Below are 57,671 nucleotides of genomic sequence, written 5' to 3'. Positions count from 1 at the left end.
AAGTTTCTGGCTCATGATGCAGCTTTCTTGCCGGGAGCCGCCGGCAAATCCTTTGCCAGTCGCGCGCAGGCCTTCTCAACCCGACCGACCGCTTCCTCGATCTCGGCTTCCGTTACAATCAAAGGCGGCAGCAGCCGCACGACATTCTCGCCCGCACCGACAGTCAGGAGCTTTTCCTCGCGCAGCGCCACGATCAGGTCGGGTGAAGGCACCGCTGCCTGCAGGCCGATCAGCAAACCTTCGCCGCGCACCTCGCGCAGGACGTTCGGATAACGATCGATGACGGAAGCGAGTTTCTGCTTCAGAATAAGCGAAGCGCGCTTCACATGATCGAAGAAACCCGGCGCCAGCATCACATCGAGCACGGCGGTCGCAGCCGCAATCGCCAGCGGGTTGCCGCCGAAGGTTGAACCGTGGCTACCCGCCGTCATGCCTGATGCGGCTTCGCGCGTCGCAAGACATGCACCGATCGGAAAACCGCCGCCAAGCGCCTTCGCCAGTGCCATCACGTCAGGCTCAACACCAAGCCGCTTGTACGCAAACAGTTCGCCGGTGCGGCCCATGCCGGTCTGCACCTCGTCGAAAATCAGCAGCAAGCCCTTATCGTCGCACAATTCGCGCAGCGCCCTGAAGAAGCTGTGCGCGGGTTCGCGCACGCCGCCTTCGCCCTGCAACGGCTCGATCAGGATGCCGGCGGTCTGCGGCCCGATCGCCTTCTTCACCGCCTCGATGTCACCGAGCGGCACCTGGTCGAAGCCTTCGACCTTTGGGCCGAACCCGTCGAGATACTTCTCCTGCCCGCCTGCGGCGAGCGTCGCCAGCGTGCGGCCGTGGAAGGCACCTTCAAACGTGATGATGCGGAAACGCTCGGGGTGTCCCTTCGCCGCATGATATTTGCGCGTGACTTTAATGGCGCATTCCATCGCCTCGGCGCCGGAATTGGCGAAGAATACTTCGTCGGCGAAGCTGTTCTCGCACAGCCTTGCTGCGACCTTCTCGCCGTCCGGGCTCTTGAACAGGTTAGACATGTGCCAGAGCTTGGCGGCCTGCGCCTGCACCGCCGCCACGAGATGCGGATGAGCATGGCCCAGCGCGTTCACCGCCACGCCGCTGGTGAAATCGAGATAACGCTCGCCGTTGGTGGCAACCAGCCAAGCGCCCTCGCCGCGTTCAAAAGCGAGATTGACCCGGGCGAAGACCGGCATGAGATGAGACGAAGCGGTGGTGGTCATGGCAACCTGACAGGGCGAACGGTGGACCTGCCGGGAACCGCGAGATTCCCCCGGTCGTGACGGTCCGCAAAAATGAAACATGCCGCCCCGACGGGGCGGCATTGCGTGATTATCCTCTCCGTATGTCTTGGCTGTCAACACGCCAGACAGCCCGTTTTTGCCCCCTTCCGTGCCCCGCCTGCGGCACACGATGCGGCCCCTGCATCCGCAAATTGGTGTGCATGACTGATTCGGAACATGTGGACTGCGGAGTCGGACTCTTGCGCGTGAGTCACGCCATATTGTAGCGTTTTTCTTACTGGCTACGACATCTCGTGCGGCGTCCTGAATTCTGAACCCAAAGGCAGCCCAAACGTCCGGTTCTTCCGACCGGCGAGAGCTAAGGGATTCTGCCAACACGAGTTTTCGGAACCATCAATCGGAGTGCCGGATTCACCCTCCAGGCACGAGAGAGAAGGATGAGAGCGATGACGGTAATGAATTGGACCGACGATCGCGTCGAACAGCTCAAGAAATTATGGGAATCCGGCCTGTCGGCGAGCCAGATTGCCGCGGAACTCGGGAACATCACGCGCAACGCTGTGATCGGCAAGGTCCATCGGCTCGGCCTCTCCGGCCGCGCCAAGAGCCCATCCTCCGCCGCGCCCCGGCAGCGCAAGGTGCGCGCCCCGCAGCACATGATGCGCATCAGCCGCCCGATGGCGCGCGGCAACACCGCGCTCGCCCATGCCTTCGATGTTGAGGCCGAACCCGATCCGATCGCGTTCGACAATGTGGTGCCGATGAACCAGCGCCGCACCCTGCTCGAACTAACGGAAGACACCTGCCACTGGCCGGTCGGCGATCCTGGCAGCACCGAGTTCTTTTTCTGCGGCGGCAAGGCGCTCGGCGGCCTGCCCTATTGCGCACACCACTCGCGCGTTGCCTACCAACCCGCAGGCGACCGCCGGCGCGATCGGCGGCCGAACAAGTAACGTCCTCCAATCCGGAAACCGAAAAGCCCGCCTGACCGGCGGGCTTTTTTGATTTTCAACTCCGCGCGGAAAACAAACCTGGGCCGATCAGCCTTCCACCTTGGCGAAGCGATCGTCGAGCGCATAGCCCGCGCCGCGCACGGTGCGGATCGGGTCCTGCTCCTCGCCGGGATTGAGCAGCTTGCGCAGCCGCCCGATATGCACGTCCACGGTGCGCTCATCGATATAGATGTCGCGGCCCCAGACGCCGTCAAGTAACTGCTCGCGGCTGAACACGCGCCCGGGATGCTGCAGGAAGAATTCAAGCAACCGGTACTCGGTCGGGCCAAGATCAATGGGGCGGCCCGAGCGCGCCACGCGGCGCTTCTCGCGGTCGAGTTCGATGTCGCCATAGACCAGCACGTTAGCGAGGCGCTCCGGGCTCGCGCGCCGCAGCAGGCCCTTCACCCGCGCAAGCAGTTCCGGCACCGAGAACGGCTTGACGATGTAGTCGTCCGCGCCGGTGGCAAGGCCACGCACACGCTCGCTTTCCTCGCCGCGCGCGGTCAGCATGATGATTGGCAACTGCTTGGTTTCGGGCCGTGCCCGCAACCTGCGGCATAGTTCGATGCCGGACAGGCCCGGCAGCATCCAGTCGAGCACCACGAGGTCAGGCACGCGCTCCTTCAACCGCGTGTCGGCATCGTCGCCGCGCGCCACCGTCTCGACGTCGTAGCCTTCCGCGTCGAGATTGTAGCGCAGCAATGTCGACAGCGCCTCCTCATCCTCGACGACCAGAATTCTTGCGTTCATGGATATCCTTTTAACCCACAGATGATGTGCTGGAGAAGCTCGTCATGTCGCCCTTCGGCCGCGATGCGCCGATCGGCTGGCCCTCGATCATGTAGAACACCGTCTCGGCGATATTGGTTGCATGGTCGCCAATCCGCTCGATGTTCTTGGCGCAGAACATCAGATGGATGCAGAAGCCGATATTGCGCGGGTCTTCCATCATATAGGTCAGGAGTTCGCGGAACAGCGAGGTGCAGATCGCGTCCACTTCCTCGTCGCCCTTCCACACCACCATGGCGGCGGGAACGTCGTGGGCAGCATAGGCGTCGAGTACCGCCTTGACCTGCGACTGCACAAGGTCGGTCATGTGCTCCAGCCCGCGGATCAGCTTCAGCGGATGGAAATCGCTGTCGAGCGCCGCGACGCGCTTGGCGATGTTCTTCGACAGGTCGCCCATTCGCTCAAGATCGGTCGCTACGCGCAGCGCGCCGACGATCTCGCGCAGGTCGACCGCCATCGGCTGGCGGCGCGCGATGGTGAGCACCCCGCGCTCCTCGATCATGTGCTGCAACTTGTCGAGTTCGACATCGGTGGCAACGACGCGCGCGCTCAGATTGATGTCGCGGCGGATCAGCGAATCCACCGAATCGACGATCTGCCGCTCGACTAGGCCGCCCATCTCCGCCACCAGGCGAGCCAGCTCCTGCAGATCCTCGTCGAACGCTTTTGCGGTATGTTCCATAGCCATCACAGTTCTCCGAGCCGTCAGCCGAAGCGTCCGGTAATGTAATCCTGGGTCCGGCGGTCGGCCGGCGACGTAAAGATCTTGCTGGTCTCGTCGAACTCGATCAGCTCGCCGAGATACATGAACGCGGTGTAGTCCGAGCAGCGTGCCGCCTGCTGCATGTTATGGGTGACGATGGCGATCGTGTAGTCTTTCTTCAATTCCGCGATAAGTTCCTCGACCTTCGCGGTCGAGATCGGATCGAGCGCCGAACATGGCTCGTCGAACAGGATCACCTCCGGCCGCACCGCCACGGTGCGCGCGATGCACAGCCGTTGTTGCTGACCGCCCGACAGACTGAGGCCGCTGGCGTTGAGCTTGTCCTTGACCTCGTTCCACAGCGCGCCGCCGCGCAGCGCGTGTTCGACGCGGCCGTCCATCTCCGACTTGGAAATCCTCTCGTAAAGCCGGATGCCGAAGGCGATATTCTCGTAGATCGTCATCGGGAACGGCGTCGGCTTCTGGAACACCATGCCGATCCGCGCCCGCAGCAGGTTCACATCGAGCTTCGGATCGAGAATATCGGTGCCATCGAGCGTGACGTCGCCCTCCGCGCGCTGGCCCGGATAGAGATCGTACATCCGGTTGAAAATGCGCAGCAGTGTGGACTTGCCGCAGCCCGACGGGCCGATGAAGGCCGTCACCTTGTTGGCGCCAAGCACGAGGTTGATGTTCTTCAGCGCGTGGTGCTGGCCGTAATAGAAATTCAGGTTGCGCGCCGTCACCTTTGCCGGGCCATCCGGAATAACGGATGGCGGTGGCATGGACGGGCGGGGAATGGCGATCGTCGAGACGTCGGTCATTTTGCGGTCCTCTCAGAGCCCAGCAGCCGCGCGACGATATTGAGCGTCAGCACGGTCAGCGTGATCAGTAGCGCGCCAGACCACGCCAATTCCTTCCAGTAGACGTAGGGACTCTGCACGAAATTGTTGATGGTGACAGGAAGGTTGGCGACCGCCTTGGTCAGGTCCAGGCTGAAGAACTGGTTGCTCAAAGCGGTGAACAAGAGCGGCGCGGTTTCGCCGGCGACGCGCGCCGTCGCGAGCAGGATGCCGGTGATGAGGCCGGAACGCGCCGCGCGGTAAGCAATGCGGCGGATCACAAGCGAGCGCGGCAAGCCGAGTGCCGAGGCCGCCTCGCGCAGCGGATTGGGCACCAGCAGCAGCATGTCCTCGGTGGTGCGCACCACCACCGGAATGACGATCACCGCCAACGCCAATGAGCCGGCCAGCGCCGAGAAACTGCCCATCGGCACCACTACCGCGCCATAAATGAACAGGCCGATGATGATCGAAGGCGCGCTCAGGAGGATGTCATTGATAAAGCGGATCACCGAGGTGAGGCGGTCATGCCTGCCATATTCGGCGAGATAAGTGCCCGCGAACATGCCGATCGGCGCGCCGATGCCGACGCCGATGATCGTCATGATGATCGAACCGACAATGGCGTTGAGCAGGCCACCTTCGGTCGAACCGGGCGGCGGCGTGTTCTGGGTGAACAATTGCAGGCTGATGCCGGCAAGACCATTATAGAACAGCGTGAACAGGATCATCGCCAGCCACGACACGCCGAAAGCGGCGGCACCGAAGCAAAGCCCGCGAATGATCTTGTCGACGCGGCGGCGGAATGCGTAGATCGGATTCATCGCTCAGCTCCCCGCCTTTTTCTGCAGCCGCATCAGCATCAGCCGCGCGGCGGCGAGCACGAAGAACGTCAACACGAACAGCAACAGGCCGAGCAGCATCAGGCTCGACTGGTGCAACCCGTCGCTTTCGGCGAATTCGCTGGCGATGGCGGCCGAGATCGTGGTGCCCGGCGCGAAGATCGAAGGCGAGATGCGGAATGAGTTGCCGATGATGAACGTCACCGCCATCGTCTCGCCGAGCGCGCGGCCGAGTGCCAGCATCACGCCGCCGATGACGCCGACGCGGGTATAGGGGATCACCACATTGCGAACGACTTCCCATGTCGTGCAGCCGATGCCGTAGGCCGCTTCCTTCAGTACCGGCGGCACGGTCGCGAACACATCGCGCGAGATCGCGGTGATGAACGGCAGCACCATGATCGCGAGGATCAGCGAGGCGTTGAACAGGCTGAGATAGGATGGCGGCCCGCCGAAGATGGAACCAAGGACCGGCACGCCTTCGAACGTGTTGATGAAGAACGGCTGCACCGTGTTGGCGAGGAACGGGCCGAGGATAAAAAATCCCCACATGCCGTAGATGATCGAGGGAATGCCCGCGAGCAGTTCAATCGCCATGCCGATCGGGCGGCGCGCCCACAGCGGACACAGTTCGGTGAGGAAAATCGCGATGCCGAGACCAACCGGGATGGCGATGATCATCGCCAGCAGCGAAGTGAGGATCGTGCCGTAGACCGGACCGAGCGCACCGAGCACTGGCGGATCGGCGGACGGCGCCCAGCGCGACGTGGTCAGGAATCCGAAGCCGTATTGGGAGATCGCAGGCCATGCGCCGACGATCAGCGAAATGATGATGCCGCCGAGCAGCACCAGAACCAGGATCGCGCAGATGCGCGTGGTCCAGTAAAAGGTCTTGTCGCCCAGCTTGAAGGCGCTCAACGCGCGGGCACGGTCGTACGGTCCTGCGGCTTCCATCGAGGCACCATGAACGGCCATCTCTGCCACGCCAATCCCCTATCTCTATAACGCAATCGGATATTCAGCCCTGCACCGCAGAGGTGCCGGAAGAACAGCGGGGGAAAGGCTTGCCTCTCCCCCGCCGGTCACAATCAGCTCTTGATGTCGGCCGACCAGGTCTTCTCGATCTGCTTGACCACGGAAGCCGGCATCGGGATGTAATCGAGTTCCTCGGCCATCTTGCCGCCCTTCTCGAACGCCCACTTGAAGAACTTGATGGCTTCGGCAGATGCTGCCTTATCCGTCGGTGCCTTGTGCATCAGGATGAAGGTTGCCGCAGTGATCGGCCAGGACGCCTCGCCCGGCTGGTTGGTGAGGATCACGTAGTAGCCGGGAGCCTTCGACCAGTCAGCGTTGGCAGCAGCAGCTTGGAACGCCGGAACGGTCGGCTGCACGGTCTTGCCCGCACTGTTGACCATGCCGGTGTAGGTCAGCTTGTTTTGCTTGGCGTAAGCGTACTCGACATAACCGATCGAGTTCTTGGTCTGGCTGATGTTGGCCGAAACGCCTTCGTTGCCCTTGGCACCGACACCGACAGGCCACTCAACCGCGGTACCCTCGCCGACCTTCGATTTCCAGTCGGCGCTGACCTTGGAGAGGTAGTTGGTGAAGTTGAAGGTGGTGCCCGAACCGTCCGAACGGCGAACCACGGCGATCGCGGTCGACGGCAGGTTGACCTTCGGGTTCAGCTTCTTGATCGCAGGATCATCCCACTTGGTGATCTTGCCGAGGTAGATGTTCGCAAGGGTCTCGCCGTCGAAAACCATGTCGCCGGCCTTCACGCCGTCGAGGTTCACGACCGGAACGATGGCGCCCATCACCATCGGCCACTGAACGAAGCCGTCCTTCTCAAGCTGCTCGGCCTTGAGCGGCATGTCGGAGGCGCCGAACGTCACGGTCTTGGCTTGGATCTGCTTGATGCCGCCGCCCGAGCCGATCGACTGGTAGTTCAGGCCGTTGCCGGTTTCCTTTTTGTAGGCATCGGCCCACTTCGAATAAACAGGGAACGGGAACGTTGCGCCCGCACCCGTGATGTCAGCCGCCGTCGCCGGGAGCGAAAGGGCGGTGGTCGAAGCGGCGACAATGCCGGCCGCGACGATGGTTTTGAAAAAATTCACTGGCTGTCTCCATGTGGTCAGCGAGGGCTCTGTTGGCCCGCGGCGCCCGCTTTAGAGGCGCCCCATGCAGCTTTTATAAAGGTTTGGTGACACTCATGTGACACAGCCAGACCACTGAGATTGCTGCGTTTTATGCGCCGGGCGGAAGCGCCAGCGGTGGAAAACAGACGGTGAAAGTGGCGCCCTTGCCGAAAACGCTTTCGATCAGCAAACGCCCGCCATGGCGGCTGACGATATGCTTGACTAGCGACAGACCAAGACCCGTACCACCCTGCGCGCGGCTGTCGCCGACATCGGTGCGGTAGAAGCGTTCGGTCAGGCGCGGCAGGTGTTCGGGTGCAATGCCGGGGCCATAATCGCGAACCGTGACACGGATTTCGGCCGGGCCTTCGTCGGGCGCCGTCCGCGACAGCGACACCGTGACCCTGCCGCCGGACGCTCCGTATTTCAGGCCGTTCTCGATCAGGTTCTCGAATACGCGCAGCAATTCCTCAGTGTCGCCGGCGATGAAAACCGGCACATCCGGAAACTGCGTTTCGATCACGACCCCACGCTCGTTGGCGAGCACTTCGAGTCCGTCGATCACCTGCCGCAGGATCGCGAGCAGATCAACCTTGGCCTCGGGCCGCACATGCGCACTCAACTCCACCCGCGACAGCGACAACAGATCGTCGATCAGCCGCGCCATGCGGGTTGCCTGCGCATGCATGATGCCGAGAAAACGCTCCCGTGCCTTGGGGTCATCGCGCGCGGGCCCCTGCAGGGTATCGATAAAGCCGGAGAGTGCCGCGAGCGGCGTCCGCAATTCGTGGCTCGCATTGGCGACGAAGTCGGCGCGCATTTCCTCGGCGCGGCGCAACGGCGTCTGGTCGCGGAACGTCATCAGGAAGCAATTGTCCGTGCCGCCAAACTCGGTCGGCACCGCGACCGGCGTCACCACAAGCTCCATCCAGCGCTCGACCGGTACCCGTTCGACATAGGTGACACGCTGGGGCTGCAATGTGGCAATCGCATCGCGCAGCACCGCGATAATCTCCGGCGAGCGCAGCGCGAACAGCGCCAGTTCGTTCCGGCGCAGCGCCGGCGCCAGTTGTGCGGCTTGCGCGTTCAGATGCAGCACGCGTCCAACCCGGTCGAGCAGCACGGTGGGCTCTGGCATGGCGCCAATCACCGCGCGCACCGCAACGCCCTCCGTCAGCCTTTCGCTGCCGCTCTCCTCACGCGCCCGAACGCCGTCATGCGATTGCAGCGGGACCAGGGCAACGCCGGCGATGCAGAAAAATACCAGGATCGCGCTCGACAGCCTCAAATCGTGCATCGCGACCAGCGTGCCGAGCGAAACGCCCGCGACCAGCACGACAAGGCTGGAGCGCCGCAACTGTTTCAGCCAGTACGGCGTCGGAGGTGGCGGGACGGATGCATCGGCCGTCATGATGACCCTGACGTTTAAGACTCTGACGTGGAGATATCGTCACGCTTGCGCAAGCCCGACTCACGCCGCGCCTTGGCGCCCAGCATGACTTCCCGAAACAACAGTAGCATGACCGAGATCACGAAGGGCACGATATAGTACAGCACGCGAAACAGTAGCATCCCGGCCAGCAGCTCTTCCTTATCGAACTGGCTGTCGAAATGCATGATGCCGTACAGCATGGCGGCATCGAACACGCCGAGCCCGCCCGGCGAGTGACTGGCAAATCCCAAAAGGGTGGCGGACACGAAGATCACCGCGACCACGACAAAGCCTACATAAGGCTCGTCCGGCATCAGGATATACATCGCAATCGCGCAGAACGAGAGATCGACGATGCCGATCAGAATCTGCACCAGCGTCAGACTGCCGCCCGGCAGCGTCACGGTCCAGTTGCCGCGCCCGACATTGCGCGGGCGGGACGAAACCCAGACGACATAGCCGACCAGGATCAGCAGCAAAACCACGGCCAGCACGCGGTTGAGCCAGACCGGCAACTGGTCGATCGAGGAGGCCGCCTCCGGATGATAGGCCACCCCGAGACCAAGCACAGCAGCATTGCCGAGCCAAAATGTCAGCCCGGCAATGAAACAGACCTTGGCGACATCAATCGCGGTCAGATCCCAGGAGGAATAGACCCGATAGCGGACCGCGCCGCCGGTGAAGACGCTGGCTCCGACATTGTGGCCGATCGAATAACTGGTGAATCCCGCGAAGGCCGCGATGCGGTAGGGAATTTCCGTGCGGCCGATCGCCCGCAGCGCAAAGAAGTCGTAGAACGTTAGCGTGAAATATCCTGCCGCAACGCACAACCCCGCGAGGGCAACCGTCTTGACCTCGGTTCCGCGCAAGGCCTTGAGCACGTCATCGAGATCGATATCCCGCAACATCTGATAGAGGATGTGGAGGGCAAAGCCGATAACCATCAGGCTCAGCGCGACACCCAGCTTATGCAGGATTTGCTTTTCTCGCAGAAACGCCAGCGTCCTGCGCACCGGTTCAAGCATCAAATCCTCAAAGCTCCCGTCCCCCGGATCGTCCTAGCAGACCGTTCGCAGGATCGCGAGACAAAGCGTGAGGATTGCGGCATTTCGCAGCCCTGTCGTGGCCGGAATCTCAACCTTCTTCGCCGCGCGGCCTGCCCGGCCGCAACAGGAGCACATAACGCAACCAGGAGCCGACGGCGCCACCGGCGAGATAGGCTCCGAACATGACCAGGCCAAGGTCAAGCCAATAACCGGGCCGCCCCGGCAGGGTCCGCGACAGCGATACCGCAACCAACGCCACGACCACCGCGAAGCTGACGCGCATCGTCATCGTCGACAGGCTGCGGACGCGGGAAATCGGCGAAACCCATCCCGTCGCGAAACCGAGCGCGGCGGCCCCCGCGATCCATTCCCAGTTGAACGCTATGAGATAGCCCATGCCTTACCTCACCACGAATTCGATGCGGCGGTTCTGCGCCTTGCCTTCTTCCGTATCGTTGCTCGCCACCGGCCGCTCACTGCCGAACCCGACCGCACTAATGCGCTCCTTCGGAACTCCGGCCTTGATGAAGTAGTCGGCGACCGCCTGGGCACGGCGCATCGACAGAGCAAGGTTGGCTTCCTTCTCGCCGTTGCTGTCGGTATGGCCCTCGATCTCGATCTGCGACGTCGGACAGCGCAGCACTGCCTCGATCAGGCGGTCGAGCAGCCCCGCCGAATCCGGATCGATCACGGCTTTTCCGGTCTCGAACTGAATGGTGCCTTTTGCGAGCAATCCCGTCAGTAGTTGCTGGCAGATCGTGGCGTTGACCGGCGCGGCCACCGGCTTCACCGTCAATTCCGCCTTCTGCTTCCAGCCCTGCGGCAGTTTCGCGGCAAGTTCTTCACTGATCCTCGCGTTCGCACCCGGGTAAAGAGCGTCGCCGGACAGCGTGACGTTGCGGTCCTGGATCGTCAGCGTGCCGGTGGACAGCCGCGACAGCGCACTCAGCGCCGTCATTGTGGCAGCGAGAAAACCCTGCGGCGCACCGGCGCTCGCCTTGAGCTTGTCCTCGATCTTCACACCGACGAATTTACGTTCGATCGCGCTGACGATAGCGGCATGCGCATTGTTGTCCGGGACATAACCGCTCAGCGCCAATGTCGTGGCCACAGGATCCTTGTTGACCTGAAACAGATAGGGCGGCGCGTAGAGGGCATTCTTCTCCACCGTGTAGCCCTCGGGCAGGTTTTTCAGAGCCGCCGCGATCGCCTCCCGCCCGCCGAGTTCGCGCGCCGAACCCTCCAGCGTCACCTTGGTGTTCGCCAGCGAGATCTTGCCCTCTTTCAGCTTCGAGATCTGGTCGATCAGCAAAAGCGCCGCCGCGTCGAACCGCACCGGCGCGCCCCGCGCCAGCGCCATCTGATCGACGACCTCGGCACCGTTCGCGGCATTGCGCGCCGCTTCGAGTAACCGCGCCTTGATCGCCGGCAGCGGCGCGTTTCCGCTCAGCGTCACATGGACGACGTCACGCTCGACCGACCAGACGAAAGGCGTCACTTCCGCGATCAACTGGGTCTGGTCGGTGACGAGCCGCACGCCTGGCACGCTCGCGACCTGATCGACGGCGGTCCGACGGCCCTGTTCGGAAAACGCATCAGCCGAGAGCCGGACATCGCGTCCGGAAACCTCGATCTGGGTCTTGTCCAGCACCGATTCCTTCAGCGCCGCCGCAGCCTGGGCGGTCAAGTGCTGCTCGATCGGCACGGTTCCGGTCCAGATCGCCGCCACCCACAGCGCAACCAGCGGGATCAGCCCGGGCCACCATTTCCGTACCCAGTTGGAAAACTCGCTCATTCCCATCCTTCGCGTGAGATATGAGAAAAATCAAACCCTTGCGGCAGTGTCAATTTGGAAGATGCCGCCCGGTGCGCATTGCGCGGATGGGCCTCTGGATAACCTATTCTTCAACCGATTCTGCCACAAAATCCGCTCTCAACCCCGGTTTTGGACGGATGTATGAAAAAGCTGCGCGGCACGGTGATCCGGCTCGGTCTGGAAACAATGGCAGCCACCGGCGCATACCGGGTCCTGCAACCGCTGACTGGCGGGGTCGGTTTCATCCTGATGCTGCACCATGTTCGGCCAGCGTCGCCCGCGGCTTTTCAGCCGAACCGGCATCTTGAAGTCACGCCGGATTTTCTTGAGGTCGCGCTCGCGACCCTCCGCGCCCGCGACATCGACATCGTCAGCCTCGACGAGGCGCGCCAGCGCCTCACCGCCCAGCAATTCGAGCGTCGCTTCGCCGTCTTCACCTTCGACGACGGCTATCGCGACAACCGCGATTACGCGCTGCCGATCATGCGGCGGTTCGATGCATCGATGACCGTCTATGTGGCGAGCGACTTCGCCGCAGGCACGGGCCGGCTATGGTGGGTGGCGCTGGAGCGCATCGTGGCCCAAAGCGAGGCGATCACCATTCCTCTCGACAGCGTTGAGGTGCGGATCGAAGCCGCGACGACCGCGCAGAAACAGGACGCCTTCGCCCGCCTTCACGATCACTTTCGCCGCCTGCCGACGGACCATGATATCAATGCCGCTGTCGGCGTGCTGGCGCGACGTTGCGGCATCGACGACACGGCAATCAGCCGCGAGCTGTGCATGTCGTGGGATGAATTAAAAGTCTTTGCCGCCGACCCGCTGGTGACGATCGGCGCGCACACCGTCAGCCATTGCAATCTCGCGCACGAGGCCGCCGGTCAGGCGCGTCACGAAATCGCCGCCAGCCGCGAACGCATCGCCGCCATGCTGGAGCGTCCGGTGAAGCACTTCGCCTATCCTTACGGCGACAAGGCTGCCGCCGGGCGACGTGAGTTTGATGCCACCATTGCGCTCGGCTTCGATACCGCGGTGACGACGCGGCCCGGCATGCTGTTTCCCGCACATGCCGATCATTTGACCGCGCTGCCGCGGCTGTCGCTCAACGGTAATTTCCAAAGTGGGCGCGCACTGTCGGTGCTCACGTCGGGCGCCGCGACGGCATTGTGGAATGGCTTCCGCCGCGTCGACGTCCGCTAGATCGGTGGCTTTCATCACCGGTTTGTGCCCTTATTCGTAAAACGCAACACAGACCGGTTGTTGAACGGCTCCTTCACCGTGCTATATCTGAACGCAGGGCTGAATGGATATCGCAATGATGGACGGTATCAGCGCAATTGATCTGGCTCGCGCACAGTTCGCCTTCACGATGTCATTTCACATCGTGTTTCCGGTCTTCTCGATCGGCCTCGCCAGCTATCTCGCCGTGCTCGAAGCACTCTGGCTGTGGACTGGCCGCGAGGTTTTCATCAACCTTTTCAATTACTGGCTGAAGATTTTCGCTGTCGGATTCGGCATGGGCGTGGTCTCCGGCATTGTCATGTCCTACCAGTTCGGCACCAACTGGGCGACGTTCTCCGACAAGGCCGGCTCCGTCATCGGACCGTTGATGGCCTATGAGGTGCTCACCGCATTCTTTCTGGAGTCCGGATTTCTCGGCGTGATGCTGTTCGGCCTCAAGCGCGTCGGCCACAGACTGCATTTTTTCGCAACGCTGATGGTTGCGGCCGGCACGCTGTTCTCAGCGTTCTGGATTCTGTCGGCCAATTCCTGGATGCAAACGCCGGCGGGATATGCCGTCAATGCCGCGGGTCAGTTCACGCCAACCGACTGGTGGGAGGTGATCTTCAATCCCTCCTTCCCTTATCGGCTGGTGCACATGGTGTTCGCGTCCTACCTCACCACCGCCTTCGCGGTTGGCAGCGTCGGCGCCTGGCATTTGCTGCGTGACCCGTCTCGCGAAGGCCCACGCATGATGTTCTCAATGGCGATGTGGATGGCCGCGATTGTCGCGCCTATCCAGATTTTCGCGGGGGACCAGCATGGCCTCAACACGCTCGAGCATCAACCTGCCAAGGTGATGGCGATGGAAGGCCACTTCCAGAGCCATCCCGACGGTGCGCCGCTGATCCTGTTCGGCTGGCCCGACCAGAAGAATGCGCGCGTCAAATACAGCATCGAGGTGCCGAAGGCATCGTCGCTCATCCTCAAGCATTCGCTCGACGCTCCGCTCAAGGGCCTCGACACCGTGCCTCGCAAAGACTGGCCGAACGTGCCGCTGGTGTTCTGGTCGTTCCGCACCATGGTCGGAATCGGATTCCTCATGCTCGGCATCGGGCTGCTCAGCCTCTGGGCGCGCTGGCGCGGGACACTGTATGATTCGAAATGGCTGCATCGTTATGCGCTGGCGATGGGCCCGACAGGATTCATTGCCGTCATCGCAGGCTGGATCACCACCGAGGCGGGCCGGCAGCCCTATCTCATCTGGGGGCTGTTGCGGACCGCCGATGGCGCCTCGCCGCTCGACACGCCTGCCGTCGCCTCCTCGCTAATCGCCTTCATCGTGGTCTACTTCGCGGTGTTCACCGTCGGCATCTTCTACATCCTGCGTCTGATGGCGGCGGCGCCGCATCACGGCGAGGAAGGCCCGACCCGGGATGCGCCGGTCCGCGCGGCTGGCATCATGCCCGGCCCGGCGCACCTTACGCAGGAGCATCGCTCATGAGCGCGATGATCGACCTTCCGACGATCTGGGCGTTCATCATCGCTTTCGCGGTGTTCATGTACGTGGTGATGGACGGATTCGACCTCGGGCTCGGCATGCTGTTTCCGCTGTTCTCCACAAAGGAGGACCGCGACATCATCATGAACTCCGTCGCGCCGGTGTGGGACGGCAACGAGACGTGGCTGGTGCTCGGCGGCGGCGGACTGATGGCGGCCTTCCCGCTAGCCTATGCCGTGCTGATGCCCGCGCTCTACACGCCGATGATCGCGATGCTGATCGGCCTGATCTTTCGCGGTGTCGCCTTTGAATTCCGCTGGCGCACCCAGCAAAGCGACCGCAACCGCTGGGATACTGCCTTTGCCGGAGGCTCGCTGCTCGCAGCACTGGCGCAGGGCATCGCGCTCGGCGCGATCCTGCAAGGCGTGCCAGTCGCAGGCCGTCATTACGGCGGCGGCTGGTGGGACTGGCTGACGCCGTTCAGCATCCTGACCGGGTTGTCGGTCATTGCAGGTTACAGCCTGCTCGGTGCAACTTGGCTCGTGATGAAGACTGAAGGCGACTTGCGCGCACGCGCCTATCACCTGAGCTGGCGGCTGTTGTTCGCAACGCTTGCCGCGATCGGCGCCGTCAGCCTCGCCACGCCGTTCCTCCAAAACGGCTATGCCGAACGCTGGTTCGCATGGCCGAACGTGATGCTGACGGCACAGGTGCCGCTCGCGGTCGCCATCGTCACCGCGCTCCTGATTGTGAACCTGAAGAACCGCCACGATTACAGGCCGTTCTTCCTGACGCTCCTTTTGTTCGGCCTGTCCTATGCGGGGCTCGGCATCAGCATGTGGCCTTACGTGGTGCCGAACAGCATCACGATCTGGCAGGCGGCCGCCCCGGAGAAGAGCCTGAAGTTCATGCTGGTAGGTGTCGCCATCCTGGTGCCGCTCATCCTGGCTTACACGTCATGGGCCTATTGGGTATTTCGCGGCAAGGTCCAGGCAGGAAGCGGCTACCATTGACTGAGCCCGAACCGCCACCTCGGCCGCTCATGACGCGGCTGATCTGGTTTGCCGCCCTGTGGCTTGGCGGCGTCGGCACTGTCGCGCTGATCTCCTACATCCTGCGACTCTGGATCGCTCCACACCGGTAAGTGACCGCTCCGATAAAATTTGAACGAACGGAATCTCTATCCGCCGGATCACTTGCCAGCGTCGCAGCCGTCGGATTTGATAGCAGCCATAAATCCGGAGCCCTCCCATGATCGCATCCCGGCTGCTTCCCCTTGTCACCTGTCTCGCGGCCTTCGCCGCCATGACTACTCCTCCCGCCGCCGCGCAAGGCCGCTACCCGGCCCAGTATGTTGACGGCGACCAGCCCGGCTACGTACCGAGCGAGGCGGAAGAAGAATTGCCGCCGGAGTTCAAGCGAACCACGGTGTTCTATCGCACCACCGAACCGCCGGGCACCATCATCGTCTCCACCTCCGAGCGCTTTCTTTATGTCGTGCAGGGCAACGGACGCGCATTGCGCTACGGCATTGGTGTCGGGCGCGAGGGCTTCCAGTGGCAGGGGCTTCTGAAGATCAGCCGCAAGCAGGAATGGCCGGACTGGACGCCGCCGCCGGAAATGATTCAGCGCCAGCCTTATCTGCCGCGCTTCATGGCGGGCGGCCCCGGCAATCCGATGGGCGCACGCGCGCTCTATCTCGGCAGCACGGTGTACCGTATCCACGGCACCAACCAGCCGCAGACCATCGGCACGGCGGTGTCGTCCGGCTGCTTCCGGCTGGTCAATGCCGACATCATCGACCTCTACGATCGCATTCCGGTCGGCACCAAAGTCGTCGTCCGGCAGAAGCCGCAGATCTGATTCCGCTACAGTCTTGACCGATTGGGGAAACGGGGCATCGACATGGCAATCTTTTCACGCACCTTCCGCTCGGGCCTGTTGCTCGGGCTCTTCGCCGCCCTGATCGTCGCGGTCGGCGCATTCACTGCACTGGACCGTTACGACACCCAGACACTGAAACGTACGGTGAAACGCGGTGCGGTGAACTGCGGCGTCAATGCCGGGCTGCCCGGCTTCGCCAACAAGGATGCGAACGGCAACTGGTCGGGCTTCGACGTCGACATCTGCCGCGCGGTCGCGGCCGCGGTCTTCGACGATGCCACCAAGGTCAATTTCATTCCGCTCGACACCAACCAGCGTTTCAAGGAATTGCAGAACCGCAAGGTGGACATCCTGTCGCGCAACTCGACATGGAGCATGTCGCGTGAGGTCGATTACGACCTCACCTTCGCGGCGGTCTCTTATTATGACGGCGAAGGCTTCATGGTCAGGCGCTCGCGCAACGTCGATTCCGCGCTGGAGCTTGGCGGTACCCGCGTCTGCGTACAGTCCGACACCACGACGCAACTCAACCTCGCGGATTACTTCAAGGTCAACAACATCACCTATGATGAGATGAAGTTCGGAAATGTCAGCGACATGCTCAAGGCCTATGAAGCCGGCAAGTGCGACGTGCTGACCACCGACACCTCGCAGCTTTACGCCTACCGGCAGAACCTCGCTAAACCGGACGATCACGTCATTCTTGCCGACATCATCTCCAAGGAACCGCTCGCGCCCGTGGTGCGCCAGCGCGACGACCAGTGGATGCTGATCGTGAAATGGGCGGTCTATGCGATGCTCAACGCCGAGGAGCTCGGCGTCACCTCAAAGAACATCGACGAGGCGCTGAAGTCGAAGAAACCGGACGTGATGCGGCTCGTCGGCACCGAGGGCAATTATGGCGAGGAGCTTGGCCTGACCAAGGACTGGGCGGCACGCATCATTCGCCATGTCGGCAATTACGGCGAGGTCTACGAGCGCAATGTCGGCCTCGGCTCCAAGCTCGGCATTCCACGCGGCCTTAACCAGCTATGGAACGCGGGCGGCATCCAGTACGCCCCGCCGATCCGCTGAGGACACGGCATGATAAATCCGAAGCCGATTGCGGCCGGTACGCGGATCGGCCACGTCCATCTCAAAGTGGCCGATCTTGAACGTGCGCTCGGCTTCTATTGCGGCGTACTCGGCTTCGAGCTGATGCAGACCTATGGCGATCAGGCCGCCTTTATCTCGGCCGGCGGCTATCATCACCACATCGGCCTCAACACGTGGGAGAGCAAAGGCGGCTCGCCACCCGCGCCGGGCACGACCGGGCTGTTTCACACTGCGATCCTGTATCCCACGCGCGCCAATCTGGCCGATGCGCTCCACCGCCTGATCGAAGCGAACATCCCGCTCGACGGCGCCAGCGATCACGGCGTCAGCGAGGCGCTTTATTTAAGGGACCCGGACCAGAACGGCGTCGAGCTTTATTGGGATCGGCCGAAAGAGGAATGGCCGCGCAACGCCGACGGCTCGCTGGCGATGTTCACACGCCGCCTCGATCTCAACAACCTGCTCGCCGCGCGAACCGCTTAAGCTAGCCCCAGCCCAGCGCCACGGCGGTGTGGAAGGTGATGAAGGCTGCGAGATAGGCCAGCGCCAGCATGTAGAAGAAGGTGATGAACATCCAGCGCCAGCCACCGGTCTCGCGCCGGATCACCGCGAGCGTCGAGGCGCATTGCGGGGCGAAGATAAACCACGCGAGGAACGCGAGCGCGGTAGCGAGGCTCCAGTTGTTGGCAAGCGCCTGACCGATTTGCGCCGATGCCTCGTCGCCACCGCCGATGGCGTAGATCGTGCCGAGTGAAGCGACCGAGACTTCCCGCGCTGCCATGCCGGGAATAAGCGCAACGCTGATCTGCCAGTTGAAACCGACCGGCGCCAATGCCGGCTCGATCCAGCGTCCGAGGATGGAGGCCAGACTGTAATTGATGGCGGGTTCGGTCGCGCCCACCGGCGCGCGTGGGAACGACGCCAGGAACCAGATCACCACCATCATCGAGAAGATTGTGGTGCCCGCGCGCTTGAGGAACATCATCACACGGGTGTAGAGCGCCATCGCCACGCTGCGCAGTTGCGGCAGCTTGTAGTCGGGCAATTCGAGCATGAAGGGCGGCGTCGCGCTCTCGCGCCAGAAGAAATGATTGGCGACGAAGGACACCGCAAGTGCGCTGAAAATGCCAATGGTGTAGAGGCCGAACATCACGAGGCCCTGCAATCCGACTATGCCCCCGACCGTGCGATCCGGCACGAATGCGCCGATAATAAGCGTGTAGACCGGAATACGCGCCGAGCATGTCATCAGCGGCGCGACCATGATGGTGGTGAGGCGGTCGCGCCGGTTGTCGATCACGCGCGTCGCCATGATGCCGGGAATGGCGCAAGCGAAGCTCGACAGCAGCGGAATGAATGCACGCCCATGCAGGCCCGCGCCGCCCATGATGCGATCCATCAGGAAGGCCGCGCGCGCCATGTAGCCGAGGTCTTCCAGGAGCAGGATGAACAGAAACAGGATCATGATCTGTGGCAGGAACACAATGACGCTGCCAACGCCTGCAATCACGCCCTTCTGGATGAAGCTCTGCAACAGCCCGTCCGGCAGCAGATCATGAGCGAGCTTGCCGAGGACATCGAACCCGCCGGAGATCAGGTCCATGATCGGCTGCGCCCAGGCGAACACGCCCTGGAACATGACGAACAGCACGGCTAATAGAATAATGAGTCCCGCAACCGGGTGCAGCAGCACCGCATCGATACGACTGGTCAGCGTGTCAGGCCGCGCCGGTTCGCTGACGGCGGCCTTGATGACGCGATCGGCCTCGCGTTGCGCCGCGCGCAGGTCGGCGGCAGTCGGCGCGGTCCATTTGTTTTCACCAGCCTTGCCCGCGCCGTCGGCGGCAAGCTCATCGAGGCGGCGCAATAATTCCTCGGTGCCACCCCGGCGCACAGCTGTGGAGGTGACCACCGGAATGCCGAGTTCGTCCTCCAGTTTGCCCAGATCGATCTCGATGCCGCGGCGACGGGCGATATCGATCATGTTGAGGACCAGCAGCATCGGCCGCCCGGCGCGCTTGAGTTCGGTGACGAGGCGCAGCGCCACGCGCAGATTGGTGGCATCCGCCACGCACAACAACAGATCGGGCTGTGCTTCGGTCGCGAAGCGGCCGAGCACCATGTCGCGCGTCACTTCCTCGTCCGGGCTGCGGCCGCGCAACGAATAAGTGCCGGGCAGATCGACCAGATCGATCCGGTGACCCGATAGCGTCTGGAAAGTGCCGGTCTTCCGCTCCACCGTGACGCCGGGATAATTGGCAACCTTCTGGCGGCTGCCGGTCAGCGCGTTGAACAGAGCGGTCTTGCCGCTGTTGGGGGTGCCGACCAGCGCGAAGCGCCACGACCGGAGCTCGGTGATACTGGTCATTGCCGATCAGGCCACGAAAATCGACATCGCTTCGCGGCGGCGCAAGGCAATGGTGTTGTTGTCGACACGCACGGCGATCGGATCGCCCGCAATCGGGCCTTCATGAAGCACCTCGACCCGCGCGCCCTCGACGAAGCCAAGTTCGAGCAGCCGACGCTCGATCTCCGCCGCAGGCACGCCATTATGATCGCCAGCCACGGTGATCGTTTCGATCAGGCCGCGAAAGCCGCGCGGGGTCTCGCCGAGGCAGATCGCTCCGTTGCCGGCATTGGGCTTATGGTCGTTATTCATGTGCGGTGTCCTTAGGACATCAACTGGCCCAAGGATCGATTTCGATCAAGTCAATGGAGGTTGATCGGGCACCAGATTAGAACGGTTTTAAATTGCGGACCACGATATTGCGGTTTTGATTGCGTTCCTGGCCGCCATCGGCGCGGCGTTATGACGCCAGCGCCTTCATCTCTTTATAGAGATCGGACTTGCCCTCGAAGCCGATGCCCGGCAGGTCCGGCATGGTGATGTGGCCATTCTCGACCCGCACCCCGTCCGGGAAACCGCCATAGGGCTGGAACAGGTCGGGGTAGCTCTCATTGCCGCCAAGGCCGAGGCCTGCCGCGATATTGAGCGACATCTGGTGTCCGCCATGCGGGATGCAGCGCGACGGCGACCAGCCATGGATGTGCAGCATGTCGAGCGTGCGCAGATATTCGACAAGGCCGTAGGACAGCGCGCAGTCGAATTGCAGCCAGTCGCGGTCCGGCCGCATGCCGCCATAGCGGATCAAATTGCGCGCATCCTGATGGCTGAACAGATTCTCGCCGGTCGCCATCGGCCCCGGGTAGAATTCGGCCAGTGCCGCCTGCAACTGGAAATCGAGCGGATCGCCGACCTCTTCGTACCAAAACAACGGATAATCGCGCAGCATCTTGGCGTAAGCCATGCCGGTCTCCAAATCGAAACGTCCATTGGCGTCGACCGCGAGTTGCGCGCCGCTACCAATCTCCTTGAGCACGGCCTCGATGCGCTGGCGATCCTCCTCGAGCGGCGCACCGCCGATCTTTATCTTCACGACATTATAGCCGCGATCGAGATAGCCGCGCATTTCCGCGCGCAGCGCCGAATTGTCCTTGCCAGGATAATAGTAACCGCCGGCGGCATAGACGAACACGCGCGGATTGGCCTCGCGCTTGTGCCGCTCCGCGAGCAGGCGAAACAGCGGCTTGCCCGCGATCTTCGCCACCGCATCCCACACCGCCATGTCGATGGTGCCGACCGCGACCGAGCGCTCGCCGTGACCGCCGGGCTTCTCGTTGGTCATCAACGTCGCCCACACCTTATGCGGGTCGAGATTGTCGCCGCTCTCGTCGAGCAATGTTTTCGGATCGGCCTCCAGGACACGCTGCGCGAAACGCTCGCGGATCAGCCCGCCCTGCCCGTAACGGCCATTGGAATTGAATCCGTAACCGACCACCGTCTTGCCGTCGCGCACCACATTGGTGACTACCGCAACAAGGCTCGATGTCATTTTCGAGAAATCGATATAGGCGTTGCGGATCGGCGAGGCGATCGGCTTGGTGACTTCGCGGATATCGACGATACGGACGGTCATGGGCAAATCCAATTGGAGGGCACGAGCTGGCCCGCCAATCTAGCGATGGATGCATTGCATGCAATCCCGTAAAATGCAGAGAGCATCACGACCCAGACATTCCGCTGTGCCGCGACACGATACTTGAACACAATACTTTATGGAGTTCCTATGCCCGTAGGCGGCCGCATTGCTGCGGATCTTCGACTTTTCGATCTCATCGCCGGCAGCTTCCGCCGCCTGACGGGCCGCGAACTGGCCGCTCCTTCAGCCGGGGCGGAATGGCTCTATCATCAGGCGCCATTCGCCGTGCTCGCCCATGACGGCGGCGCCGACCCACGCTTCATCTATGCCAATGAGATCGCGCAGGCCTGCTTCGAATATTCGGCGGATGAACTGATCGGCCTGCCTTCGCGGTTGTCCGCCGAAGCGCCGGAGCGGGCCGAACGGCAAAGGCTGCTCGATCGCGTGAGCCGCGACGGCTTTATCGCCGACTATTCCGGCATCCGCATCGCGAAATCCGGCCGGCGCTTCCGGATCGAGAATGCCATCGTCTGGCAACTGATCGATGCCGATGGGACGCATCATGGTCAGGCCGCGACATTCTCGGAGTGGCACGACATCGTGCCGTGAGTGGGACCTTTCAGAAGATCGACCAGCCGTGACTGCCGGCGACCGCGCCGAACACGGCGATCCATGCCAGCCCCACCAACACCCAATGCGCGCGCTGCACCCAGAGGAATGTCAGATCGGGATTTGCATGCACCCAGCGATGGAAGCGCGGCTTCAGAATGAACGGCTCCCCGATGAACAGCACAAAGGCAAACAGCGCCCAGACGCACACCATCGCGTGCATCCACCAGAACGACGCGGAATGGAAGCGATCCCAGAGATCGAACTTCCACAGCATGTAGAATCCGCTGAGACCGACGATGAGCACCATGGTGCGTGCCTGCCAGATGAAGCGATGCTCGACCGCTTCGAATGTCGCGAGCATATCCTTGCCGAACACACCGCGCCGCAACGCTGGCAGGAACACCGTCGTCGCCATCGAGGCGCCGCCGATCCAGATCACGACAGCCAGGACATGCAGGGCGCGGGCGAGAGCAAGGTCATCCATGGCGGGCTCATTCCTTCTTCAATCCGCGCTTCATCCCTGCCGACGATTCTCCGGGAGGATAAAGCACGGTGTGATCCGGCCCCACCTTGGCGCCGGGCGTCATCTTCGCAGGCTCGACATTCCCTTTGCCGAGGATGTGGAAGACCTGCCTGCCCCTCGCCAGCAGATAGTCGGCGATGATGCGGCGGTGACATCTCCACCATACCGCCTCCGCGCACATGATGGCGCAGCGCGGCGCTGCGCCGAGTTCGAGAAGCCGCACGAAGCCTTGATGAAAAGTTTCGCCCAGCGCATAGTCGGCGTAATTGTGGAAGCTCTTGTTCTGCCAGAAGCCGTTGACCTGAGGGTCGATGCCTTTCTTGGCGCGCAGGCCGCCAAGTTCGGCGATGTGCTCGTAGCCGATCTGGAAATCGCCAAGGCTTCCCGGCAGCGTGTCGCGATTATATTGCGGGTTGGTACGCGAGCGCGGAATGGTGCGCACATCCACCACCAGCCCGACCTCGGATTCCTTCAGCAGTTCGACAAACTCTTCGATCGTCCTGGTCGAATGTCCGATGGTGAAAAAAGGTTGTTCCATGGCCTAGCTGCTCGCCTGGCGAACGGCCGGGCTCATACTTCGTAGCTTGGTTATCCTCCCAGAGCGCGGAAATGATCCAGAACAATTCGGCTGAATCTTTTTGTCTGGTTGCAAACCGGCGAGACCAGAATTTTCATAGCATCCCCGACTGTCCGCCAGCGCCTCACCAAGCCAGAAATTTGAATTTATTCAGTAAGTTATTTTTATTTACCGGTCGCCATCCGCAGGCATGACAAGACTCGTCGCCACCAACGCACGTGCGACTCGATTTCTTCGCAGCCGATAGCGCAAAACATCTCCCGAAAGCTCCGCAGAACGACTTCAACAGGAAACGATGCAGATCGCCGCCGATCTGCCGTCGCACATAACATTGTCGTACGGCCTACCCACTTGTAAGTACTCAGCCCGCGTTCGCCGCCCAATCGCACCGTTCGTGGTGGTAATCCAGTTTAGTCCTCAGCCAGCAGTTGCGGCTGCGCTATAGTCGTCATCCGGCCGATTGTCCGAGCATCAGGAACAGCGGAGAGGCATCAAAACAATAAGAAACTCCTCCGGAGGGGAACGACGGCTGTGATCATCTTGATTCACACTGGCCGCTTCTCTCCTTGCAATATCCCGTGCCCGATTGCGTCGAGTCAACGCCGTGGTTCATCTGCCCGGAGTAACGCGTATGGCTTTGTTGCAGCGATTGATTTCTTTCAAGCTTCTCCTTGCATTACGTCCCACCACAGGTTCTGTCCTGCGCGTTGCAGTAGATATCGGCTCATTATGGACAGCGTTTCTGATTGGCTGGTTCTTCATAGAAGATCGAAGTTACGCCGCTCTCCTCGCCTATCAATCGAAACATATCTTTCCGTTCCTGGGTATTTTCTCGCTCCTCACCTTCGTCGCTTATGCGGATGCGGGACTCTACACATGCCCGCACGGCTATTCCCTTGCGACAAAAATTAGCCGCATCATACGCATCAACCTCGTGCTGCTGATCCTTGCAGCAGCCGCTCATATGTTCGTACCGGATTCCTCTGGTGTCACGCCGCGCATTTTACTGACATCGTTCTCGGGCGCAGCGTTGCTCGCCTGCCTCGCGCGCATTATCTCGTTCGTCCTGCGTTCGGAAGATCACGAGATCAGCTATCCGGCCGAACATCGCGAGCCCGATGAGTCGCGCGTTCTGGTGATCGGCGGCGCCGGCTATATCGGTTCCGCGCTCGTTGAAAAACTGCTGAACCTTGGCAAGCATGTGACGGTTCTCGACGCGCTGCATTACGGCGACGAACCACTCGCGCGCGTTGCCGGGCATCCGGGACTGACGGTCATCCGGGAGGATTTCCGCCACATCGAGGCCCTCACCCGAGCTATGAGCGGCATGGGCGTCGTGATCCATCTCGGCGGACTCGTCGGCGACCCGGCGTGCGCCGTCGATCCGGAACTCACTATCGACATCAATGTGACCGCAACCAAACTCGTCGGCGAGATTGCCAAGGCATGCGGCGCGAAACGCTTCATCTTCGCAAGCTCGTGCTCGGTCTATGGCGCCTGCGACGAGACCGTGGACGAAACGTCTCACTTCAATCCCCAGTCGCTCTATGCCCGCAGCAAGGTTGCGTCCGAAGCCTTGCTCGGTACACTGCATAGCGACGATTTCGCCGTAACGTGTCTGCGCTTCGCCACGGTTTACGGCATTTCTGGACGCACGCGGTTCGACCTTGTGGCCAACCTACTTTGTGCGAAGGCCGTCCGCGACGGCGTCATCACCGTTTTTGGGCCAGACCAATGGCGGCCGTTCATCCATGTCGACGATGTGGCGAAGGCCATCGTCACGACGCTCACCGCTCCGGTGGCGTGCGTTGCGGGCGAGGTCTTCAACGTCGGCAGCGACGCCCAGAACTATACACTCGGCCAGCTCGCGGCGCTCATCAAGGCACAGGTGCCGGACGCCAAGATCGTTTCCGATGACGGCGCGGTCGACAAGCGCAACTACCATGTGTCGTTCGCGAAGATCCGCAGCCAACTCGGATTTGAACCGTCATGGACGCTGGAGAGTGGAATCGCGCAAGTCATCGCTGTGGTGCGCACGAACCAGGTCGGACACTACTCTCTCCCGACCTACAGCAATGTTCTCTATCTGAAGGAATGCGGAAGCCAGAGCTTCGGCAGCTTCAAGATCACCGGTTGGGAAACCGAGTATATGAGCATCGATCATCTCGCGCCCAGTCACGGGCCGAGACAGGCTGCTGCGGCTTAGAGGGCCTCGCCATGCGGTATCAGGAGGCACAGGACGTCCGCACTGCAAAGATTGGCAGGCTGCCGCTCGCCGTTCCATCCGATCAACCTAAGTTGCACGCGCCTCCGGCAAACATCCCCTTCTTTCGCCCCGTTATCACCGAAGACGAGATCGAAGCCGTAACCGCCGTGCTTCGCTCGGGATGGTTGACCACCGGGGCCAAGGCGCGCGAGTTCGAACAGAAATTCGCAAGCTTTCTCGGGAACGGCGTGGAGGCTGTGGCGGTCAACTCGGCAACCGCCGGGCTCCACCTCGCCGCAGAAGCTTGCGGGATCGGCCCCGGCGACGAAGTGCTGGTGCCGACCCTGACATTCACCGCCACCGCTTCGGTGATACGCTACCTTGGCGCAGAGGTTGTCTTTGTCGATGTCGATCCGGAAACGCGCACAATCGATCTCGATGACGCGGCGCGGCGCATCACGCCACGCTGCAAGGCGATTATTCCGGTCCATTTCGGCGGCTTTCCCTGCGATATGGCCGCGGTGCTCGACTTCGCCCGCCACCATCATCTCAAGGTTATCGAGGATGCAGCACACGCGATGCCGGCGCACCGCTCCGGCCATCCGGTCGGCACGTCGGAATCGGATGCCTGCGTGTTCAGCTTCTACGCCACCAAGCCGATCACGACCGGCGAAGGCGGCATGATCGTAACCCGCAACCCGGAGATCGCCGCCCGTGCGCGCGTCATGCGCACCCATGGACTCAACCGCGATGCGTTCGACCGCTTCAGCAAGGTCGGAGCCTCCTGGGCGTATGACGTCGTATCACCGGGATTCAAATACAACCTCACCGACGTCGCCGCCGCCGTCGGCGTGGTTCAGCTTGGCCGCGCCAACAGCCTGCAATCCGGGCGTCAACACGCTGCCGAGCGTTATCTGAAAAGGCTCGTCGATCTGCCGCTCGATTGCCCCGCACCGGCTCCTGCGGGAAGCCTTCATTCCTGGCATCTGTTTCCAATTCGGCTCCACGAAACCGCGCGCCTCACCCGCGACGAGGTGATCGCGGCCTTGACCGCACAGGGCATCGGCACATCGGTGCATTACCGGCCGCTTCACCAGATGACCTACTGGCAGAAACGCTATGCCTTCAGGCCGGATGAGTTTCCTCAAGCCGATCGCTATTTCGCCGGGGCGCTGTCGTTGCCGCTCTTCCCCACCATGACCGACGGAGAGGTCGATCGGGTGGCCCGCGCATTGCAGGAATTGCTGGAGTAATCACCATGCTCGCCTGCGACAGCAACACCACGGCCACAGCCCCGCCCGTCACAACACTCAAGGTCAAGCGCACAATCGATGTCGCCGGTTCGGCGCTTGGACTGATCCTGCTGTCGCCACTGTTCGTTCTTATCGCGATCATGATCCGGATGGAGACGCCCGGGCCCGCATTCTTCCGACAAATCCGGGTCGGACTGAACGGCCACCCGTTTCGAATCTACAAGTTCCGCTCGATGAAGGCGACAAAGGCACCGCGTGGCGTGCCTCTCACCGTACGCGCGGACAAGCGGGTGACCCGACTTGGCGCGTTCCTGAGGCGGACAAAGCTCGACGAGCTTCCGCAACTCATCAACGTTCTCGCAGGCGACATGTCACTGGTCGGGCCCCGCCCCGAGGTTCCGGAGTTCATGGAATTCTTCTCACCCGCGCAGCGCGCGATCCTTCTTTCGATGCGCCCCGGAATGACTGATTACGCCGCGATACTCTTTCGCAACGAGAGCGATCTGCTCGATCAGGACAAGGATCCGGTGGCGATCTACCGATACAAAATCCTTCCGATCAAGTTCGGCTATTATGAGCGCTACAGCCGCGAGATCAGCGCGACCAATGACCTCCGCATCATTCTGGCGACGGTCTGTTTGCTCCTCACCGGCCACATCCCAAAGATGCTGGGCATTGCATCAGAACTTCAAGACCCTGTCTCGGAAGAAGGTCACGCCGCCACATAGCTTCATATTTCGACAATCGATGACAATACCGGAGACTCGCTAACGGGCTGAATGCGGGAGCGTCACATGAGCACGACCTCAAAAATAGATACGCTCTTTTCCGGGATCTCGAACACATCGAGCTATCCGCCGCACAACGGCCTCGCGGTCGGCCCAAACAACATCGTGATGGCCGAAGGCTCCCGGATCGAGTGGACAAATCTCACCGGCGGAGCCGCCACGATACAATCCGTCTATAGCTTCTTCTCATCGCTTGGAGCGACGGCGACCAATTCGCTCTACGACCCGCGCTGTATCTACGACAGCGCCAGTGGCCGTTTTATCATTATCATGGAGAACATCGGCTCCAACGGGGCCGTCAGCAATATCGACATTGCAGTCTCGAAAGACTCCAACCCAAACGATGGCTGGTATTTCGCGTCGCTCAACACCTCACTGACCATCAACGGTCAACTGACCTCATCCGATCGGCCATCCATCACCGTCGATGGCAGCAACATCTACATCACGGCCCCACAATATAACGTCAATGTTTCGGGATACGCAGGAACCGAGACGTGGGTGATCGGAAAGACGGCCGGCGCCGGGGGCGGCCTCTATAACGGCGGCACAATGACGGTCGTCGCCAACCAGATTACCCCATCGAACCAGGGTATTTTCACCGTCGCGACAGGCAGCAGCGGAACGACCTATTACGCGTGCGACTATTCGACGGGCAGCCAGATCGTCGCTGTCGTGCAGGCCTATAATACGGCCACCGGCACATTCGGCCCTTCGACGACCATTACGCTTGGCAATATCGACCAGGGCGGCTCCTATACGGCTCAGCAGCAAGGCACCACGCTGCTGCTCGACGCCGGCGACAAGCGCATTCAGAGCCTTCAATATGCCAACGGCTTTCTGTGGGGCGTCTGCGAACTGAAGCCGATCGGCTCCAGCGTGCCGCTCGTTCATTGGTTCAAGATTGATGTCAGCAACCCGAACAGCCCGACCCTGGTTGCCCAAGGGGATATATCCGGTACATCGCTCGGGACTAACGTAGCCACCTTCAACGGCTCTCTGGCCGTGGATGGCGCTGGTGACGTCCTTATCAATTTCACCGCCAGCGGCCCGAACATGTATCCCTCGGACTATTATGTCTACGCGGCCGCCTCGGCGCCGGCCGGAAGCTTCAGCTCACCCATCCTCTATCAGGCGAGCACCGGATTCTTCAACTCGGGCAATGGCTCAAGCGTGCAGCGCTGGGGCGCCTACTCGACAGCCATCCCCGACCCCAACAATCCGAACGCGTTCTGGATATCCAACGAATACGTCGCGAGTGGATGGTGGCAAACCGCCGTCTCGCAGATCGAGGTCGGGACGACGACCAATCCAACGATTTCGTTGATCGCAGTCTCCGGCACAGGCGTCACCAACGGCAGCGGTGACCTGAATGCCGGCAAGGCCGTGACGCTCACCGTCACTTTCAGCAGCGCAGTCACTGTCAACACAACTGGCGGCGCGCCGACGCTGACACTCAATGATGGGGGCACGGCGACCTATGTCGGCGGCTCCGGCAGCAGCGCCCTGACCTTCAGCTATGTCGTCGCGTCGGGCCAGAACACGTCAGATCTCTCAATATCGTCCGCGAACCTGAACGGCGCGACAATTCGGGATCAGCTCGGCAACAATGCCGATCTATCCGGCGCAGCAAACTATAATCCAGCCGGCATTTTGCAGATCGACACCGCCACACCTGCCGCGCCCACCGCGCTTTCACTCGACACAACGACTGACAGCGGGACGAAGGGCGATGGAATCACCAACGCCACGCAAGTGAAGATCGACGGCTCGGCGGAGCCCGGCAGCACCGTGACGCTATATGACAGCAATGGAACGACCGTGCTCGGTACGGGAATCGCCGACGCCACGACCGGGGCCTTCGCGATCACCACGGCAGCGCTGGCCGGCGGAACGCATACCATCACGGCCAAATCGACAGATTTGGCAGGCAATACGAGCATTGCATCGGCCGCCACGACGATAACAATCGACACGACCGCGCCTGGAGCGCCCACCGGACTGAGCCTCGACACGTCCACCGACAGCGGCACCAAGGGCGACGGCATCACCAGTTCCACACAAATCGAGATTGATGGATCAGCCGCGCCTGGCAGCGCTGTAACATTGTACGACACCAACGGCACCACAATCATCGGCACAGGCACCGCAAATGCCACGACCGGCGCGTTCAGCATCACGACATCGGTGCTCGCCATAGGAAATCACAGCATCACGGCGAAGGCAGCCGATGTTGCCGGAAACGTCAGTACGGCGTCCGCGCCATACTCCGTGACCGTGACAGCTCCCACTTATGACCATATCGTTGTGGTGATAGACGAGAACAAGAATTACAGTGACGTTATCGGCAATGCGGCCGCGCCTTTCATCAATTCACTGGTGGCAAGCGGCACCCTTTTCACTAGCTACTCCGCAGTGACACATCCGAGCGAGCCGAATTATCTCGCATTGTTTTCCGGCTCCACCCAGGGCGTCACCGACGATGGAATCTACTTCTTCCCGAATGCCCCGACGCTTGCCGGCGAACTGATACAAGCCGGCTACACCTTTACAGGTTATGCCGAGAGTAGGTCCACCCGATCCCACGATCCCTGGGAGAGCTTCGGCGACTCACAAAATCTGGGTCAAAGCTTCAGTCAGTTTCCGACAGACTTCAACCAGTTGCCGACCGTCTCGTTCGTCATACCGAATTTGAACGACGACATGCACGACGGCACCGTCGCTCAAGGTGACCAGTGGCTGTCGGATAACCTCAGTGCGTATGCGGCCTGGGCGCAGGCCAATAACAGTCTGCTGATCGTTACCTTTGACGAGAGTGACAGCAGCTCCAGCAATCAGATCCCCACAATCATTGTCGGAGACGGAATTCCCGTCGGGGAAAACACCCAGGCTCTCAATCACTACAGCTTGCTGCATACCATCGAAGACATCTACGGGCTGCCGGGCTTGACCACTAACGACACCAGCGCGCCGGTCATAAATTTCTCCGCGGTGAACCCGCCAGTTGTCACGTCGGAGATCGAGACGCAATTCTCCGGCATCTCCGATCCGTCAAGTTATCCGCCGCACAATGCGCTCGCCGTCGGGTCCAACTATATCGTGATGGCGGAAGGCTCGAAGATCGAATGGAGCAACCTGACCGGCGGTGCTTCGACGACCCAGTCGGTCTACCAGTTCTTCAAGTCTTTGGGATCGACGGCAACCAACGCTCTGTTCGATCCGCGCATCGCCTACGACAGCGTGAACGGGCGCTACATCGTCACCATGGACAACATCGGTTCCAACGGGACCATCAGCAATATCGATATCGCAGTCTCCAAGGACTCCAACCCGAATGACGGTTGGTATTTCGCCTCGCTGAATACCTCGCTCACCCTTAACGGGAGTCTGACCAGTTCGGATACGCCCGTGGTTTCCGTGGACGGCACCAACATCTATATCACCGCGCCGCAGTACAATGTCAGCGGCGGCGGCTGGCAAGGCACCGCCGTCTGGGTCATCGGCGATATCGTGGGCGCAGGCGGCGGCATCTACAACGGCGGGACAATGACCGTCACGGCGAGTGAGGTTACCTCCCCGAGCCAGGGCATCTATCGCGTCGTGGCCGGCGGCAACGGCTACACCTATTACGCCAGCAGTTATTCGACCGGCGGCCAGATCGTCGTGACTCTGCAGGCCTACAATGTAGCCACCAACACATTCGGAGCGGTGAGCACAATCGGACTCGGCAAGATCGATCAGGGCGGGTCCTATACCGCACAGCAACTCGGAACGAGTCTGCTGCTGGATGCAACGGACAAACGCGTTCAGAACCTCGCTTATTCCAACGGCTTTCTCTACGGCATCACCGAAGAAAAACCGATCGGATCGAGCGTCCCGCTGGTTCACTGGTTCAAGATCGACGTCAGCAACCCGAACAGTCCGACGCTGGTGGCGCAAGGCGACATTTCAGGCGCTTCGCTCGGCACCAATGTCGCGACATTTAATGGTTCGATCGCCGTGGACGGTGCCGGTGATGTCCTCATCAATTTCACCGCCAGCGGTCCGAACATGTATCCTTCGGACTATTATGTCTACCAGTCGGCAGGCAACGGGGCGGGCTCGTTCAGCGCGCCGATTCTGTATCAGGCCAGTTCCGGCTTCTTCAATTCAGGCAACGGATCCAGCGTCCAGCGCTGGGGCATTAATTCAACGACGATTGCCGATCCGAACAACGCGCATGGATTTTGGGTTTCAAACGAATATGTCGCGAACGGATGGTGGCAAACATCCGTCACTGAAATCAGCATTCAGCCGTCGCTGGAAACTCCGACACTTACGCTCGGCAGCACCGCTCTGACCGTGAACGCCGGATCCTCGGCGACGCTGCCGATCAGCGTGGCCGGATTCGACGCCGACGACACGGTCACCGTCGCAATCGGCGGACTGACAAGTTATGAGACCATCACCGACACTCTCGACAAACAAACCTTCAGCGGCAGCTCCGTCACGCTGACGGCAGCCGAGGTCAACAGCGGCCTATCGTTGCAATCGTCCTACGCCGGCACGGACCATCCGGTGAACACGCTGACCATCACCGCAAGCAACACGACGGCGGGAGAAAGCGCGACTTCAGCGGCTCAAACAATCACCGTCACAGACCCTCCGGCCTCTCCTGCCATGACCTGGAGCAACTGGAATCAACACAATTCCTCATTCCAGCACCTCACGGCCCTGATGGAGCAATACATGGCTGCAGGATTGCATGGCGCCGGCAGTCACAACTTTGGCTCAACCAACGATACGCCAACGCATTTCAATCCGGAGGAACAACCATTTCTCGGCACGTCGCATCACAGCCATTTTTCGTAGCCTGAAACCCGGAATACCTCCGCATGACGCCCCAAAACGATTCAGGACTTCTGGCTCTTGTCTTGCTGCTTCGGATGAATGGCATCTCCGCCGATGCCGGGCAGGTTCGACATGACGTCGGCGCAGATGCAATCGGCATCATGGAGATGCTGCGCAGTGCCCGCAGCGTCGGTCTCAAGGCGCGCAGCATCAGAACGAGCTGGGCCCGCCTGACGCGAACGCCCCTTCCAGCAATCGCTGCGCTTGTCGACGGCAGCTTCCTGATCGTGGGCAGCGCCTGCGACGACAAGGTACTGGTTCAGCGGACGCCGGGACTAAGACCGGAAGTGATGAGCAAAGTGGCGTTCGAAGAGCTCTGGGATGGCCGCCTGGTGCTGATGACGCGCCGTGCAACACTCTCCGATCTTTCAAGGCGCTTCGACATCACCTGGTTTCTCGGCGCAATCCGGAAATACCGCAGGCTTCTGGGCGAGGTACTCGTCGCCTCTTTTTTCCTGCAAATATTCTCCCTCGTTACACCGCTGTTCTTCCAGGTTGTGATCGACAAGGTGCTGGTGCATCGCGGCCTCGACACGCTCCAGGTCCTCGTCATCGGCCTTGTGGCGATCGCCCTGTTCGAGGCGATTCTCAGCGCACTCCGCACCTATCTGTTTGCCCACACCACCAACAGGATCGATGTCGAGCTTGGCGCCCGGCTGTTCCGGCACCTCGTCTCGCTGCCGCTCGCTTATTTCCAGAACCGTCGCGCCGGAGATTCAGTCGCGCGCGTGCGCGAACTTGAGAATATCCGCAATTTTCTTACCGGCTCGGCGCTCTCCCTGATCATCGACCTCGCTTTCACATGCATCTTCCTGATCGTGATGTTCGTCTATTCACCGCTGCTGACATGGATCGTGCTCGGCGCTTTTCCGTTTTACATCGCCATTTCGGTCGCCGCGACACCGCTCTTCCGTCGAGGCCTAGATGAAAAATTCAAGCGCGGCGCGGAGAATCAGGCTTTTCTGGTCGAGAGCATCGTCGGCATGGAAACGCTAAAGGCGATGGCCGTCGAGCCCCAGATTCAGCGTCACTGGGAAGAGCAACTCGCAAGTTACGTCACCGCGAGTTTTCGCGTGCTGAACCTCGGTAATGTCGCAAGCCAGGCGGTCCAGTGCATCAGCAAGCTTGTCACTGCCGCCGTCCTGTTTCTGGGTGCCAAGCTTGTCATTGAGGGCAATTTAACCGTCGGCGAGCTTGTTGCCTTCAATATGCTCGCGAGCCGGGTCAATGTGCCGGTGCTGCGTCTTGCCCAGGTTTGGCAGGATTTCCATCAGGCTCGTCTCTCGATCGAACGACTCGGCGACATCCTGAATACCCGTCCGGAATCGGCGGGCATTCCTCATCGCGCCGCGCTGCCGCCGATCCGTGGTGAGATTACCTTCGAGCATGTGGACTTCCATTACCGCATCGACGGGCCGACGATTCTGCACGACGTACAGTTCCACATACCAGCCGGTCAGGTTGTCGGAATCGTCGGACCGTCCGGATCGGGCAAGAGCACGCTCGCCAAACTCATCCAACGCCTCTATGTGCCGGAGGGCGGCCGCGTGCTTGTGGACGGCGTCGATCTCGCGATGGTCGACACCGCATGGCTGCGCCGCCAGGTCGGGGTCGTTCTGCAGGAAGACATGCTGTTCAATCGCTCCGTGCGCGACAATATCGCGCTCGCCGATCCGGCCATGTCCATGGATCAGATCGTTCATGCGGCCACGCTTGCCGGTGCGCATGAATTCATTCTTCAGCTTCCCGAAGGCTACGACACGCTGGTCGGCGAACGCGGCTGTAGCCTGTCAGGCGGGCAACGGCAGCGGATCGCGATTGCTCGTGCGCTCGTTACCGACCCGCGCATCCTGATTTTTGACGAAGCGACGAGCGCGCTCGACTACGAGAGCGAACGGATCATCCAGTACAACATGCGTCGCATCTGCGAGAAACGCACGGCCATCGTCATCGCCCACCGTCTTTCAACGGTTCGCCGCGCCGATCGCATCCTCACGCTCGAGCGGGGGCGTCTGATCGAGGATGGAACGCATGACGAACTGATGCGGACCAACGGGCGCTATGCCAGCCTCCATGACATACAGGCGGGACTCCATGACCTCCGTCAGAAAAATCATACCGTTCCCGGAACGCCGGACACCTTCTCGCCAATACGAGACGGCGTTCCTACCAGCAGCGCTTGAAATCATCGAGACCCCGGCCTCTCCCACCGCGCGCGTGCTCGGTGCGGCGATCATCGCGCTTTTCGGGGTAGCACTGCTATGGGCGTCTCTCGGCACCGTCGATATCGTCGCCGTCGCGCCGGGCAAGGTTATTCCCAACGGCCGCACAAAGATTATCCAACCATTCGAGGCAGGCGTAGTCCGTGCCATTCACATCCATGACGGCTCGACGGTCAAAGCAGGCGATGTCCTGATCGAGCTCGATCCCACGATCAATGCAGCCGATGTCAAACATATGGAAATCGACCTAATCGCCGCCGAGCTCGATGTCGCGCGGCTTCGGGCCGCCCTCGCAAACCACGACAATCCGGCCGACAGCTTCACGCCACCGCAGGACGCAACCAAAGAGCTCGTCGAAACGCAGCGTCAGTATCTGATCTCGCAGACCCAGGAACATCGCGCGAAGATCGCCGAGATCGGCCGCCAGATCGCACAGAAACGGGCGGAACGTGACACCATCGCCGCCAACATCGCCAAGCTGGAGGCCACCATTCCCCTGCTCGAGGAGCGGACAAAGATGCGGGAATATCTCTACGAAAACAAGCTTGGCTCGAAGATCACTTATCTGTCCGAGTTACAGGATCTCGTCGGTCAGCAGCACGAAACGCTCGTCCAGAAAAGCAGAGAACAGGAAGCGGATGCGGCGATTGCCGCGCTCGACGAGACGCAAACTCGCGCGAAAGCAGAATACCGCCGCACCCTGCTCGATGATCTCTCAAAAGCAGAACAGAAGGCGGGAGGCCTCAGGCAAGACGTTATCAAGGCCAAGCAGAAGGCCAAGCTTCAAATTCTGACTGCTCCGATCGACGGCGTCGTGCAGCAACTGGCGGTGCACACAATCGGCGGTGTCGTGACGCCGGCGCAATCCATTGCCGTGATCGTGGCGACCGACGGCGGCGTTGAAATCGAAGCCATGGTGTCCAACCGGGATATCGGTTTCGTATTCCCCGGACAGACTGCCGAGATCAAGGTCGATACCTTCAACTTCACACGCTACGGCCTCCTTCATGGACACATCATCAGCGTCTCGCGCGACGCCATTACCCCCGAGAAATCGCGCGAGCAGCCGATGCAGCCGGAAAGTCCGGCAACCGAGCCTAAAAATCAGGAGCTCACCTATGCGGCCCGGATCGCACTCGACCGCACGCAGATGCAAATCGACGACAAGCTGATCCCGCTCTCTCCCGGCATGGCCGTGACGGCCGAAATCAGGACAGGGTCGCGACGTATCATCAGCTATCTGCTGTCCCCGCTCGCCCGTTACAGGCACGACATTCTGCGGGAGCGGTAATGCGGTCGCTGCACGCGGTCATGGCTCACGCTGATCATCGGTCTGGCCCGGCCGCAGAGTGACCTCGACAACATCTCCGGGCTGAAGTTCAGACTCTTCGTTCGCACGAATGCGGGTCTGGCCTTTTTCGTCCATCCTGATGACGACAATCTCGGGCTGGCCGCCGCCACGGACGAATTGCGACCGGACAAGTGTTGCATATTGCAGCTTCTCCGACGTGCTCTGCAGCTTCGCCCGGACCTCGGCGAGTTTGACATTGGCATCCTGCAGATCCTTCAGCAGATCCATCTTGCGTTGATCGTCGAGCTTGCCGAGCTGCCGCGTGAAGTCGCTCTGCTGCTGCTTGATTTGCATCAATTGAGCTGACGTCTGCAGCTTTCGTGTCGAGGACATCAACACCGCGCGCCGGGAATCCGCAACGCGCGGGCTTGGAAGAGCGCCTTTGCCATAAAATTCCAGAGCCCTTTGCAGTTCGTCTATGTCGGCCTGCGCGCCCTCGTCGTCCTGCTTTTGCTGCTCCGTCAGGACATCAACCTGCTTGTCCCCCAGTACGATTGCGCGTTGCAGGAATGCCTTTTGACTGTCGTAATCCGCCTGACGGGCCTTCAACTGCTCCGCCTCGACATGCACGATTTCAGAAATCGTCGATTGCTTCAAAGGCAAATCTTTGAGGCTGCTTTGATTGAGGTGCTTGTCTTCTCCAAGTTCCGTCTTCAAACGCCAGACAAGAGCTTGCTCTTTGGCGAACTCCGCCCACAGGGATTCATACTCGGCTCTCAGGTCCGCGGCCTCGAGAACCGGATTCTGCATCCGATAGCGCATCAGTTCGTAACCGCCCGATAGAGCGACGGCTTGCCGGACCGTCATCAGCGGCCTGTAGGCATACTCACCCGGCTTGGAAACGTCGCCGTTGACGTAGATCGGCCGATATTCCACCACGGTCGCCGTCACCTCGTCATGGTCGATCATGATCTCATTGTCACGTCCATCCGAAAGCCGCTGACGGAAGACCTTGGTCGCAAGGATCGCTTGAATTCTGGATTGCGCTTCCGCAGGTGTAAGACCCGCGACGGGAAGATTGCCCATCATCGGAAACGAGATCGAGCCATCCAACTGCACGGGAACGCGCTGCTTGAGTTCCGGTGCTCTCGCCACCGAAATTTCGATCACATCGCCGACATGCAGCCGGTAATCGGCCTTCGCTGGAGAGGCCGCGCACAACATAGCCGCTGCGGACAGCAGCAGCCCGAAACAGGAAAGGCGCGCAATCTTGCGAGGACGAGGGGAGCCGGTTTCCATTGACAATCGAACCGTCGACATGATGCCACTCCTGTGTTGGCGGTCATTGACGCATTGATGACTGCTTCGAGAGCTCTTTTGGCCAAGACAACCGCGTGACGTAATCCGCGACCGGCCCACCCGGCTGTCCCCAATTGCTGGACCAGATGACCTGCGACCCGTCGGGCGATGGCGATGCGTGAGTTTCGCTCCAATAATCATGCTTGGGATTACGGACCTGCGCGATCCGGCGCACCTCTCCGCTCCCGTCGATACGAAGCGCAACCACCTCCTGGTAGAAAGGCGCCCAACTCCGGTGCGCGGCGATCTCGGCATAATTCCCGCCGTAGCTCAGGAATACCCATCCGGGCAGATTGATATTCCGCAGCGAGGCATGCTGGCCCTCTCCGTAAGGCGCAAGATCCGTAACCTTGCCGTCGACCAACCGCCGCTTGATGACGTGAAACTTGTCCGGATAATCCTTGCTGATGCCGACATAGACGTCGCTGCCATCCGCATCGATCGTCATGTCGCCATGGCCCGGGCGATGATGATCGCTCCAGTACTGGAGCTGCGTGCCATCAACCGCGAACACATATCCGTGGTCGATGTCGCCAGGCATTTTCTGAGAGCAGAAAATGTAACGCCCCGATGGAGAGATCGAGCAATAGCCATTCTTGCCCGGCAGTTTCGTCAGATCGATATCCGCGAACTTCGTCTTGTCTTGAATGTCATAGGCAAAGGCCACAAGGGCTCCGTCGGCTGCCGTTGCGCGAACAGCCAATCTTCTGCCATCCCGTGAAGGGTTGCCCTTGTAGGGCCCGAATTGAAGATTGCGATAGCCAGCTCCTGCGAAAACGATCGTCTTGACGTCGCTTCGCGGATTCCAGGTGTAAATCGCGCGGTGACTGACGCAGATCATCAGCCGCGGATCCGTCGGATGCCACTCGCATTCGTCCGGCGTCGAACGATGAAAAAGCGGAACGTAAGTCTGCCCGTCGAGAAAACACAGCCCGGAGCAACCGTTCGAGATCACCAACAGGCTCTGATCGGCATTCCAGGCCTGGGAGCTGGAGTATCTGTGCGTGCAGTATGCGGGCTTACAGACAATACCGCCGGGCATGTTTCCACCCGGATCCGTCACGCGAGTCACGCGCGTGCCAAACGCCAGGTCCGTTGCCTCTTGCAGATAGGCGATATTGGGTGCCGGAAGTGTCGGAAGGACAAGCGCCGTCGCCAGATCATCGACAGCCAGTGCAGGGACATGCGACGCGCCCCATAGCAGCGCCACACAAAGCACGCCTCTTGCCGTCAGCACGTTCATCTCGCCCATGTTGATCCAATCAGCGAATTCGGAAATTGAAGGCGGCCTCGTCCCCTCTCAATCGAACCTCAGAATGTTCCCGGCTCCTTTTCTCGCGAGCAGCTGCCATGAACGGCAGCAGCCGCTCTTCTCACCGTGCGGGCGGCAATGCCGCCACGCCTCCAGGCTCTTGTGAATGCGCCACGATCGAAGGCGATACGGTCGCATTCTCGATCTGGCAAAGGGAGAAGCCGCTGTTCATTCCCCAGATCGCGGCCTGCGTGCGACTATGGACACGTATCTTGCGAAGGATCGACTTGACGTGAACTTTGACGGTCGCCTCCGAAATGGCGATCTTTCGCGCGATCATCTTGTTCGATCCGCCTTCGATGATACAGCGCAGCACCACTTTTTCCCGCAACGACAGTTGCGGAATCGGTGCGCCGCCAACTGCTGCGATCAACTGCTGTTCCAGATCGCTCTTGCATTCGTTCCCATTCACATGAGAGCTGGCGCCATTGTCATCGCTGGCCTGATCAAGCACGAATGGAAGAAATGCAGCCGGCAAAATCGTTTCACCCAGCATCACCAGTTCCAGAAACTTGATGAAAGCGACCGACGTTGCGACGTTGGCCAGATAGGCGCTAACGCCTGCGCGATAAACGGACGCGATATTGATCAACTGATTGCTGTTATCCAGCACCACGACGCGCCACATCGGATTCCGCGCCTTGATGAGCTTGATTTGATCAAGCACGGTATTCGAACCATCGCCGGCATCGAGAATAAACAGGGCGCAATCGTGTACGACCATGGCATCCAGAGCAGCGTCGTCCACTCCCGTGATTGCGTCCAGAACATTGAAGTCCGCAGCTCCAAGAATACGACTAAGGCCTTCGCGGAAAAGATTGTTCGATCCAACAATGACGGTCGCACGCATGTTCGACTCCATAACCGCCCCGACCTTTGATCGACTCCGTCCCCATTCCGAAGCCACCATTGGACAACAGCCAGTCAATGATCAGGATATAAATCCTAGATCCAATTCAACCGCGCGATCCTCCGCTCCTGCCTTGGCTTTTATTTTTTTGAAAACCCAGCCACCGATCAAACTTCCAACATGGATCAGACCGTGATCCTTTTATGAAATGTAAATGACAATTCGCGGTATCGATATATATCGTTCGTTATGTGCGACAGGGCTTTTCGAGACGGAGCCCCTTTCCTCTTTGCACACTTGCCGGGCAGATCCGGGACCACGGTCAACGGCCCGATCCCTACCCCGAAAGAGGTAGCCCCCCTCATCTGTTACAGATTTTTGACTTGCCCACTGCAAGTAGATGTGAAACCGTCACTTATTGCGCTATTGCGCCTGAGGATATGCCTCTTAGGCCACGTGAATACTGAATGGGGGGTACCCATTTCAGAGGTGTGCCATGCGTTGCGTTCGGGTCGTTATTGCAAATCGCAATCCATTGACTTCGCAGAACCTCGCCGATCTTCTGCACGCCGAAGGCAATTTTGAAGTCGTCGCCAGTTGCGCCACCATTTCCGAATGCGTCGGGCTGGTGCGGGCCCGGTCTCCCGACATCGCGATCATCGAACGCTTGATGTCCAGCAAGATTCCGGAACAAGACATTCTCGCCGCGGTCGCATCAGCCTGTTTCTTTACGCGCGTGGTTTTTCTCGCTGCATCGTCCGAACCTGACGATATATCCGTCATCACCAGTTACGAATGGCCCCTCAAGGGATCAACGGTGGCGCGATGCCTGGCTCAGATCGTCATCGGTCATTCACCCGCGAATTCCACACCCAATCCAACGAGCGCTTCGCGACATCAAAACAAGCCAGCGCGCGTCGAGACGCCGGGTCAGCCGCTCTCATATCTGACCGAGCGCGAGCGCGAAATCATGCATGAGATATCCGAAGGAATTTCAAACAAAGAAGCCGCCCGCCGGCTGAACATTTCCGAAGGCACCATCAAGCTTCATTTGCATCACATCTATCACAAGCTCTCCATCAAGAACCGCGCCGAGCTCGTTGCGATGGCAACCACCCATTCTGGGCCAGCCTGGCTCGTGGTTTGATAGCAGGCGTTGCTGCAAAACCTGCAATCAACCCACACAATCGAAGCTCGAAGCTGCATTGCATACCCCGATATGGGTACTCCGTAATGCACACGCTCAGCCTGTCCCCCTGCTGATAGCATGGTCCATCTTTGTCCAACGGCAGTCATTTATCTGATCGGTAACCCCGCCCTTTACGGATGAAGCGAAGGCTGTAGCGACAGCAAGATCTAGTCCCCGCGTTGCAGGTGCGCTCCGATGACCGATGGATTCTCCTCCTATACCGAGAGCCCAGCGCGCAACTCTAAGCACCGGATCAAAATCGATTTGAAATCGGTGAACGGGGGGAGGGAAAGCATCAAGCCTTCAGCCCGCCGCCACACAAAACCTCATTTGCTCTGCATCGGCGGCGAAGATCACAATCTGCGCATTCCATTCCTGCTCGCACTCCGAAGGCGCGGCTTTGCCGTCACCGCGGCAGGAACCGGCGACCCTGCTCCCTTCACCCGGCATGGCATCGATTTTCATCCGTTTCGGTTCGACCGGTTTATCAATCCGCTTGCCGACAGGTCCGCAATCCGTGCGCTGACGAGACTCATCACGAAAGTCGGGCCCGATATTGCACAAAGCTTCGACACCAAGCCGAACCTGCTGGTGCCGATTGCCGCACGGCACCTGCCGGATGTTCATGCCATCCGCACGATCAACGGACTTGGCCAGATATATTCATCACGCTCTGCGATGACCCTGACGCTCCGCCAGGTATTTCCAACGCTGCATCGTATCGCGGCGCGCTTCACCACGATGACGATATTTCAGAATAGCGACGATCGGGCCTTTTTCGAAAGGCACCGGATGATCGGTCAAGGCTCGCTCCGGCTGATACCGGGCTCAGGTGTCGACATCGAATCTTTCGATCGGGCGGTTCTCGACGGCCCCTCATCAACCGAAATTCGCCAGCAACTGAACCTCGGTCAAGCTGAGGTCGTCATTACAGTGGCCCGGATGACTCACCAGAAGGGAATCCCCACCCTTCTTGCCGCCGCCGCATTGGTGAACAAGGTCCGCCCCGGCGTGCGCTTTCTGCTTGTAGGCCCTCGCGACAGCGAAGGATCGTCGGCCGTCACGCAAGCCGATATCGACTGTCACGCGCCTTATGTGATCTGGGCTGGGAAAAGATCGGACATTCCCGCGCTTCTCAGGATCTCCGACGTTTTTGCATTCCCGACGGAGTATCGCGAAGGCGTGCCGCGCGCTCTACTTGAGGCGGCGCTCGCAAACCTTCCAATCGTCGCGACAACGATGCCGGGATGCACTGATGTGGTCAGGGATCGATGGAGCGGGTTTCTGGTGCCGCCACGCGATCCGCATGCGCTTGCCGAACGGATTCTGGGCGTCTTGCGGGAGCGCGAGGCTGCGCGTGCGATGGCCGCGCGTGCGGGGCTGTTGGTGCGAAGAGAGTTCGGTCTTCAGCTCACGGCCGATCGATATGCCGAAGCATACCTTGCGGCGTTAAATCACTCGCCCTTGTACGGAGACCGCAGCGGCGCCGGACTCGAGATGTCATTGCAGCAGGTTGAACCATGATCCGAGATACCCTGCTCGCTCTTGGCCTCGTGCTGTCGACTGCATCGCAGCTTCGACCCGCAGGGCTGCCTATCGGGCCGGGCGAAGTCAGTCTCGTCATCTGGATCGGCCTGATGATCGGCGAAGCGGGAAGCCTCCTTCATTCGAAGATGACACCCGCACTCTCCCGAATGTGCGTCTTCTGGATATTCTTCATCATTTCGCTATGCCTGGGTTCAGCAACGGCATTCGTGATCAGCGACATTCACGATCCGAACCTGTTCATCCACGACATCCTCGCATACGCGATCGTTCTCGCCGTCAGCCTTCTCTGCACCGTAGGACCTGACGCTGGCTGCTCCATTCCTCGCGCCGCATGGCTTTTAATACTGTCCAGCACCGCATTCCTGGGCGTTCAACTCCTGACCGCATGGGGCCTGATCGCCATCCCACATACGGATCCCTGGTACTGGGAACGATTCCGCGGCTTGTCGGACAATCCGAACCAGCTTGCCATCTTTTGTGCGATTACCACGTTCCTGTCGGTTCATTTTATCGAGCACATTTCCGGACTCGGCAGAAAGGCTATCGCCGCTCTATGCGCGGCGTTCTCCATTTATGTTGGGCGACTGACCAGAAGCGATACATATGCGGTCATCCTGGTGACCGGAATTCTGCTTTTTACGCTGTTGAAACTCAGGTCCTGGCTGACGATGCCGAAGCCATCGCCCAGGAGGGCCATCGCAGGCATCGCCATTATCTCGCTTCCGATCATCGCAGCCACGGCGTTCCTGTTCGCCAATCTGGTCGAAGCCGAAACATTCGATCTCATGATGAAGATGGCAAAGGGCACGCGGCAGGAGACATCGCAGACGGCAAACATACGCCTGAATGCATGGAGGAGCGCGATCGATCGCGGAATCGAGTCAGGCATGCTCGGACTGGGACCCGGGCCTCATATCGAGATTCCTCCGGTTCTCGTGGCCGCGAGACGGGAAGATTCCGAGCCAAAATATATCGAGCACCCTCAGGTCAACGGCACGCCGAACTTTGAGGCGCATAATACGTTTCTCGATCTTTTCACGCAGGGCGGCCTGATCGCGATCCTGTCGTTCACCTGGCTGGTCGGAACCGCCTTCCATGCGGCCTATCGCATGCACTTCGATGCATTGGTGGTCGTGGTGTGGAGCATCATTGTCCTCAGCATGTTCCATCTCATCATTCGCCAGCCATTGTTCTGGTTCGCGATCGCCTTTGCACTGATGGCCAGCGCAAATTCCCGCGCTTCGTCTCTCCTGTACAATCGGAGCGAATGACATGTGCGGAATTGCCGGCATCTTTCTGCATCCCGAGAAATCCGACCCGCGCAAACTTGCGACAATCGCACAGTTGACTGCAACCCTGCAGCATCGCGGCCCCGACGCCAGCGGCACCTGGATCGACGTAGAAGGCGGCATCGCCCTTGGCCATCGACGGCTTTCGATTGTCGATCTCTCGGAGGCCGGAAAGCAGCCCATGCTGTCGCGCGACAAGAATCTCGTCATGAGCTTCAACGGCGAGGTCTACAATTTCGCGGAGCTGCGGCGGACACTGGAAAAGAGCCATCATCGTTTCCGGGGCCACAGCGACAGCGAAGTGATGCTTGCCACGTTCGAGAGCTTCGGCATCGAAGCCTCTCTGCCGCAATTTTCCGGCATGTTTGCCCTTGGCGTCTGGGATCGACGAGCTCGTACCCTGCACCTCATGCGCGATCGCATGGGGAAGAAGCCTCTGTATATCGCCATCGTTCCGGACGGCATCGTCTTTGCGTCCGAACTCAAGGCCATCCGGGCCTATCCCGGCTTCGAGCCAAGGATAGATCGCAATGCGATCGCCATGGTCCTGCAATACGGCTTCATTCCCGATCACAGTTGTATCTGGGAGGGCGTTTTCAAGCTCCCTCCCGGCTCGATCCTCTCAATAACCGCCGATGACGTCGCAACCGGCAGCCTCCCTCATCTGCGCCGACAGGTCCGGCGCTGGTGGCAACTCGCCGCCACTGCGGAGGCAGGTCAGCGGAACCTGTTGACGGAAAATCCCGCAGATCTCGAAACCGAACTCGACCAATTGCTGCGGGACGCCGTGCAGCAGCGCATGAAAGCCGACGTTCCATTCGGCGTGTTTCTCTCCGGCGGAATCGACAGCTCGATGATCGCGGCGCTGATGCAGGCGCAATCGCAGCAGCCCATTCGCTCATTCACCATCGGATTTGCCGAGTCGAGCTACGACGAAGCACATCACGCCGCGATGGTCGCGCGGCATTTCGGCATGGAACACACTGAGTTCAGGGTCACGCCGGATGAGGCTCTCGCCGTCATCCCCGACATTCCGCAGGTATGGGACGAACCATTCGCGGACGAATCGCAAATACCGACATTGCTTCTGTCCCGTTTGGCACGACAGCACGTCACGGTCGCGCTGTCCGGCGATGGTGGGGACGAATGCTTTGGCGGGTACTCTCGCCATATCGCGATGGCGCGTCTGGGGCTGCTCTTCAAAATGCCCGCAAGACTGCGCCACATGATGGCTTCGGCATTTCATATGCGAAGTCCGGAGGCGTGGGAAAAGTGGTTCGGCAGTCTGCCCCTCTCCGAGGACATGCGCGCGCTTCTCATCAAGGACAATCTGGACAAGCTCGCGCGGGTGCTCAACGTCACGAATGACGGCGAACTCTACCACCGGCTCATGAGTTTCTCCCGCGGAAGCCAGACGGCATCCTTCGGGCTGCTTGAACACGAAGACATCCCCGATCTATCCGACGCGGCATCGCACATCATGTATTGCGATATGGCCAGCTATCTCGTCGGGGATATTCTCGTGAAGCTCGACAGAGCGACCATGGCGGCCAGCCTCGAGGCACGCAGCCCTTTCCTCGATCACCGCGTGGTCGAATTCGCTTGGCGACTGCCGACAGCCCTGAAGGTTCGCAACGGACAAGGCAAATGGATATTGCGGCAAGTCCTGCGCCGCTATCTGCCGGAATATCTTTTCGAGCGGCCAAAGCAGGGTTTCAACGTGCCGATCGGTTTCTGGCTTCGCGGCCCCTTGCGAGAGTGGGCGCAAGGGCTGCTCGATATGCGCCGCATCCGCGACGATGGCCTCATCGATTCTCGAAGTGTCCAGGCATGCTGGCAGGAACACCTGACCGGTCAGCGCGACCGCTCGCGCTATTTATGGTCCGTCCTGATGGTTCAATCCTGGCTCGATGCGAACCGCCATACAAGTCCCTCGCTGCCTGTGCTCGATCCGCCAGCGGTGAAATGTCATGTGGAGGCTGAGTCATGAACTGGACACACATTGATAGGGATATCGCGTACAGGATCGCCTCCGACATCCAGCCTATCCGTAACATCTACAATTCCGGATACACCCAACCCGACGACGCGCAGGCTACCTCCGGGCTTTACCTGATCGAACTGCTCGACACATTACGGCGGCGCCGGAGATTGATCCTGACGATCGCATTGTGCGGAACGCTGCTGGCATCGGCGGCAGCGTTGCTGGTCGCCCCCAAATATACTGCCGCAGCCCAGATCATCGTCGAACCGACCCAGGGTGCCAGCGGCGCCTCCGCCTCACCCGCTTCGGAGGATTCCGCCATTGATACGCAAGTCAAGCTTCTGACATCGCACGATCAGCTTCAGCGTGTCGTCAAGAGCCTGCTGGCTGATCCAGAATTCATCGCCACCGCGAAACGGTCCCGGCGCACCGCCGCCGCGACCACGGCCTTGCCTTCCCCTCCGACGCAGCCCGCAGCCGAAGCAGACGCCTCATGGGCAGGCGAACTCAACCGCCGCCTTCACATCTGGATCGGAACCTTCTTCAGGAATCGGCATGGAACACTCATCGATGTCGAAGATCTTGAGCGGCATCTGCGGGTCGCTCAGGAAGACCGCTCTCGAATCATCGTCGTCCGATACACATCACAGAGCCCTGAAGAATCAGCAATCGTCGTCAACAAGGCCGTGCAACTGTATATCGACAGCCAGAACGACCAGAAATCAAAGTACACGTCGCGCGAACTCGCACTGCTTCGCGATCGGATAGCCGAGGCGCGCAACGCCGCCACCCAGAGCGCGATAGCCGCCCAGAAAGAAGCCCGCAGCCCGCCCCAGGCTTCGCAGGATCAAAGCAGCCAGGGAGCGCAAGACGCCAATGCACGAATTCGCGCACTTGAACGCGAGGCGGCCGCAAGCGCGTTGATCTATTCCAACCTGCAAAGGCGCGAGCGGGAAATTATCGGCCAGCGAGGCGACATCGGGTCGATTGCTCGAATCGTTTCTCTCGCCACGCCGCCGAACCAGCCCAGCTCCCACAATCCGATTTTATTTATCCTGCCGACCCTGATCATTCTTCTCGTCGGCGGAAGCTTCATTGCCGTGATCATGGAGCAAAGCGACAGAGGCTTGCGCAGCGAACGCGACGTCAAGGATGCCCTCGGGATTCCCTGCGTCGGTTTCATTCCCCGGCTATCCGACATACGCAATGTGAAACCTCATCAGCATATGCTGACCGAGCCTTTCTCCGCCTACACTGAATCCATCCGCTCGGTTGTCGGCGAACTCTGGCTCACAACGCCGCAACGTGCACCGCGGACCGTTCTGATCAGCTCAAGTGTGCCCGGAGAAGGCAAGACGACGGCTGCCGTCAGCATTGCCGTCTGCGCCGCATCACTGGGGCGGCGGGTGCTGATGATCGACCTCGATTTCAAGCGGCCGTCTGTCTCGCGCGAGCTTGGCGACAGCACCGCGGGAGAAATCTTCGATGTTCTTCTGCGCAACCAGTCCGCGGCGGACATCACCACGCATATTCCCGATCTTGGAATCGACTATCTCGCCATGCCGACGTCTCCATTGGATGCTTTGCCGATCCTCGCCGACCAGCGGCTTCCACTTCTCCTGAGCGAATTGAGCAAGAGTTACGACAGCATCATCATTGATGGGCCGCCCCTCCTCGGAATTGTCGAATCGCGACTGCTGGCGCCGATGGCCGACAAGGTCGTCTTTGTCGTCAAATGGGGCAGCACCCGGCGCGAGGTTGCACAGAATGCGATCGGCTTGCTGCGCGCCCCCAATCGCCGCGGCGAAGGGATCGACATTCCTCTCGCTCTTCTGACGCAGGTCGACCTGAAAATGCACGCGACCTATCGCTATGGCGACGCAGGTGAGGCGCTGGTGACATACGAAAACTACTATTCACGCCCGACTTAATCCTGGCCATGGCAGAAGGCGGATTTTGCGACAGAACATCCCACCAGCGATGCTCTTGAAGCCGGAGCAATTCGATCATGAGGCCGATCAAGATCCATAAAGAACTTGAACCGACGGCGCAGCCTCCTTCGGAGAGCGCAATCTCTTTTGTTTTTCTCGCAGTTCTTGAGGGCTTTCAGAAAGCCGATATCTCCTATTGTTTCTGGAAAAGCAGTAGGAGCATTTATTCCGTTCTGACCGGCGAAAGCGACCTCGATCTTCTTGTCGCGCGGAAGGATCAACATCGCTGCGAAGCCATCCTGCTAGAATGCAGTCTGAAGCTTTTTCCGTCCGCCCCCTACCGGGATGACCCCGCCGTTCTGAGTTTCCTCGGCCATGACAGTCTCATCGGACGACTGGTGCACGTTCATCTGCACTTCCGCCTGATATCAGGCGAACGGCTGCTGAAAAACTATCGCCTTCCGTGGGAAGACGTGATCATTGCACGTTCCATTCGGCACCCGGCTTTCCCGATCAGGATACTCGACCCCATCAGCGAAGCGTTCCTGCTAGTCGTCCGCAGTTGCCTGGAGTTACGGCGTCGAGATCTGGTGACATGGCGGCATTGGACCTCCACGACACGCAAATTCTCCCTGGACCGCATGGCTCTTGCGTCCCGCGTCGACGACATCGCACTCCACGAATTGGCCTCCCGTTTGATGAACGAACGCCTGGCCACCGAACTCGTCGAAGCGTTTCGCGACAAAAAGCCGCTGGAAGATCAGTCGGTCCTGAGGCGTCAAGTCGAAAAATTCCTTGCGCCCTATCGAATGTACGGCGCGATCGAGGCTCGTCTGCGGACAATTGTACGAGCCATGTACTGGGCCATCGGAGGCATCAACAAGAAATTTCTTTATCTGCCTCGGCCATGGAGCCGGCGCGCGCCGGGCGGCGGCATGATCGTCGCTATTGTCGGCGTCGATGGCAGTGGAAAATCGACCGCCGTGACCACGATCCATGAATGGCTTGGATCGGAGATCGACACCATTCCCATGTATTTCGGCACCGGAGATGGCAGGCCATCGCTTCTGCTACGGCCATTCAAGATGATGCTGCCGCTCATCGCAAGCGCCCTTAAAACGCGACCGAAGGGTGCGTCCCATGGTGCAATGTCACACCGGGAGCCGGGCTTTTTATACAGTGTGCTTCTCACGGTCTGGGCGCTCGTCGTCGCAAGGGAGAAGCGAAACAAACTGGTGAGCGCGCGGCGCGGCGCCAACCGCGGGCTGATCGTGCTGACAGACCGCTATCCCCAAAACCAAACGCCAAGCTTCAACGACGGCCCGCTTCTCAACCGCGTTCCCCGCGCGCCACGCTGGCTTCGCCGCCTCGAAGCCTCCGCGTATCTTCTCGCGCAACGTCTACCGCCGGATCTCGTCATCAAGCTGCAGGTTACGCCGGAAACGGCGTTATTGCGCGAACCGGATATGGACCCATCGATCGTTCGGGAACGCATTACGACGTTACGGCATCTCACCTTCGAGGCGAGACGTGTCGTCACCATCGACGCCGAGCAGCCGTTGCCCGATGTGATACGCCGGATCAAATCCGAAATATGGGATCTTCTGTAGGCCCTCATGGAGCTCGCTCATGATTGTCGAGATCTTTGGCCCACAAGGCGTCGGCAAGACGACCTTTGCCCGCGCACTGGCTGCTGAACTCCAGAATCAGCATCAAAACGTTGATCTCGTTCTCAGCTACCGGCCGGCCGAACGATTACCGACGGATTCCCGCAAACATCCGATATCCGCGCCAACGGCTGCCGTAGCGATCCGTCTGGTGAGGCCTGTCGTTGAACTTCTGACAATGACGTTTCACCCGCTTGCCTATCGGAACGATCTCAGCACGGCGGCAAGCCTGTTAAAGGTACTCCCGCCCAAGAACTTTCTCTCGTCGGTCAGACTGAGCCAATACATTCTCCGCCTGTCCCATTCCTGGCACATGGCTTCCAACTCAAGCCACATCACATTGTTCGACCAAGCCTTCATTCAGGCGGTCTGCTCACTTGTACTCTCTCACCCATCGGCCGACGAAACGCTGATCGCGCGCGCGCTCGACATCATCCCGAAACCAGATCTGCTGATCCAGCTCGATGCGTCTCCCGATATTCTGGCCGCACGCCTTCACAACCGGCAGCGCTTCCAAGGCCCGGTCGAGCGCATGCTCGAAGTCGATCCGGCAACGAACAGCGAAGAACACCCACTCTTTGAATATCTCCTCGGCCTTCTTCGAAAACGGGGCCAGCCGGTCACCTGCATCAATTCATCCGATCCAGGCTCGCTGGACGATGCGGTAAGAGAGACCGCCGAGCAGATCAAAATGGTACTGCGCCCGCCATATCAGACATCCCATGCGCTTTGGGGCAATCTCTCCAGCGAGGGCCTTCCTCATGTTTGACAGGGTCCTTGGCAGCGGATCGATCCGGCGCGTGACCATTGGCGGCATCGCGGCGCTTGCGGTCTACGTCGCCGGCGCCGGACTGACCGCATGCTCGCAGCTCCTGATCGCGCGGATCGTTGGCGCCGAGACCTTTGGCGTCTACGCCTACGTTCTCGCTTGGGTCACCGTGCTGGCCTATTTTTCCGCACTGGGTTTCGATATCGCGCTCTTGCGCTTCGTATCCGCCTATCGTGCCAATCAGGCATGGAGCCTGCTGCGCGGCGTAATCCGGTACTCGGAACAACGCATGGCGGTCGCCGGCGCAATCGTTGTTGTGGTTGGCGCAGCCGCCGTCGTGATTCCGAATAGGGAAATATCTCCGGAATTGCGAAACACCTTTCTCGCCGGATTTGTTCTGGTCCCAGTCTGGGCGCTGCTGTGGATTCGAAGTTCGATCGTCCGCGCATTCGGCGGCGTTCTGTCGGCCGTGGTGCCGGATCGCATGATCCGCGACGGCGCCTTGATCTGCATCGTCGTGCTTTTAAGCCAGGTGTTGAAATGGCGTCTTGATGCCCCTCTGGTCATGATGGCGACCCTCGCCAGCACGGCCATGGCCCTTGTCCTCGCGAGCCTCGCGGTCCGGCGGCTTCATCCGCAAGAGATCGATGGGATAGCGCCAAGCTACGATATACCGATCTGGCGAAAGACGATCCTGCCTCTCGTGGCGATTGCCGCCACCGAAGCGATGTTGAATCGCTGCGGCGTGCTGGTGCTCGGCTGGCTCGGGCTGACCAAGGAGGCCGGCATCTACGCGCTCGCGTTCAGCATATCCTTTCTGGTGGCTCTGCCGCGAACCGCTGCCAACACTTTGCTCGCACCGACGATCTCCGACCTCTTTGTCAGGAAACAGCACCACGCGCTGCAAGTCCTGACTGCGAGGATCGCCTTATGGACACTGTGCGGCGCCGCTCTCAGCGCGCTCGCACTCTCCATTATTGCAGAACCGCTCCTCTCATGGTTCGGCCCAGCCTATGACGCAGGCGTGCCCGCTCTCCATGTCCTCCTCCTGGGCCAGGTTCTCGCCGCGAGTTGTGGCTCGCAACTATCGATCCTGACCATGACCGGATGCGAGCGGATCGCGGCACTTCTCCTAATTCTGAGCGCTCTCTTCAACATTCTTCTGAGCGCCGCCCTCGTCAACCAGTTCGGGCTGATCGGCGCGGCGATCTCGGCAACGATCACACTCGTGATCTGGAATGTCGCGATGGCAGCCTTTATCTGGCGGCGCCTCGGACTTCTGCCGAGTCCGATCTTCATGCTTCAATCGGCTTTCAGGGCCAAAGGAGCACCGGCATGATGCCTCGCAGCTAGAGCCACGCGGCATCGCTGCACCCGGCTGGTAGACATTTCACAGGACTGTTTCTGAAATGCGGTAGCCTATCCCCGGCTCCGTGAGGACCAGTTTCGGGTCGTCCGGATTGTCCTCGATCTTTTGCCGAAGCTGGCCGATATAGACGCGAAGATATTGCGTATCTTCGACATGGGCCGCGCCCCACACCGCCGCGAGGATTTGCCTGTGGGTTACAATCCTGCCGGCGTGCCGGGACAGAAAGGACAGAAGATCAAACTCCTTCGGCGTCAGTTTGACCTCCGCGCCGCCGCGCGTCACGCGATGACGAACCGAGTCGATTTCGATCATTCCGATGCGCAGAACGGGAACTTCCGCCTTGCGTTGCATCCGGTGACGCAGCGCGGCCCGCATCCGGGCGAGCAATTCGCCGACATTGAACGGTTTATTGACGTAATCGTCCGCGCCCTTATCGAGCGCCTCGATCTTCTCGACCTCCCGCTCCCGCGCGGAGAGCACGATGATCGGCACGTCCGACCACTCGCGCACTTTCCCGATCACATCCTTCCCGTCACCATCCGGCAATCCAAGATCGAGCAAAACAATATCGGGCGTGGTGGTGGCGATTTGCTTGATGGCGTCGGCAACCGTCGCGGTGACGAAAATCTCATAAGCATTGGCTTCCAGCGCGGGCTTCAGAAAGCGCAGGATGGCAGCTTCATCATCCACGATCAGAACACGGGTCCTGCTGCTCATGGCTCCGCCCTCTCACGCGGCAGATGCAGGATAAAGCGCGTTCCGTGGCCGTCAGCTACCGGGCTTTGCGCTTCGACAGACCCACCGTGAGCCTCCGCAATGCCCTTGGCGATTGCAAGCCCAAGCCCCGTTCCGTGACCGCCATCCGCGCTGGAGGCTGCCCCCAGCGAAACAAATTTCTCGAAGATGCGCGGCAGCGCCTCTGCGGGAATGCCGGGGCCATTATCGGAAATCATCAGTTCAATCTCATTTTCAGTTATGACGCTCTCGATGGTGATGATCGTCTCGCGCGGCGTATGCGCGACGGCATTTGCAACAACGGTGCCGACCGCTTGCTCGATCAAAGCCGCGTCGGCGCGGATCAATGGCAGGTCCGAGGAAAGCCCTATCGTAAAGCTCTGCGCCGCTCCCCGCCGCCGTGCGGCACTGACGATCCGCTGCACGATTTCACGCAGATCGACCCAGTCGCGGCGCAGCTCCAGCGCGCCGGCATCGATGCGCGTCACCGCCAGCAGGTTGCGCACCAGTTCATCCAGCCCCTCGGCCTCTACCTTGATGTGCTGAAGCAGGTCGTTCCTCGCGGCAGGATCGAGCCTCTCCCCGTAGTCAAGCAGGCTGCTCGCCGAACCAAGAATCGACGACAGCGGCGTGCGGAAATCATGCGATATCGAGGCCAACATGGTGTTGCGCACTCTTTCCGCCTCTGTCGCGGTTTTCGCACTGACCATTTCGCGCGACAGCATCGCGCGATCCAGCGCCGACGCCGTTTGTTCGGCCAGTGTATCGAGAAGGGCAAGAGCCTCCGAATCCAGATCGCGCTGATCTTTCTCCCGCGCGACGCCGACAACACCGAGCATTCTTTCCCCGAAACGCAGTGGGATGAAATACCAGGGGATCGTCGGCAGCGTGCCCGTATTGGCGCCAGCGGGTTCGTTGTGCTGATAGGCCCATCGGGCAGCGGTCATCGCGGCGGCATCGAGGCTGTCTTCCGGCGGCCAAGCCGCCACGAGGTCGAGATCCGCATGATTTTCCAGAAGAACGACGATCGATCTTGCGAGACTGATGTGCATCTCGCTCGCCGCACCCTCGGCAACGGCATCGGGAGTCGCGAGACCCGAGAGACGCCGGGTGAACTCGTAGAGCCTTCGCATCGCCCGCATCCGACTGGCCGATACACCCGCCTGATACCGGGCGCGCCCCGCTACGGCCGAAGTGATAATCGCGACCAGCAGGAAAATCGCGAGCGCTAGCAGTTCGTAAGGCTCCGCAATCGTGAACGTATAAAGCGGATTGATGAAAAAGAAATTGTAGGCCCCGAACGACAGCACCGACGCGTAAATCGCCGGCCAGATGCCAAATCTCACAGCGGTCAGCAGAACCGCCAACAGATAGACGATCGAAAGGTTCGGGATCGTCGTCAGATCGGTCAGGATCGTGCCAATACCCGTTGCAACGGCGACCAGCGCTGTTGCCGAGACAAAGGCCGTCGCATTGGCATTCAGCGGCGGCAGCCGCCATCGCCACCGGGGCTTGTCAGCCTCGCGATCCCGCGTCACGAGATGAATGGCGATGTCCTGCGTCCGCCGCACCAACTCATGCGGCAGCGAACGCCGCAGCAGCTCGTTAAAGAAGCCGTTGCGCGAACGCCCGACCACGATCTGCGTGACGTTCTCGAACCGCGCGAAGCGCAACAATTCTGCGGGAATGTCCGCTCCCGTCAGAGTCTCCGTGTCCGCGCCGAGCGAGCGCGCCAGCGCCATCGCCTCGTCAAGCCGTTTGCGAGCCTCCTCGTCCGGATTGACGCCCGGCCGCTCGACTGTCACGGCGATCCATGGCGCATCCATTAGGTCGGCAAGCCGTTTGGCCGTGCGGATCACCGCGGGAGAGATCGGATCTGGACCGATACAGGCCAGAATGCGCTCGCCGGCCGCCCACGGCCCTTCGATGGCCTCGGCCTGCATGCGCTCGACAAGATCAGCATCGACGCGCTCGGCCGCCCGGCGCAGGGCCAGCTCGCGCAAGGCCGTCAGATTTTGCGGCTTGAAGAAGCTCTCGACCGCACGCGCGGCGGTGTCCTGCACATAGACTTTTCCCTCGGCGAGACGCTTCAGCAATTCACCGGCAGGAAAATCCACCAGCACGACTTCATCGGCCTTGTCGAACACCATGTCCGGCACGGTTTCCCGCACGCGTACCTTGGTGATCTTCTGCACCACATCGTTGAGACTCTCGAGGTGCTGGATATTGAGCGTGCTCCAAACATTGATGCCCGCTTTCAGCAGTTCGTCGATATCCTGCCAGCGCTTCGGATGGCGGCTGCCCGGCACATTGCTGTGGGCATATTCATCGACGAGCAGCAGGCCGGGCCGCCGCTTCAGCGCCGCGTCGAGATCGAACTCGCGCAGGACCTGATTGCGATAGATGATGGATTTGCGCGGCAGCGTCTCAAGCCCCTCGGTCAGGACTTCCGTCTCGCGGCGGCCGTGGGTCTCGATCAGCCCGGCAACGACATCACGGCCACCTGCGCTTTCCGCGCGGGCGGCCGTGAGCATCGCATATGTCTTGCCAACACCCGGAGCCGCGCCAAGAAAAATCTTCAGATGGCCCCGGTCTTCTTTCCGGGCTCTGGCGAGCAATGCATCGGGCGATGCGCGTGGGGCCGGTTCGGTGGCCATGAAATTCCAGTGCGGAATGTCTACGACGTCAACTTGTCGAGTGCGAGGTTAAGTTTCAAGACGTTGACACGCGGTTCGCCAAGAAAACCCCACAGCCGCCCTTCGGTCTGGCCCGCGACCAGCGCCCGAACCGTCCTTTCGGGGATGTTCCGTGCCTTGGCTACGCGTGCAGCCTGGAAGAATGCCGCCTCCGGCGAGATATGCGGATCGAGCCCACTGGCCGATGTGGTGACCAGATCGACCGGAATCGATCCTGACGGGTTTTCCGCCTTCAGCTTCGCCACATCCGCCTTCACGCGTTCGGCAAGATCCTTGCTGGTCGGACCAAGGTTCGAGCCGCCCGAGTTCGCCGCATTGTAAGGCGACGGCACACTCTTGCTCGCATCCTTCGGGTCTGGCGCCGTCGTCGCGGACGGGCGGCCATGGAAATATCTGTCGCTTGCGAATTGCTGGCCGATCAATTCGGAGCCGATCACCTGCCCATCGCGTTCCATCAGGCTTCCGCTTGCCTGTACCGGGAAAACCAGTTGCGCAAATCCGGTGATGGCCAGCGGATAGGCCAATCCCGTGATGGCCGTGAGCATCAGCAGAACGATGAGGGCGGGACGGATTTCCTTCAACATGGAAACCTCCTTCAAGCGAGTTGCAATGCGGTGACGAGCATATCGATCACCTTGATGCCGATGAACGGCAGAGCCAGCCCGCCGAGGCCGTAAACGAACAGGTTGCGGCGAAGCAGCGCTCCCGCACCGATGGGGCGATAGGCAACGCCCTTCAGCGCAAGCGGAATGAGCGCGATGATGATCAACGCGTTGAAGATGATCGCGGAGAGGATCGCGCTCTGCGGCGTCGCGAGGTGCATGATGTTGAGCACCCCGAGTTGCGGATAGAACGCGAGGAAGATCGCCGGGATGATGGCGAAATACTTCGCCACGTCATTTGCAATCGAAAACGTCGTCAACGCTCCGCGCGTCATCAAAAGCTGTTTGCCGATCTCGACGATCTCGATGAGCTTGGTCGGATTGGAATCGAGATCGACCATGTTGCCCGCTTCTCGCGCGGCCTGCGTGCCGCTCTGCATAGCCACCCCGACATCGGCCTGCGCCAGTGCTGGCGCGTCATTGGTGCCGTCGCCACACATCGCAATCAACCGGCCATGCGACTGCTCATCGCGGATATAGCGCAGCTTGTCCTCTGGCGTGGCTTCGGCGATGAAATCGTCAACACCTGCTTCCGACGCGATCGCTGCGGCGGTGATCGGGTTGTCGCCGGTGATCATCACCGTCTTGATGCCCATCCGCCGCAATTCGGCGAAGCGCTCTTTCACATCCGCTTTCACCACGTCCTTGAGATGGATCACCGCCAGCAGCCTGCCGCCATCGGCAAGACCCAGAGGCGTACCCCCTGCCCGCGCGATCTTGTCGACCGCTGCGCGGAACGCCGGAGGCTCCACGAGATTTTGCCCACCAGCCTGGCTTGCGAATTTCAGGACGGAGTCGATAGCGCCCTTGCGCAACATCCGCTCGCCGGTATCGACGCCCGACAAACGTGTGTTGGCGGAGAATTCGATGAATCTGGCATTCGACGTCGCATCTTCGCGCGTCACACTATATTTCTCCTGCACCAGCGACACGATGGAGCGGCCTTCCGCCGTTTCATCCGCGACGCTGGCAAGAAGTGCTGCTTCCGCTGCCTCGCGCTCGCTGACGCCGGGAACGGGAATGATCTCGGTCGCCAGTCGGTTGCCGAATGTCACCGTTCCGGTCTTATCGAGCAGCAACGTATCGACGTCGCCCGCCGCTTCCACCGCCCGGCCCGACATCGCAAGCACGTTGAACCGCACCAGACGATCCATGCCGGCGATACCGATAGCGGACAGAAGTGCGCCGATCGTGGTCGGAATAAGAGTCACAAACAGCGCGACCAGCACCACGATGGAGATCGCGCCCCCTGCATAGGCCGCGTAGCTCGGGATCGTAGCCGTGGCGAACACGAAAATGATGGTGAGGCCGACCAGCAGGATCGTCAGCGCAATCTCGTTCGGCGTCTTCTGACGTTCCGCGCCTTCGACCAGCTTGATCATGCGGTCAAGGAACGAGGTACCGGGCGAAGACGTGATCCGCACCACGATCCGGTCGGAGAGCACCGTCGTGCCGCCCGTCACCGCGGACCGGTCGCCGCCGGATTCCCGGATCACAGGCGCGGATTCTCCCGTCACCGCCGCTTCGTTGACCGAAGCGATACCCTCGACGATTTCACCGTCACCCGGGATAATATCGCCCGCCTCGCAGACAACGAGATCGCCCGCTTCCAGCTCCTCCGCCATGATACCTTCGAACAGCTCGGGATTATCGGCAGCAAGCAAGCGCTTGGCGCGCGTCTGCGTGCGCGTCTTCCGCAGCGTATCGGCCTGCGCACGGCCCCTGCCCTCGGCCACGGCTTCAGCGAAGTTGGCGAACAGCACGGTGAACCATAGCCAGATAACGATCTGCGCTTCGAACAGGATGTTCTGGCCGCCCATGGCGATGTCTCGCACGAGCAGAATCGTGGTGAGCACCGTCACCATCTCGAGCACGAACATCACCGGATTTCTGGCGAGCGTGCGCGGGTCGAGCTTGAGAAAAGCCTGACCGATGGCCGGCACGACGATCTTTGGATCGAAGAGCGTATTCGCGGCCGAACGCTTGCGGAGTTTCGATGTTTCCATAACGGTGTTCCTTGGCGATGATCCTCAGAAGACTTGACCGGCCTGCATCGCGAGATGCTCGGCAATGGGGCCAAGCGCGAGCGCGGGAAAGAAGGTCAGGCCGCCGACGATGATGATGACACCGACAAGCAGGCCGACGAAAAGACCGCCGGTGGTCGGGAACGTGCCGCTCGAGGCCGCGACGGTTCTCTTCTGCGCAAGCGAGCCTGCAATCGCCATCGCCGGAATGATCATCCAGAAACGACCGATGAACATCGCGATCGCACCGCTGACGTTATAGAACAGCGTGTTCCCCGTCAGGCCGGCGAACGCAGAGCCGTTATTGGCCGCCTGCGATGTGTAGGCATAAAGCGCCTCGCTGAACCCGTGCGGGCCGGCATTCGCCATCGAAGCGACCGCCGGCGGATAG

General features: G+C 60.5%; 48 protein-coding genes (1 of these 48 running past the window's edge). 23 read left to right on the top strand and 25 right to left on the bottom strand.

Features of this window, described 5'->3' with window-relative positions:
- A protein-coding gene (gene argF, locus AFIDRAFT_RS11700) for an ornithine carbamoyltransferase (protein ID WP_009339619.1) crosses the window boundary here: on the bottom strand, positions 1 to 15 show its beginning. 909 nt of this gene lie to the left of the window's left edge; only the first 15 of its 924 coding nucleotides appear in the window; it begins with the start codon at positions 13 to 15; its stop codon lies off the left edge, out of view.
- The gene (locus tag AFIDRAFT_RS11695; protein WP_009339618.1) at positions 12 to 1,232 is read right to left on the bottom strand and encodes an aspartate aminotransferase family protein; all 1,221 of its coding nucleotides are present in this window, start codon (positions 1,230 to 1,232) and stop codon (positions 12 to 14) included. The genes argF and AFIDRAFT_RS11695 overlap by 4 nt, the downstream gene beginning before the upstream one ends.
- 467 nt (positions 1,233 to 1,699) lie before the next feature.
- Between AFIDRAFT_RS11695 and AFIDRAFT_RS11690 the strand changes: the two genes are divergently transcribed.
- Complete coding sequence (locus AFIDRAFT_RS11690; RefSeq protein ID WP_009339617.1) at positions 1,700 to 2,206, top strand: GcrA family cell cycle regulator; 507 nt, start codon at positions 1,700 to 1,702, stop codon at positions 2,204 to 2,206.
- Between the two features lie 87 nt (positions 2,207 to 2,293).
- Here the strand turns inward: AFIDRAFT_RS11690 and phoB are convergent, their stop codons facing one another.
- The 10 genes from phoB to AFIDRAFT_RS11640 form a co-directional block, all read right to left on the bottom strand.
- Positions 2,294 to 2,998 (bottom strand): phosphate regulon transcriptional regulator PhoB, encoded by a 705-nt coding sequence (gene phoB, locus AFIDRAFT_RS11685; RefSeq protein WP_009339616.1) that lies wholly within the window; start codon positions 2,996 to 2,998, stop codon positions 2,294 to 2,296.
- A 10-nt stretch (positions 2,999 to 3,008) separates the two neighbouring features.
- Positions 3,009 to 3,725: a phosphate signaling complex protein PhoU gene (phoU, locus tag AFIDRAFT_RS11680; protein WP_009339615.1), complete on the bottom strand. Its 717-nt coding sequence runs from the start codon at positions 3,723 to 3,725 to the stop codon at positions 3,009 to 3,011.
- 17 nt (positions 3,726 to 3,742) lie between these two features.
- Entirely contained in the window at positions 3,743 to 4,564 is an 822-nt protein-coding gene (pstB, locus tag AFIDRAFT_RS11675; RefSeq protein ID WP_009339614.1) for a phosphate ABC transporter ATP-binding protein PstB, read from the bottom strand.
- Positions 4,561 to 5,406, bottom strand: a complete 846-nt coding sequence (gene pstA / locus AFIDRAFT_RS11670; protein ID WP_009339613.1) for a phosphate ABC transporter permease PstA — start codon at positions 5,404 to 5,406, stop codon at positions 4,561 to 4,563. Before pstA ends, pstB begins: the two co-directional genes overlap by 4 nt.
- A gap of 3 nt (positions 5,407 to 5,409) precedes the next feature.
- The gene (pstC, locus tag AFIDRAFT_RS11665) at positions 5,410 to 6,399 is read right to left on the bottom strand and encodes a phosphate ABC transporter permease subunit PstC (RefSeq protein ID WP_009339612.1); all 990 of its coding nucleotides are present in this window, start codon (positions 6,397 to 6,399) and stop codon (positions 5,410 to 5,412) included.
- A gap of 113 nt (positions 6,400 to 6,512) precedes the next feature.
- Complete coding sequence (gene pstS, locus AFIDRAFT_RS11660; protein ID WP_009339611.1) at positions 6,513 to 7,538, bottom strand: phosphate ABC transporter substrate-binding protein PstS; 1,026 nt, start codon at positions 7,536 to 7,538, stop codon at positions 6,513 to 6,515.
- 130 nt (positions 7,539 to 7,668) lie between these two features.
- Entirely contained in the window at positions 7,669 to 8,970 is a 1,302-nt protein-coding gene (locus AFIDRAFT_RS11655; protein ID WP_009339610.1) for an ATP-binding protein, read from the bottom strand.
- A 14-nt stretch (positions 8,971 to 8,984) separates the two neighbouring features.
- Complete coding sequence (locus tag AFIDRAFT_RS11650) at positions 8,985 to 10,016, bottom strand: lysylphosphatidylglycerol synthase domain-containing protein (RefSeq protein ID WP_009339609.1); 1,032 nt, start codon at positions 10,014 to 10,016, stop codon at positions 8,985 to 8,987.
- 109 nt (positions 10,017 to 10,125) lie between these two features.
- Positions 10,126 to 10,434: a hypothetical protein gene (locus AFIDRAFT_RS11645; protein ID WP_009339608.1), complete on the bottom strand. Its 309-nt coding sequence runs from the start codon at positions 10,432 to 10,434 to the stop codon at positions 10,126 to 10,128.
- 3 nt (positions 10,435 to 10,437) lie between these two features.
- Positions 10,438 to 11,832 carry an OmpA family protein gene (locus AFIDRAFT_RS11640; RefSeq protein ID WP_009339607.1) on the bottom strand — a complete coding sequence of 465 codons (1,395 nt, stop codon included), beginning with the start codon at positions 11,830 to 11,832 and terminating at the stop codon, positions 10,438 to 10,440.
- Positions 11,833 to 11,994: 162 nt separating this feature from the next.
- On the opposite strand from AFIDRAFT_RS11640, the gene AFIDRAFT_RS11635 reads away from it, so the two are divergent.
- The 7 genes from AFIDRAFT_RS11635 (at position 11,995) to AFIDRAFT_RS11610 (ending at position 18,037) form a co-directional block, all read left to right on the top strand.
- Entirely contained in the window at positions 11,995 to 13,053 is a 1,059-nt protein-coding gene (locus tag AFIDRAFT_RS11635) for a polysaccharide deacetylase family protein (RefSeq protein ID WP_009339606.1), read from the top strand.
- A gap of 115 nt (positions 13,054 to 13,168) precedes the next feature.
- Positions 13,169 to 14,578: a cytochrome ubiquinol oxidase subunit I gene (locus AFIDRAFT_RS11630; protein ID WP_040298429.1), complete on the top strand. Its 1,410-nt coding sequence runs from the start codon at positions 13,169 to 13,171 to the stop codon at positions 14,576 to 14,578.
- Positions 14,575 to 15,588 (top strand): cytochrome d ubiquinol oxidase subunit II, encoded by a 1,014-nt coding sequence (gene cydB / locus AFIDRAFT_RS11625; RefSeq protein WP_009339604.1) that lies wholly within the window; start codon positions 14,575 to 14,577, stop codon positions 15,586 to 15,588. The genes AFIDRAFT_RS11630 and cydB overlap by 4 nt, the downstream gene beginning before the upstream one ends.
- A 29-nt stretch (positions 15,589 to 15,617) precedes the next feature.
- Positions 15,618 to 15,719, top strand: a complete 102-nt coding sequence (locus tag AFIDRAFT_RS19820) for a DUF2474 domain-containing protein (protein ID WP_156186913.1) — start codon at positions 15,618 to 15,620, stop codon at positions 15,717 to 15,719.
- Positions 15,720 to 15,826: 107 nt separating this feature from the next.
- Entirely contained in the window at positions 15,827 to 16,438 is a 612-nt protein-coding gene (locus AFIDRAFT_RS11620; protein WP_009339603.1) for a L,D-transpeptidase, read from the top strand.
- Between the two features lie 42 nt (positions 16,439 to 16,480).
- A complete protein-coding gene (locus AFIDRAFT_RS11615) occupies positions 16,481 to 17,533 on the top strand; it encodes an amino acid ABC transporter substrate-binding protein (RefSeq protein WP_009339602.1) in 1,053 nt (350 codons plus the stop codon).
- 9 nt (positions 17,534 to 17,542) lie between these two features.
- Positions 17,543 to 18,037, top strand: coding sequence for a VOC family protein (locus AFIDRAFT_RS11610; RefSeq protein ID WP_009339601.1), 495 nt, complete (start codon positions 17,543 to 17,545; stop codon positions 18,035 to 18,037).
- Position 18,038: 1 nt separating this feature from the next.
- Here AFIDRAFT_RS11610 and feoB read toward each other — a convergent pair whose 3' ends face one another.
- The 3 genes from feoB to AFIDRAFT_RS11595 all read right to left on the bottom strand — a co-directional run bounded on the left by feoB (position 18,039) and on the right by AFIDRAFT_RS11595 (position 21,531).
- A complete protein-coding gene (feoB, locus tag AFIDRAFT_RS11605) occupies positions 18,039 to 19,922 on the bottom strand; it encodes a ferrous iron transporter B (RefSeq protein ID WP_009339600.1) in 1,884 nt (627 codons plus the stop codon).
- A gap of 6 nt (positions 19,923 to 19,928) precedes the next feature.
- A complete protein-coding gene (locus AFIDRAFT_RS11600) occupies positions 19,929 to 20,213 on the bottom strand; it encodes a FeoA family protein (protein ID WP_009339599.1) in 285 nt (94 codons plus the stop codon).
- 148 nt (positions 20,214 to 20,361) lie between these two features.
- Entirely contained in the window at positions 20,362 to 21,531 is a 1,170-nt protein-coding gene (locus AFIDRAFT_RS11595) for a mandelate racemase/muconate lactonizing enzyme family protein (protein ID WP_009339598.1), read from the bottom strand.
- Between the two features lie 150 nt (positions 21,532 to 21,681).
- Here AFIDRAFT_RS11595 and AFIDRAFT_RS11590 point away from each other — a divergent pair, with 150 nt between their 5' ends.
- Positions 21,682 to 22,143, top strand: a complete 462-nt coding sequence (locus AFIDRAFT_RS11590) for an MEKHLA domain-containing protein (protein WP_009339597.1) — start codon at positions 21,682 to 21,684, stop codon at positions 22,141 to 22,143.
- 10 nt (positions 22,144 to 22,153) lie between these two features.
- Here the strand turns inward: AFIDRAFT_RS11590 and AFIDRAFT_RS11585 are convergent, their stop codons facing one another.
- Both AFIDRAFT_RS11585 and AFIDRAFT_RS11580 read right to left on the bottom strand, forming a co-directional pair.
- Entirely contained in the window at positions 22,154 to 22,630 is a 477-nt protein-coding gene (locus AFIDRAFT_RS11585) for a membrane protein (protein WP_009339596.1), read from the bottom strand.
- 7 nt (positions 22,631 to 22,637) lie between these two features.
- On the bottom strand, positions 22,638 to 23,207 hold the full coding sequence (locus AFIDRAFT_RS11580) for a DUF488 domain-containing protein (RefSeq protein ID WP_009339595.1): 570 nt from the start codon (positions 23,205 to 23,207) through the stop codon (positions 22,638 to 22,640).
- Positions 23,208 to 23,877: 670 nt separating this feature from the next.
- On the opposite strand from AFIDRAFT_RS11580, the gene AFIDRAFT_RS11575 reads away from it, so the two are divergent.
- The 6 genes from AFIDRAFT_RS11575 (at position 23,878) to AFIDRAFT_RS11550 (ending at position 35,896) form a co-directional block, all read left to right on the top strand.
- Entirely contained in the window at positions 23,878 to 25,452 is a 1,575-nt protein-coding gene (locus AFIDRAFT_RS11575; protein ID WP_009339594.1) for an NAD-dependent epimerase/dehydratase family protein, read from the top strand.
- A gap of 11 nt (positions 25,453 to 25,463) precedes the next feature.
- Positions 25,464 to 26,705 carry a DegT/DnrJ/EryC1/StrS family aminotransferase gene (locus AFIDRAFT_RS11570; protein WP_009339593.1) on the top strand — a complete coding sequence of 414 codons (1,242 nt, stop codon included), beginning with the start codon at positions 25,464 to 25,466 and terminating at the stop codon, positions 26,703 to 26,705.
- A 5-nt stretch (positions 26,706 to 26,710) separates the two neighbouring features.
- Positions 26,711 to 27,433, top strand: coding sequence for a sugar transferase (locus AFIDRAFT_RS11565; RefSeq protein ID WP_009339592.1), 723 nt, complete (start codon positions 26,711 to 26,713; stop codon positions 27,431 to 27,433).
- 66 nt (positions 27,434 to 27,499) lie between these two features.
- The gene (locus AFIDRAFT_RS20035) at positions 27,500 to 32,344 is read left to right on the top strand and encodes an alkaline phosphatase family protein (protein WP_009339591.1); all 4,845 of its coding nucleotides are present in this window, start codon (positions 27,500 to 27,502) and stop codon (positions 32,342 to 32,344) included.
- A gap of 23 nt (positions 32,345 to 32,367) precedes the next feature.
- Positions 32,368 to 34,566: a type I secretion system permease/ATPase gene (locus tag AFIDRAFT_RS11555; RefSeq protein ID WP_009339590.1), complete on the top strand. Its 2,199-nt coding sequence runs from the start codon at positions 32,368 to 32,370 to the stop codon at positions 34,564 to 34,566.
- Positions 34,478 to 35,896 carry an HlyD family type I secretion periplasmic adaptor subunit gene (locus tag AFIDRAFT_RS11550; protein WP_040298384.1) on the top strand — a complete coding sequence of 473 codons (1,419 nt, stop codon included), beginning with the start codon at positions 34,478 to 34,480 and terminating at the stop codon, positions 35,894 to 35,896. Before AFIDRAFT_RS11555 ends, AFIDRAFT_RS11550 begins: the two co-directional genes overlap by 89 nt.
- Positions 35,897 to 35,914: 18 nt before the next feature.
- On the opposite strand, the gene AFIDRAFT_RS11545 is transcribed toward AFIDRAFT_RS11550, so the two are convergent.
- From AFIDRAFT_RS11545 to AFIDRAFT_RS11535, 3 genes are all read right to left on the bottom strand, one after another.
- A complete protein-coding gene (locus tag AFIDRAFT_RS11545; protein ID WP_009339588.1) occupies positions 35,915 to 37,216 on the bottom strand; it encodes a polysaccharide biosynthesis/export family protein in 1,302 nt (433 codons plus the stop codon).
- Between the two features lie 22 nt (positions 37,217 to 37,238).
- The gene (locus AFIDRAFT_RS11540; protein WP_009339587.1) at positions 37,239 to 38,507 is read right to left on the bottom strand and encodes a hypothetical protein; all 1,269 of its coding nucleotides are present in this window, start codon (positions 38,505 to 38,507) and stop codon (positions 37,239 to 37,241) included.
- 121 nt (positions 38,508 to 38,628) lie between these two features.
- On the bottom strand, positions 38,629 to 39,417 hold the full coding sequence (locus tag AFIDRAFT_RS11535) for a LuxR C-terminal-related transcriptional regulator (RefSeq protein ID WP_009339586.1): 789 nt from the start codon (positions 39,415 to 39,417) through the stop codon (positions 38,629 to 38,631).
- Positions 39,418 to 40,087: 670 nt separating this feature from the next.
- On the opposite strand from AFIDRAFT_RS11535, the gene AFIDRAFT_RS11530 reads away from it, so the two are divergent.
- The 8 genes from AFIDRAFT_RS11530 to AFIDRAFT_RS11495 all read left to right on the top strand — a co-directional run bounded on the left by AFIDRAFT_RS11530 (position 40,088) and on the right by AFIDRAFT_RS11495 (position 51,133).
- Positions 40,088 to 40,564: a response regulator transcription factor gene (locus tag AFIDRAFT_RS11530; protein ID WP_245258170.1), complete on the top strand. Its 477-nt coding sequence runs from the start codon at positions 40,088 to 40,090 to the stop codon at positions 40,562 to 40,564.
- 237 nt (positions 40,565 to 40,801) lie between these two features.
- On the top strand, positions 40,802 to 42,130 hold the full coding sequence (locus AFIDRAFT_RS11525; RefSeq protein ID WP_009339584.1) for a glycosyltransferase: 1,329 nt from the start codon (positions 40,802 to 40,804) through the stop codon (positions 42,128 to 42,130).
- The gene (locus AFIDRAFT_RS11520; protein WP_009339583.1) at positions 42,127 to 43,425 is read left to right on the top strand and encodes an O-antigen ligase family protein; all 1,299 of its coding nucleotides are present in this window, start codon (positions 42,127 to 42,129) and stop codon (positions 43,423 to 43,425) included. Before AFIDRAFT_RS11525 ends, AFIDRAFT_RS11520 begins: the two co-directional genes overlap by 4 nt.
- 1 nt (position 43,426) lies before the next feature.
- On the top strand, positions 43,427 to 45,433 hold the full coding sequence (gene asnB, locus AFIDRAFT_RS11515; protein WP_009339582.1) for an asparagine synthase (glutamine-hydrolyzing): 2,007 nt from the start codon (positions 43,427 to 43,429) through the stop codon (positions 45,431 to 45,433).
- A complete protein-coding gene (locus AFIDRAFT_RS11510; RefSeq protein WP_009339581.1) occupies positions 45,430 to 47,358 on the top strand; it encodes a polysaccharide biosynthesis tyrosine autokinase in 1,929 nt (642 codons plus the stop codon). The genes asnB and AFIDRAFT_RS11510 overlap by 4 nt, the downstream gene beginning before the upstream one ends.
- A 77-nt stretch (positions 47,359 to 47,435) precedes the next feature.
- Positions 47,436 to 48,968: a nucleoside/nucleotide kinase family protein gene (locus AFIDRAFT_RS11505; protein ID WP_009339580.1), complete on the top strand. Its 1,533-nt coding sequence runs from the start codon at positions 47,436 to 47,438 to the stop codon at positions 48,966 to 48,968.
- A 19-nt stretch (positions 48,969 to 48,987) separates the two neighbouring features.
- The gene (locus tag AFIDRAFT_RS11500; protein ID WP_009339579.1) at positions 48,988 to 49,794 is read left to right on the top strand and encodes a nucleoside/nucleotide kinase family protein; all 807 of its coding nucleotides are present in this window, start codon (positions 48,988 to 48,990) and stop codon (positions 49,792 to 49,794) included.
- A complete protein-coding gene (locus tag AFIDRAFT_RS11495; RefSeq protein ID WP_009339578.1) occupies positions 49,787 to 51,133 on the top strand; it encodes a lipopolysaccharide biosynthesis protein in 1,347 nt (448 codons plus the stop codon). Before AFIDRAFT_RS11500 ends, AFIDRAFT_RS11495 begins: the two co-directional genes overlap by 8 nt.
- 51 nt (positions 51,134 to 51,184) lie before the next feature.
- Here AFIDRAFT_RS11495 and AFIDRAFT_RS11490 read toward each other — a convergent pair whose 3' ends face one another.
- From AFIDRAFT_RS11490 to AFIDRAFT_RS11470, 5 genes are all read right to left on the bottom strand, one after another.
- Complete coding sequence (locus tag AFIDRAFT_RS11490) at positions 51,185 to 51,880, bottom strand: response regulator (protein ID WP_009339577.1); 696 nt, start codon at positions 51,878 to 51,880, stop codon at positions 51,185 to 51,187.
- Positions 51,877 to 54,555 (bottom strand): DUF4118 domain-containing protein, encoded by a 2,679-nt coding sequence (locus tag AFIDRAFT_RS11485; RefSeq protein WP_009339576.1) that lies wholly within the window; start codon positions 54,553 to 54,555, stop codon positions 51,877 to 51,879. Before AFIDRAFT_RS11485 ends, AFIDRAFT_RS11490 begins: the two co-directional genes overlap by 4 nt.
- A gap of 20 nt (positions 54,556 to 54,575) precedes the next feature.
- Positions 54,576 to 55,178 (bottom strand): K(+)-transporting ATPase subunit C, encoded by a 603-nt coding sequence (locus AFIDRAFT_RS11480; protein ID WP_009339575.1) that lies wholly within the window; start codon positions 55,176 to 55,178, stop codon positions 54,576 to 54,578.
- 11 nt (positions 55,179 to 55,189) lie between these two features.
- Positions 55,190 to 57,262: a potassium-transporting ATPase subunit KdpB gene (kdpB, locus tag AFIDRAFT_RS11475; RefSeq protein ID WP_009339574.1), complete on the bottom strand. Its 2,073-nt coding sequence runs from the start codon at positions 57,260 to 57,262 to the stop codon at positions 55,190 to 55,192.
- A gap of 24 nt (positions 57,263 to 57,286) precedes the next feature.
- The coding region (locus tag AFIDRAFT_RS11470; RefSeq protein WP_040298383.1) for a potassium-transporting ATPase subunit KdpA at positions 57,287 to 57,671 on the bottom strand (385 nt) is incomplete at its 5' end.

Source organism: Afipia sp. 1NLS2, assembly GCF_000178995.1.
GTDB lineage: Bacteria > Pseudomonadota > Alphaproteobacteria > Rhizobiales > Xanthobacteraceae > Afipia.
Note: the sequence above shows the minus strand (reverse complement) of the source record. Positions and strands in the feature narration are given on the sequence as shown.

Excerpts from the sequence above, each read along its gene's own strand:
- AFIDRAFT_RS11695 (WP_009339618.1), bottom strand. The coding sequence starts at position 1,232 with ATGACCACCACCGCTTCGTCTCATCTCATGCCGGTCTTCGCCCGGGTC.
- AFIDRAFT_RS11690 (WP_009339617.1), top strand. The coding sequence starts at position 1,700 with ATGACGGTAATGAATTGGACCGACGATCGCGTCGAACAGCTCAAGAAA.
- phoB (WP_009339616.1), bottom strand. The coding sequence starts at position 2,998 with ATGAACGCAAGAATTCTGGTCGTCGAGGATGAGGAGGCGCTGTCGACA.
- phoU (WP_009339615.1), bottom strand. The coding sequence starts at position 3,725 with ATGGCTATGGAACATACCGCAAAAGCGTTCGACGAGGATCTGCAGGAG.
- pstB (WP_009339614.1), bottom strand. The coding sequence starts at position 4,564 with ATGACCGACGTCTCGACGATCGCCATTCCCCGCCCGTCCATGCCACCG.
- pstA (WP_009339613.1), bottom strand. The coding sequence starts at position 5,406 with ATGAATCCGATCTACGCATTCCGCCGCCGCGTCGACAAGATCATTCGC.
- pstC (WP_009339612.1), bottom strand. The coding sequence starts at position 6,399 with ATGGCCGTTCATGGTGCCTCGATGGAAGCCGCAGGACCGTACGACCGT.
- AFIDRAFT_RS11655 (WP_009339610.1), bottom strand. The coding sequence starts at position 8,970 with ATGACGGCCGATGCATCCGTCCCGCCACCTCCGACGCCGTACTGGCTG.
- AFIDRAFT_RS11650 (WP_009339609.1), bottom strand. The coding sequence starts at position 10,016 with ATGCTTGAACCGGTGCGCAGGACGCTGGCGTTTCTGCGAGAAAAGCAA.
- AFIDRAFT_RS11645 (WP_009339608.1), bottom strand. The coding sequence starts at position 10,434 with ATGGGCTATCTCATAGCGTTCAACTGGGAATGGATCGCGGGGGCCGCC.
- AFIDRAFT_RS11640 (WP_009339607.1), bottom strand. The coding sequence starts at position 11,832 with ATGAGCGAGTTTTCCAACTGGGTACGGAAATGGTGGCCCGGGCTGATC.
- AFIDRAFT_RS11635 (WP_009339606.1), top strand. The coding sequence starts at position 11,995 with ATGAAAAAGCTGCGCGGCACGGTGATCCGGCTCGGTCTGGAAACAATG.
- AFIDRAFT_RS11630 (WP_040298429.1), top strand. The coding sequence starts at position 13,169 with ATGATGGACGGTATCAGCGCAATTGATCTGGCTCGCGCACAGTTCGCC.
- cydB (WP_009339604.1), top strand. The coding sequence starts at position 14,575 with ATGAGCGCGATGATCGACCTTCCGACGATCTGGGCGTTCATCATCGCT.
- AFIDRAFT_RS19820 (WP_156186913.1), top strand. The coding sequence starts at position 15,618 with ATGACGCGGCTGATCTGGTTTGCCGCCCTGTGGCTTGGCGGCGTCGGC.
- AFIDRAFT_RS11620 (WP_009339603.1), top strand. The coding sequence starts at position 15,827 with ATGATCGCATCCCGGCTGCTTCCCCTTGTCACCTGTCTCGCGGCCTTC.
- AFIDRAFT_RS11615 (WP_009339602.1), top strand. The coding sequence starts at position 16,481 with ATGGCAATCTTTTCACGCACCTTCCGCTCGGGCCTGTTGCTCGGGCTC.
- AFIDRAFT_RS11610 (WP_009339601.1), top strand. The coding sequence starts at position 17,543 with ATGATAAATCCGAAGCCGATTGCGGCCGGTACGCGGATCGGCCACGTC.
- feoB (WP_009339600.1), bottom strand. The coding sequence starts at position 19,922 with ATGACCAGTATCACCGAGCTCCGGTCGTGGCGCTTCGCGCTGGTCGGC.
- AFIDRAFT_RS11600 (WP_009339599.1), bottom strand. The coding sequence starts at position 20,213 with ATGAATAACGACCATAAGCCCAATGCCGGCAACGGAGCGATCTGCCTC.
- AFIDRAFT_RS11595 (WP_009339598.1), bottom strand. The coding sequence starts at position 21,531 with ATGACCGTCCGTATCGTCGATATCCGCGAAGTCACCAAGCCGATCGCC.
- AFIDRAFT_RS11590 (WP_009339597.1), top strand. The coding sequence starts at position 21,682 with ATGCCCGTAGGCGGCCGCATTGCTGCGGATCTTCGACTTTTCGATCTC.
- AFIDRAFT_RS11585 (WP_009339596.1), bottom strand. The coding sequence starts at position 22,630 with ATGGATGACCTTGCTCTCGCCCGCGCCCTGCATGTCCTGGCTGTCGTG.
- AFIDRAFT_RS11580 (WP_009339595.1), bottom strand. The coding sequence starts at position 23,207 with ATGGAACAACCTTTTTTCACCATCGGACATTCGACCAGGACGATCGAA.
- AFIDRAFT_RS11575 (WP_009339594.1), top strand. The coding sequence starts at position 23,878 with ATGGCTTTGTTGCAGCGATTGATTTCTTTCAAGCTTCTCCTTGCATTA.
- AFIDRAFT_RS11570 (WP_009339593.1), top strand. The coding sequence starts at position 25,464 with ATGCGGTATCAGGAGGCACAGGACGTCCGCACTGCAAAGATTGGCAGG.
- AFIDRAFT_RS11565 (WP_009339592.1), top strand. The coding sequence starts at position 26,711 with ATGCTCGCCTGCGACAGCAACACCACGGCCACAGCCCCGCCCGTCACA.
- AFIDRAFT_RS20035 (WP_009339591.1), top strand. The coding sequence starts at position 27,500 with ATGAGCACGACCTCAAAAATAGATACGCTCTTTTCCGGGATCTCGAAC.
- AFIDRAFT_RS11555 (WP_009339590.1), top strand. The coding sequence starts at position 32,368 with ATGACGCCCCAAAACGATTCAGGACTTCTGGCTCTTGTCTTGCTGCTT.
- AFIDRAFT_RS11550 (WP_040298384.1), top strand. The coding sequence starts at position 34,478 with ATGACCTCCGTCAGAAAAATCATACCGTTCCCGGAACGCCGGACACCT.
- AFIDRAFT_RS11545 (WP_009339588.1), bottom strand. The coding sequence starts at position 37,216 with ATGTCGACGGTTCGATTGTCAATGGAAACCGGCTCCCCTCGTCCTCGC.
- AFIDRAFT_RS11540 (WP_009339587.1), bottom strand. The coding sequence starts at position 38,507 with ATGGGCGAGATGAACGTGCTGACGGCAAGAGGCGTGCTTTGTGTGGCG.
- AFIDRAFT_RS11535 (WP_009339586.1), bottom strand. The coding sequence starts at position 39,417 with ATGCGTGCGACCGTCATTGTTGGATCGAACAATCTTTTCCGCGAAGGC.
- AFIDRAFT_RS11530 (WP_245258170.1), top strand. The coding sequence starts at position 40,088 with ATGTCCAGCAAGATTCCGGAACAAGACATTCTCGCCGCGGTCGCATCA.
- AFIDRAFT_RS11525 (WP_009339584.1), top strand. The coding sequence starts at position 40,802 with ATGACCGATGGATTCTCCTCCTATACCGAGAGCCCAGCGCGCAACTCT.
- AFIDRAFT_RS11520 (WP_009339583.1), top strand. The coding sequence starts at position 42,127 with ATGATCCGAGATACCCTGCTCGCTCTTGGCCTCGTGCTGTCGACTGCA.
- asnB (WP_009339582.1), top strand. The coding sequence starts at position 43,427 with ATGTGCGGAATTGCCGGCATCTTTCTGCATCCCGAGAAATCCGACCCG.
- AFIDRAFT_RS11510 (WP_009339581.1), top strand. The coding sequence starts at position 45,430 with ATGAACTGGACACACATTGATAGGGATATCGCGTACAGGATCGCCTCC.
- AFIDRAFT_RS11505 (WP_009339580.1), top strand. The coding sequence starts at position 47,436 with ATGAGGCCGATCAAGATCCATAAAGAACTTGAACCGACGGCGCAGCCT.
- AFIDRAFT_RS11500 (WP_009339579.1), top strand. The coding sequence starts at position 48,988 with ATGATTGTCGAGATCTTTGGCCCACAAGGCGTCGGCAAGACGACCTTT.
- AFIDRAFT_RS11495 (WP_009339578.1), top strand. The coding sequence starts at position 49,787 with ATGTTTGACAGGGTCCTTGGCAGCGGATCGATCCGGCGCGTGACCATT.
- AFIDRAFT_RS11490 (WP_009339577.1), bottom strand. The coding sequence starts at position 51,880 with ATGAGCAGCAGGACCCGTGTTCTGATCGTGGATGATGAAGCTGCCATC.
- AFIDRAFT_RS11485 (WP_009339576.1), bottom strand. The coding sequence starts at position 54,555 with ATGGCCACCGAACCGGCCCCACGCGCATCGCCCGATGCATTGCTCGCC.
- AFIDRAFT_RS11480 (WP_009339575.1), bottom strand. The coding sequence starts at position 55,178 with ATGTTGAAGGAAATCCGTCCCGCCCTCATCGTTCTGCTGATGCTCACG.
- kdpB (WP_009339574.1), bottom strand. The coding sequence starts at position 57,262 with ATGGAAACATCGAAACTCCGCAAGCGTTCGGCCGCGAATACGCTCTTC.